Consider the following 57,671-nt stretch of genomic DNA (forward strand, 5'->3'; position numbering starts at 1 on the left):
ACCGAAGTTCGATGAAAAAGAAGCGTTCGACTTGCATGTATTAGGCACGCCGCCAGCGTTCGTCCTGAGCCAGGATCAAACTCTCATTAAAAAAGTTGAAACAATCTTTCGATTGTTAAGCTCAAAAATTTTGCTAGCTTAATTGCTTGCTTGTTGTGTTTGTTTCTATTAATAGAAACATCCTACACTTTGGTTCGTTTGCTTGCTTTGTTCAGTTTTCAAAGGTCTACGTTATTTTGTCGCTTGTTGTTTTAGCAACTCTTATATCATATCAGTGCAACAACTAATTGTCAACACTTTTTTAACTTATTTTATTAAGTTAATTAAATACAAGTTTTTAAATAATGCTATTTATAACTCACAGTAACTTGTATATCATATCAAAGATGATTGTTATTTGTCAATCGTTTTTCAAAATATTTTTCTAAAAACAAAATCAGATAACTTCTCGCTTCAACAGTTAATAATATACCAATTTTCGTTCTTCTCGTCAACCATTTAAACGCCTATATATCAACGTTTTGTTTTAGAACCCTTTCTTTGTTTTTATGTCTTGCTTTTATTCGCGTATACGTGATAAACAAGGATGAAAAAGCAGGATTAAATCAATAATGTTCGTTTTACCTACAAAGCACTTGTTTTTTTAATAACTAATTTCATGATATTCTCTAAAGATTGATAGGTTTTTTATCTATTTTTTTGTTTTTTTGATAAGATAAGGGTAGAAAAAAGATTAGGAGGTAGAAATATGAAAATCTTAGTCGCAGATGATGACAAAGAAATCGTAGAGCTAATTAGTATTTATCTTCATAATGAGGGGTATGAACCGGTCAAAGCTTACGATGGACAAGAGGCTTTGGATAAGGTCCGAGCAACTCCAGATATCGGTCTGCTTATTTTAGATATTATGATGCCTGAACTGGATGGGATGCAAGTGGTCAAAACGCTTCGAAAGGAATCACAAATCCCCATTATCATGTTGACAGCGAAAACGACGGACATGGATAAAATTAAAGGATTGGTTGCAGGAGCCGATGACTACGTAACAAAGCCGTTTAATCCCTTAGAAGTAATGGCCCGGGTGAAATCCTTATTGCGCCGAACAAAAATGTCTTCTGAGAGTGAACAACCGGATGTACTAGAAGTAAGTTCTCTCATTATTAATCGAGATTCTCACGAAGTAAAAACAATTGATGGTGAAGATATTCAATTAACTGCCTTAGAATTTGGAATTTTGTATTTACTTGCCTCCCACCCTAACCGGGTATTTAGTGCAGATGAGATTTTTGAGCGCGTCTGGAAGCAAGAGAGTGTTGTTTCAGCAAAAACCGTCATGGTTCATGTCAGTCATTTACGCGATAAAATCGAGGTAGCCACTGGTGGAGAAAAAGTCATTCAAACCGTTTGGGGAGTTGGATATAAAATCGATGCCAAGTAAACGAATCGAAAAAAAGAAAAGAATCACCTTAACTTCAAAAGAAATCAGTGAACTATTTGCTGAAGGAATCGTTACAATTATTTTGTTACTATTAATTAATGTTTCTATTGTTGTTCTTTTTTCATCACTGATTGATCATTCTCCTTCATTAAATGATGCCATTTTTGAAACAAGAAGTAGTTTTGTGCGAAACTTTAATTCAACAATTTTCTTAAATGGAAAGAATTTGACGATTCCACTTTTTTTGATTATTGATCTTCTTGTTTTGTATTGGCGACTCATTCGCCGTTATCGACAGATGCAACTTCGGCATATCATTTCAGAACTTCATTATATTGCCAGCGGAAATTACGACCATCGCATTCCTTTTGAGTTACGCGGCGATTTAAGTCGAATCGTCACTAGCATTAATGGACTTGTTGATAGTACAGTGGCCGCGATTGAAGAAGAACGTCGAATCGAACAATCAAAAGATGAACTCATTACCAATGTTAGTCATGATATCCGTACACCCTTGACTTCAATTATTGGATACTTAGGATTAATTGAAGATCGACAATATCGTTCTGAGGAAGATTTATTAAAATATACCCATACTGCCTATGTAAAAGCCAAACAAATGACTTCATTAGTTGAAGATCTATTTGAGTATACAAAAGTTCGCCAACCGAGCGTCCCGGTTCACACGATGAATTTTGATATGGTGCAATTACTTGAACAATTAGCGATTGAATTTGAATTAGAAGCAAACCGAAAAGGGATCGAGATTCAAGTAGTGGCGACTGCACCTCAACTTTTAATGGATGGTGATACCGACAAACTGGTTCGCGTTTTTAATAATTTAATCACAAATGCGCTAAAGTATGGGAAAGGTGCGACATTGATTTTAATTGAAATTGAGAAAGTCGGAACAGAAGCCATTATTACTGTAAAAAACAACGGGAAAATGATTCCCAAACATTCTTTAGATTCCTTATTCAATCGTTTCTATCGAGTGGAGGAATCTCGTTCACAAGAAACCGGTGGGACTGGGCTTGGTCTTGCGATTTCTCAGAGCATTATTGCACTGCACGGTGGTTATATTTATGCCAAGTCTAATCCGCAATGGACATCCTTTATTATTCACTTACCTCTAAGTCATAACATCCGTGGAAAAAAAAACAAAGAGTAGTTGACGATTCCGTCCTTTTCCGCTATGCTAAAATTAATTAAATGATCTTCTTGCAGAGAATCTAGTACGTGTTCTTTCTATATAATAGAGAGCTGATGGTTGGTGGAAATCAGTATAGAATCGCATGGAATCCAATTCTTACGTAGCATCTTTTGAAAGAAAGACCTTCCCTTTGGTTACAAGGGATACAAGGGCGGCGATGAGCCGAACTTGGGTGGTACCGCGAATAATCTATTTCGTCCCAAGCATTTAGCGTGGGGTGGAATAGTTTTTTTTTAGACTTATTTTAGGAGGGAATAAAATGTTAGATATAAAAATGATTCGTCAGAATTTCGAACAAGTACAAAAAAAGTTAGTGGCACGTGGTGTCCCAGCAGAAGTTTTAACCCGTTTCTTAGCGCTTGATGAAAAGCGGCGCGAACGACTCGTAGAAACCGAAGAATTGAAAAAATACCGGAATGACGTTTCTGGTGCGATTGCCCAATTGAAACGAGACAAAGTAGATGCAACGGATAAAATCAATGAAATGAAAATGGTCGGTGAGAAAATTAAAACAATCGATCATTCATTACATGAAATTGATGAAGAACTAAAAATGATTGCTACCACTTTACCCAACTTAGCAGATGATAGTGTCCCTGTTGGATCAGACGAGGACGACAACGTAGAAGTACGGCGTTGGGGAACACCACAAACGTTTGATTTTGAAGCGAAGCCTCATTGGGAAGTGGCAGAAAACCTTAATATTCTAGATTTTGAACGTGGAGCAAAGGTTTCTGGAAGTCGTTTTGTCTATTATAAAGGAGCTGGCGCACGACTCGAGCGCGCTCTTTATAACTTTATGCTTGATCAACACATTTATGAACATGGCTATACCGAAATGTTAACGCCCTATATTGTCAATAGCCAGTCAATGTTTGGTACTGGACAATTCCCGAAATTTAAAGAAGATGTCTTCCAATTAGCAGACACGGACCTCACTTTAATTCCAACTGCAGAAGTACCACTAACGAATTATTACAGTCAAGAAATTTTAGAGCAAAAGGATTTGCCCATTTCACTGACGGCGCTAAGTCCCGCTTTTCGTTCAGAGGCCGGAAGTGCAGGTCGCGACACTCGCGGACTCATTCGACTCCATCAGTTTAATAAAGTCGAGATGGTTAAGTTTAGCGACAAAGAAAACTCTTATGAAGCCTTGGAAAAAATGACCGCAGATGCGGAAAGTATTTTACAAAAACTTCATCTACCTTATCGTGTCTTAACACTATGTACTGGTGACATGGGATTTTCTGCTGCTAAAACATATGATTTGGAAGTTTGGATCCCTGCACAAGATACTTATCGTGAAATTAGCTCATGCTCCAATTGTGAAGATTTCCAAGCGCGCCGTGCGATGATTCGCTATCGTGATGACAATGGGAAAATTCACTATGCCCATACCTTAAATGGTTCTGGACTTGCTGTCGGTCGTACAGTGGCAGCTGTCTTAGAAAACTATCAAAATGCGGATGGTTCAGTGACCGTTCCCGAAGTATTAGTCCCTTATATGGGCGGACTAACAAAAATTGAGAAGTAAAGCGACAAAGATTGAACAACAAAAAGCTTGATTTTTTCTAAAAATCAAGCTTTTTTTATTGTCTTTATGTTACAATATCGTTACATAAAGATTAAAATTTGAATGAAAAATTGAGGTGTGATTGCGTGAAAAATAAAGAAAGTACGCCTAAGAGAAGCGAACAACGTTTACTGAAAAAGAAAGAGCTATCGAGAAAAATTTACCTTCGCTCTCTCATACTTTTAGGCTGTGCTGGAATATTGATTGGTGTCGGACTAGGAATATTATATACGGTCGAGCAACAGCAATTAAAAGTACAAATTGCAGATGAAACAAGCGATATCCTGAAGCATAGTCAAAAAAAGCAAGAACAAACAGGGGTAGAAACCACAGAAAAAATAGCAGAAACAGACAAAGTGACAAAAGTGACTTATTTACCTACGGAAGCAGAAAACATTCCAATTGATAATTTCGAAAAAGAAGTTGCGCGATTAATGGATGAAGCTACCCAAAAATATGAACCCAACCAACCAACCATCTTAATTGGGCGTTTAGGTTTTGAAAACTATACCGAGCAGCTCACTTCTTATCGTGTCACTGTCGATACTTACCAGTGGACGCCAAAAGAAAACACATTCAAACAATTAAAAACAACTGCCGGCGAACCGACCTATTTGAATCAAAAAACGGGAAAACCGATTACGAGTCAAGACCTAATCTCAGAAGAAGCCAATCTCCTTGGAATCCAACAAGTCATTCAACAACGACTTCTAGACGAGGCGAAAGAACCGAAAAAAATTATTAACGACGTCCTTGACTTCCCGAGAATAAACTGGGAAACAAAAATGACTTATACGCCCGATGCTTTAGAAATTTCACTACCTAAAAATGACTTAGGTGCAACCGATATTCGTTTGCCTTACAAGGATATTCAATCGTTCATTCGAACCGACCTAGTCAATCCTAAATTTTTATCTGATCAAGTTCGAACCTTAGATCCAAACGAAAAATACATTGCCCTAACCTTTGATGATGGTCCGATGGCAAAAACAACGCCTAAAATTTTAGAGATTCTCCAAAAAAAGAAAGTAAGAGCAACTTTTTTTATGCTTGGACAAAATGCCAAGGAGTATCCAGATTTAGTCAAACAAATCCATGAGGACGGACATGAACTGGCGAGTCATTCTTATTCTCACCCACAACTAACGGGGCTTTCTGATAAAGAAATTGAAAATGAAGTAAAAAATACAGATAAAGTTATTTTTGATGCTACGGGGGTCTTACCAAAGACGTTCCGACCGCCCTATGGTGCAGTCAACCCTACAGTTGCTCAAGTCATCGGTAAACCGATTATTCAGTGGAATATCGATTCACTAGATTGGCAATCAAAAAGTAAGAATGCAGTCATTCAAATGATTCAACAAACGTCAAATGCTGGTGGAATCGTCTTAATGCATGATATTCAGCCAGCAACTGCTGATGCACTAGAAACTGTTATTGATCATTTAATTAACGAGGGCTATCAGTTTGCAACGATTGAAGAATTACTTGAATATAATACCCGACCACTCTATCAATATTTTGGTCAAGCCGATCAAAGAAAAATTTAAAAAGGTGTTGTGACATCTGTCACAACACCTTTTTATTTTATCATTGTTTGACTAATTAGCAGAAAACTTGAGCGATTAAAAAAGCTCGTTGTTCGAATCGCCCTCCAGTTTCTCAGAGTAAAACAACTGTTTTCACACTTCCTTGTCTATACTTCTACGACTTCGATTTGCTCTTTTAATTGCTCAAAATTTTCAACAGCAATTTGACCGGTTCTTTTTTCTAGAGCGTTCAGCATCCCTGTCGCCATGCCGGTTTTCAATAATTCATCAACGGCTGCTCCTTGACTCAAAGCTGCTGCAAAACCAGCAATCGTTGCATCACCTGAACCTACTGGATTAACTACTTCGATCGTAGGGATCAATACCCGATAAAAAGTTGATTGGTGTTTAACGAGCGCGCCATCGCCACCTAATGTAATCACTACCCAGTCGACTCCCTCAAATAATGGTTGGTTCAAAGCTTCTTTTAAGGCCTCCAGATTTTCTAAACTTAAAGGTTCGTTAAGTAGACCGGTCAATTCCTCCAAATTTGGTTTAATCAAATCAGGTTTTATGGAAGTTGTTAAACTTTGTCTAAGGCTATCACCAGACGTATCGAGTAAAACAGCAACTCCTCGTTCCTTTGCTAATGCCACCAAGTGACGATAGTAAGTTGTCGGTACACCTTGTGGCACGCTACCAGAAAGTGTGACCACTTGTTTTCCAACAAGATTTTTAAGAAATTTCTGTTCAAAACGGGACAGTTCTTCTTCTGAAATCATTGGACCAGCTTCCAAAATCTCCGTTTGTTGTCCATTATCATGCAAAATGGCAATCGAATTTCGGGTTTCTTCAGCAATTTCAGCGAAGTCGTGTCCAATCCCTTCTTGTTCCAACTGGCTTTCAATGAATGCTCCATGATGGCCGCCCAACAACCCAGTTGCAAGTACTTCTCGTTCGAGTTGATGCAAAACCCTAGTCACATTTAAACCTTTTCCACCTACCGTTTTTTGTGTTTCCATCACTCGATTCACCGTATCCAATTGTAAATGTGCCAAGGGATAGGAAATATCAATCGAAGGATTTAGTGTAACTGTTAAAATCATTGCCCTCTCTCCTCGTTTCTTTTAATTTTCTGGTGTTCGAACGTGCGTGATTCGATAACGGAATTGATCGGCTCGAGCCACACTCAAGGTAAACTCAATAATTTCATTTTCCGTATTATAGGTTGTTCGAATCAATTGTAAAACAGGGGCGCCTTCAGGAATTTGTAATTGCCTTGCATCTTTTGATTTCGCAATTGATGCAAAAAACTCCTCATTCGCAACTCGAATGGTTTGATCGAACTCTTGCGAGAACAGATCATACAAGGGCTTCATTTCTAACAGTTCTATCGACAAAGATAAAAATTTTTTTGCAGGCAAATAAGAACGTTCTAACATCATCGGTTGTCCATCTGCGGAACGTAAGCGCTTTAACTTGATTAGTTTTTCTCCCAATGAAAGGCCTAGCTGTTCTGCCAAATATTTATTGGCCTCAATCGTTTCAAATTCTAAAATTTTTGTTTCTGGTGTCTTACCCAAATGAATCATTTGTTCTGTAAAACTATAGGTACCTGATAAGTTCGTCGCCTGCTTTCGAATATCTGAAACAAACGTGCCTTTGCCATGTTGACGATAAATATAGCCTTGTTTTTCTAGCTCTTGTAGAGCTAAACGGACCGTCGTTCGACTTAACCCATAACGATTGGTCAATTCGCGTTCTGAAGGCAACATATCATTGGCTTCCATTTCCATTTCGATTTTTTCTTTTAATAAATCGACTAATTGATTATATAATGGTTGTTTCACGCCACCTTTTTCCATTTTCTCACCTCATTTTTCCACACTTAAACTGGTTACTACCACAAGATAAGATTACTATGAATCCCTTTTCTTGTCAATCAAATAAAAAGCGAAAGCATGGGATTTTCATGTTTCTTTCCTTTCAAAACAAACAAAATGAGGTTGCTAGAAGAAACGCAACCTCATTGGTTCAGATAATGATGTTCTTCACTATCTGTTAATTAAATTTTTTCAAGTACTTTTTATTTCTACTAAGATTTTACGGAGTAGTTTGGAGCTTCTTTCGTAATTTGAACGTCGTGAGGATGTGATTCTTTCAAACCATTGCCACTCATCTGAACGAATTGAGCTTCTTCACGTAACTGTTCTAAATTGCCAGCACCGACGTAGCCCATACCTGAACGCAGACCACCAATCATTTGGAATAAGATATCTGCTGCGCTACCTTTATAGGCTACACGGCCTTCAATACCTTCTGGGACCATCTTATTGGCTTCATTGACACCACTTTGGAAATAACGATCGCTGGAACCTTTTTCCATTGCCCCCAACGAGCCCATGCCTCGGTATGTTTTAAAACGGCGTCCTTGATAAATTTCAAACTCACCTGGAGACTCATCTGTTCCTGCTAACATGCTACCTAACATGACCGCATGTCCACCTGCAGCTAACGCTTTTACAATATCGCCAGAATATTTAATCCCGCCATCTGCAATAATCGTTTTGTCGTATTTACGTGCGACGGATGCTGCATCATAAATCGCCGTCAATTGCGGAACACCGACACCGGCCACGACACGAGTTGTACAAATTGAGCCCGGTCCAATACCAACTTTTACGACGTCTACACCAGCATCATAAAGTGCTTTGGTACCTGATGCTGTCGCAACATTTCCAGCAATTAAAGTAGCTTCTGGGAATTTTGCACGAATCTCTGAGATTTTACGTAAAACACCCGCACTATGTCCGTGTGCTGTGTCGATAATAATTGCATCGGCACCAGCGTCTAATAACGCTTCTGCTCGTTCAAAAGTATCGCTCGTTACACCAACAGCCGCAGCAACCAATAAGCGTCCATGCTCATCTTTTGCTGCATTAGGAAACTCGATGACTTTTTCAATATCTTTAATGGTAATTAAACCACTCAAACGACCTGCTTCATCGACAATTGGCAATTTTTCAATTTTATGTTTTTGGAGAATTTTTTCGGCATCTTTTAAAGACGTTCCAATCGGCGCCGTCACTAAATTGTCTTTTGTCATGACTTCTGAAATTGGAATGTGATAGTCTGTCACGAAGCGAACATCACGGTTCGTAATGATTCCGACCAACTTACGATCTTCTAAAGTTTCAACGATTGGCACCCCACTAATTCGATATGTCGCCATTAATTTTTCTGCATCTGCTACCAAGTGCTCTGGGGTTAAGAAGAAAGGATCAATAATCACACCGCTTTCCGAACGTTTCACTTTACGGACCTCGCCGGCTTGTTCTTCGATGCTCATATTTTTATGAACGACTCCTAAACCACCTTGACGCGCCATCGCAATCGCCATCTTACTATCTGTTACTGTATCCATACTGGCACTCATAACTGGAATATTTAATTTGATATTTTTTGCTAATTGAATACTCAAATCAACATCATTTGGCAAGACATGACTTTCTGCCGGCACTAATAAGACATCATCAAACGTTAACCCTTTTTTAACGAACTTTGTTTCCCAGTTGGACATTTTCGTAACCACTCCTCATTTTTTGTGTTGCTAATGAAAATAGCAAAAATTCTTCTATAAGTCAACTATCCTAGAAGAAGATTAAAAAATACTCATTAAATTATTCGGAAAAGACGTGAAAAAGAAAAAGGAACGATGATAAAAATCATCGCTCCCTCGTTTGATACGAATATTTTTTGTTAAATAATAGAAAAAGTCTGCTCTTTACCCTTACTTCCGAATAAGGCATGATAAAGACAACTCTTTCACACCTTGTTTTATTTTTTGGTTACTTCACCTTTTGGAAGCGCCAAACTACCAACAATGTTGTACTTTTTCTTCAAGTAGTAGCGAATTCCTAAAGCGGCAGCACCTACAACAACTAAAGCCGTTGGAGTTAATATAAAATTAATTGCTGGCGGAATTAATGCAGAGACGCCAATAATTAAGACCCAAAACAAGAAGGCACCTGCCATAATTAGCACGGTTTTCCAAATTTTTGGCCGTTGTTTTTTATCAGCTCCTGGTCGTTCATATTGATAAACATATTTATACATGAGGTAAAAGACCCAACCACCAAGTGCAGCCATTAAGAGTAGCGTAATAAGGCCGTACACTTGGACGCTATCTTTGAAGAAGAGGCCCATGATACCTAACATTAAACCAAAGACACCTAAGATTAAAAGGGCGTTATCTAGCCACATAAAAACAGGCTTCGTTTCTTTTACTTCTTCTGGTTGGTTTAAAATTTGTTCTGTTCTTTCTGATACCGTCCCAAATAGTTGTCTTGCAGTGCGTCCTGTTTTTTGTTCTTGAACGAGCACTGGTAACATTTCATGTAAAGCAACTGTTTTTTCTTCTTCGGATAAATTCGCTGCTTCTAAGGATTTTTTTAAATCAAAGATGTATTGTTGATTTTTTTTGGTTAATTGCTTTTCTAACTCACGGTTTTTTGCAACGTAACTACGTAATACTTCTGGTTCCATCTTTTGAGTTGCCCCTCTCTTCTTTTTGCCTTATTGCGCAGTGCAACAAGTTGCTTTAAACGTTAAAGCGGAATAACATGACATCGCCATCTTGGACGATATATTCTTTCCCTTCTAAACGTACGCGTCCAACTTCTTTCGCTGCTTGCATCGAACCGTACTCATTTAGGTCTTCAAAAGAAACCGTCTCGGCACGAATGAAGCCTTTTTCAAAGTCTGAATGGATGATCCCTGCCGCTTGAGGTGCTTTAATCCCTTTCGTAAAGGTCCATGCTCGAACTTCTTGCTCACCTGCTGTGAAATAAGTCGCTAAGCCCAGTAAGTCGTAAGCTCCACGAATCAATTGATCCAGGCCTGACTCTTCGATTCCTAGTGCTTCTAAAAACTCCGCTTTATCTTCATCATCTAATTCGGCAATTTCTTCTTCTGCTCGGGCACAAACCACAATCACTTCTGCTTTTTCACTTGCTGCAAAGTCACGAACGAGTTTGACATACTCATTGTCACCTTCTGCTAAATCATCTTCACCGACGTTGGCTACATATAGCACAGGTTTCGTCGTTAGTAAAAATAAGCCCTTGACGATTTTTTCTTCTTCTTCAGTAAATTCGATGGTCCGTGCAGATTGTCCTTCTTCTAGTACTGGTTTAATCTTTTCTAAAACAGCTAGTTCTGCTAAGACTTCTTTATCTTTTGCTTTTGCCATTTTTGCTACTCGTTGGTGACGTTTTGTCACGGAATCCAAGTCTGCTAAAACGAGTTCTAAATTAATAGTGTCAATATCAGCTAGTGGATCCACGCGTCCATCGACGTGGGTGATATTCTCATCATCGAAACAACGGACCACATGACAAATAGCTTCTACTTGGCGAATATGGCTTAAAAATTGATTCCCTAAACCTTCACCCTTACTTGCGCCTTTTACAATCCCAGCAATATCGGTAAACTCAAAAGTCGTTGGTACCGTCTTTTTCGGTTTTACTAGCTCTGTTAAACGTTGTAAACGCCAATCAGGTACTTCCACCATGCCCACATTTGGATCAATCGTTGCAAAGGGGTAATTTGCCGCTTCTACTCCTGCTTTTGTAATTGCATTGAATAAAGTTGATTTCCCAACGTTTGGTAAACCAACAATCCCTGCTGTTAATGCCATATGCTCTTCACTCTTCCTATTCTTTTTCTGCTTTTACTAATACTTTTTTCATTTTCTTTTCAAACTCTCTCCGGGGCATCATCACCATTTGACCGCATTTTTCGCATTTAATCTTGATGTCTGCACCCATTCGAATAATTTCCCAACGATTGGTTTGACAAGCGTGGGGCTTTTTCATTTCTACAATATCGCCAAAATCATACATGCAAAACAACTCCTTTATTTCTATGCTTCATCAAACGAGAGATTCAATAGATCTAAAATTCGGGTCAAATCTCCTTGCGAAAGGTACTCAATTTCGATTTTCCCTTTCCCTTTTTTCTCATGAATTTCAACATTCGTTCCAAATTTATCCATCAGTTTCTCTTCGCTTTCGCGTAAATAATAAGGTTTTTCTTGGATGATACGTGAAACTTTCTTTTTCGTTTTATCCTCATTCATCGCGGCTACTTGCTGCTCTAATTGACGAACTGTAAGATTTTCTTTCACGCAACGATTCGCTAATTTTAACATCTGTTCTTTGTTTTTTAAACCCAGTAGCGTTCTTGCTTGTCCCATTGACAAACGATCATCTTGTAGCATTTCTTTGACCAGTTTTGGCAAAGTCAGTAAACGAAGATAATTGGCTACATAAGGACGACTTTTCCCGAGACGAGTAGCCACTTCTGCCTGGGTTAATTTTAAGTTTGTCATTAACATTTCATAGGCTTCTGCTTCTTCTAGCGCATTTAAATCTTCACGTTGTAAGTTTTCTAAAACAGCGACTTGCATCATCGCTTCTTCATCAAAGTCACGAACAATTGCTGGAATGGTTTCTTTTTTTGCTAATTTTGAAGCTCGAAAACGTCGTTCCCCTGCGATAATTTCATAGCCTTTAACCGCTGACTCGCGGACAATAATCGGTTGAAAGACCCCCGAGTGGGCAATTGAACTTGCGAGTTCCTTCAATGAGTTTTCATCAAAAGTTTTGCGCGGTTGATAGGGATTCGGACGTAACTCATTTAGCGAAATCTCAATTACGGATTCTTTTTTTACATCCACTTCTTCTAAACTCGCCAAATCTTGAAATAAAGCGTCAATCCCTTTACCTAAAATTTTCCCTTTATTATTTTTCACGAGCTAACACTTCCTTTGCTAGTGCTTGATACACTTCCGCTCCTTTTGAACGAATGTCATAGTCAATAATCGACATGCCATGACTTGGCGCTTCGGATAATCGAATATTACGGGGAATGATTGTATCATAAACTTTTTCTTGGAAGTAACGACGCACCTCTTCCACAACTTCTGCGCCTAAATTCGTACGTGCGTCATACATGGTGAGCAGCACGCCCTCGATTTCGAGTTCTGGATTAAAATGCTTTTGGACCAGACGAACGGTATTCAATAACTGACTTAACCCTTCTAAAGCATAATACTCACATTGGACGGGAATCAAGATGGAGTCACTGGCAGTAAACGCATTGATGGTTAAGTGGCCTAATGATGGTGGACAGTCAATCAAAACAAAGTCGTATTGGTCTTTAATTTCATTAATGGCCATTTTTAAGCGTGATTCTCGAGCCATCATTGAGGTTAATTCAATTTCAGCTCCCGCCAATTGTAACGTCGCCGGCACAATATCGAGGTTTTCTCTTGAACTTGAAGTAATCGCCTCTTTGATTGGTATTTCATTGACTAAGACATCATAAATATCATGCGTGACGTCCGGTTTGCGAATTCCCATCCCGCTTGTCGCATTTCCTTGAGCATCGATATCCACTAAAAGAACTTTTTTTCCCGTAAAAGCTAAGCTTGAACCTAAATTTACGGTAGTCGTCGTTTTTCCAACGCCACCTTTTTGATTTGCAACAGAAATAATACGTGCCATGGATACCCCTCCTATTTTAATGGTTGCTTATTTGGTAGTCCTGGTTTTCTTGGATACTTATTTGGTGTTTCTTTTTTCTTCTCAATGACTAAAATATGGCGTTCATCACCAATGAGTGGTAACTCAATTAATTTATCTTCAATAAATTTTCCGCCAAGTAAACGAATGGCTGGTTGCGCCTCTTGTAATTCCTCTTCACTTTTCGCCGCTTTCAATGCATAAAAGAACCCTGATTTTTTCACCAATGGCAAACAAAGCTCTGCTAAGACGTTCAGCCGAGCAACTGCACGAGCGGTCACATAATCGTAACTTTCTCTTTGGTCTTTCAATTTAGCAAATGTTTCTGCTCGATCATGAAACAACGAAACACCTGCTAACTCGAGTGTCTCCACTAAGTGTGTTAAAAAAGTAATTCGCTTATTTAATGAATCAACAATCGTCACTTGAAGGTCAGGGAAAATTATTTTTAAAGGAATACTTGGAAAGCCTGCACCAGACCCCACATCACACAATGCCCCTTTAGGATTAAAATCCACTGCCAGAGCCAATGTAATTGAATCATAAAAATGCTTTAAATAAACTTCCTTTTTTTCCGTAATTGCAGTCAAGTTCATTTTTTCATTCCAACTAACCAGAGTCTCGTAGTAACTTGCGAATTGTTGCATTTGTTTCTCACTTAATTCAATGCCTTGTTCTTGTAGTTTTTGTTTAAATTCTTCAGGTAACATCTCTCTTTCCTTTCTTCTACGTGAAACAGAATAATGTTTCACAGATCCTTTCTTACTTTAACGTAAATTCCTTTATCATGCAAGGAGAAGTCGTGTTTTCCCACTTGTTTTCAAGAGTTTTTTTATGTTTCACGTGAAACATAAAAAAGGAACCGCGACCTAGTCTACGATTCCTTTTTTTTCTTATTCATACAAAGAAGTTTCAACTAAATTATAAATCGGTTTTTCGGTAAAACTTAGGGTTTCTCCGTAAACACCTTCCGTTTCAAAAATAACCACTTCGTTCTCTGCTTGTAAAAAACCTTTTGGTAAATATAGAGACTGCTGTGCCCCTTTATTCCAGAATCGTCCAATATGATGACCATTCACTAAGACAATGCCCTTCCCAAAGTTTTGTAAGTTCACAAAAGTATCTTCGATTTCATCGAGTTTAAATTGATACTGATAAAATGCCGGCTGTCCCTCTTGCCATGCTTTTGAAAAGTCAATCGCTAATTTCGCCTCGTCTTCAAAAGGTAGCGCGTACTGTTCCCAGTCCAAAATAAAGTGTAAATCACCCATCACTCCTTGACGCAAACCTTTACGTTGGGTATCTGCCAATAGTTTATGGCCATAATTCACTCGTCCCATATTCTCCATCAGTACATCGAGTTGATTGGTTTCTTCTTCGAGTTTCACCAAAATATCGTCCCCAATTTGTTCTTGATATTGGGTTGCTTGATGGACCCCATTTAAGAAAACTTGTGCCCGATCTCGTCCATCGATTAAACGATAACGTTCTTCATCCGCATCTTTTTGAACCTCTGTTCGATAGAGCAAATAACCATAACTTTGTCCTAACTTTTCCATGGATTGCGGATATTTTGTCGTTACCTTTTGACTAATGTCATCAACGACTGAAACTAAACTTACCTTGCCGCTCAAAGGAACTTTGTCGAGCTTAAAACTTTTCTTAATCAATGGTTCCATTTGAGGCAAATCAGGCAGTAATTCGTGAACCATTTTTTGGATGGCGTAATATTTTTCTGTTGGATTGCCTTGCTCATCTAATGGTGCCCCATAATCATAAGAAGTAATTTGTGGTAAGTCTCTCGTTCCTCGTGCGGAACAACCATTCATAAAGCCAAAATTCGTACCGCCATGGAACATGTATAGGTTGACACTACCAATTTCTAAAACTTCTTTTAACGCAGCCACGAGCTCATCTGTTTCACGTGTAACAATCGGTTCTGCCCAACGGTTAAACCAACCATCCCAAAATTCCATACACATGAGGGGCCACTTTTTCCCGTGAGCCGCATGAAATTTTTGTAGTTCCGCAAAGTTTTCCTTCCCACGTGAACCAAAATTACCAGTTGGAAGAACCCCTTCTTCAATCATACTCCCTGCACGCAAGGTTGCGAGCCAAGAGCCATCAGAGGTAAAGAATGGTACATCAACCCCACAATCTTCCATGATCGCTTTAATCGCTTTTAAATAGCCTTTATCTTCACTATAAGAGCCATATTCATTTTCAACTTGCATCATTAAGATGGGCCCGCCATGCGTAAACTGCAAAGGCACGACTTGTTCCAATAATACTTGATAATATTTTTTAACAGAATCTAAAAATTTTGGATCACTCGAACGAATATGACAATCCTTTTCTAGTAACCACGCAGGCAGGCCACCAAATTCCCATTCCGCACAAATATACGGTGTCGGCCTTAAAATTACATACAACCCAACTTCCTCTGCTAAACGAATAAAAGCAGCTAAATCTTTGATCCCTTCAAAATCAAAAGTTCCTTCTTTAGGTTCATGAATATTCCAAGGAACGTAGGTTTCGACCGTGTTAAACCCTAATGCTTTTAAATTATAAAGTGAATGGTACCAACCATCAGGATGAACGCGAAAATAATGAATCGCTCCAGATAAAATTTTAAAAGGCTCCCCATTTAATATAAAATCTTCTTGAATCTCAAACGTCGTCATACTATTTTTTCCTCCTCCTCTTAAAAAGGCATGAGCATCTAGTGACACTCATGCCCTTCGCACATTTTTTATTCGCTCACTTGAACCTTTTCATGCCATGAGCTAGCTGTTTCTGCAACCACTTCATTCAAGGATTCAATGTTTTGTTTCCCTTCAGTCTCTAACCACGCGCGAGCAGCAGCTTCGCCCCCTTCGATAAACGGTTGAACACCATTTTTCCATGTTGCACGGCCACATAATACACCATTAAAGGTAGATCCTGCTTCTTTGGCAAAACGTAACGTTTCTTGGAATAGTTGAGCAGAGACACCTGCACTTAAGAAAATAAATGGTAAGTTGGTTGCGTCGCTTTGTTCCTTGAACAAGCGCAAGGCCTCCTCACGTGTATAAACGACTTCCCCTTCAGCAAAACCTTCGACATAGTTCATATTCACAGGTACTTCTACTTTTAATACATCGACTTTATATTGTGGTTTCGAGAATTCTTTCATCATTTCATTCACTTTACGCCCTTTGACACGCGCAAATTCCACCGAGTTATTCTCTGCGTTTGTTGCGTCATATGAAAGAAGTTCTAAATAAAATGGTAGATCTTCTGCCAAACACTCACTACCTAAACGTTCAACAAAAACGTGTTTTTTATGGTTAATTGCAGGATCTTCGTCCACATCGTAATAAAGTAGAAATTTAATACCATCTGCTCCTTGCTCTTTCAAGCGTAACACGGACCAATCTTCTAATAAATCTGGAAAACGGCCTGGAGTCGTTGCATCATAACCCGTTTTTTCATAAGCTAACAAGAGCCCCGCCTCTGCATCACGGACCTTTACTGCTGGTAGCCCATACTCTGGATCTAGTAAAATAGATGAAGAATAAGGCGTTAATTCTTCTGAAACAAGGGATTTAAATGCTTCAATTTCTGCACTTTCTGCTTTGCTACCAAAAGCCGTCATCATTTTTTTCATCGCACCACGCTGATCAATCGCTAAAGCACCAATCAACCCTTCTTTTGTTGACAAACGATCCATTGCTGCTTTTTTTCCTTTAGTTAATTTTAGCATCTTCTTTTCTCCTATCTTTTTCATTCAACCTCTTCGACTAGACAGCTAATTACTGATTATACGAATGGATGGTCACACCTTTTACCACTCGATTTACGGTGCCAGTTGGTGATGGCGTATCCGGTGTATTTCCAACTTTAATGGCAGACAATAAAGAAATCGTTTGTGCAAATAGTACATCCGCTAACACCAAGTACCCATCTGGTAATAGTGCATGACCGGTTTGCAATTCAAAATTTTCTCCTGAAAAACGGGTTTCACCTTTTTGACCAATACCGACTACTGCTGCTGCAATTTGATCACCGTTGACCTCTTCTAAAATATCCAGGTCATATTGACGGGTATAGGGATCATTACTTATAAAATCAAAGAGTAGGGTTTGTTCATTAACAAATGATTTAGGCCCATGACGAAAACCTAATGAGGAATCAAAAACAGTAGTAATTTTTCCTGCAGTCAATTCTAAAACTTTTAACTGTGCTTCGCGAGCCAATCCCGCTAGGCTTCCTGATCCTAAATAAACAATTCGATTAAAGTCGCGATTGACAAAAGCTTGAATTTCAGCTTCTCGTGCCAGAACTTCTTGCCCTAAACTGACAAGATTTTCAACATGCTTCCCTTTTTCCGCTACTGTATACTGATCATCAAAAACACAAAGACCAGTTAACGTCATGCAAGAAAAGCTCCCAGTCATGGCAAAACCTTTATCATTTGAACGATCAGGCATCAAGAGTAATAAGTTGCGCGCATCACCTTCCGCGGCTTTTGCTAATGCCCCTTCTTTGGCACATGTAATCGTTATGTGATAGATATTCTTGATTAACTGATTCGCTAAATCAACTGTCGCTACACTTTCTGGACTGTTTCCACTCCGCGCAAACGAGACCAAGATTGTTGTCTCTTCTGGAAAGAAGTACTGCTCCGGGGCAGCAACAATGTCTGTCGTACCTAAACTTTGGAATAAAAAGCGTTGACTATCACCATTTTGATTTAAGTAAGGAACTAAAGTATCTCCCACATATTGTGAAGTTCCTGCTCCCGTAAAGATGACTCGGATTTTCTCTGTCGTTTCTTGTTTAATTTTTGTTAAAAATGTTTGAACTTTTTGATGATTCTCTTCATAATTTCTAAAGGCTTCACCCCAAAGTTCTGGCTGTTGACTAATTTCCCTAGTCGTAATTTCAGCACCTAGACTTTCAAGTTCTGCTTTCGTTAATTGATACATTGATTCTTCCTCCATCCTTTTTTGAGATTCGACAACCACAACAAACTGGTTACTACCACAATATAAGTCTACTATAGTAAAAAAAGGTTGTCAATCATAAAACCCTTTAAAGACAATGTTTTGATTGCCTCATCCCTTTAAACTGGTCTCAAAAAAACAAACCACCTACCAAGGAAATCGGTTTTCTCGGCAGGTGATTTATTCATTCATTCTTATTCATCTTCATCTTCATCAAGAGTAGCTAAACGATCATTTAGTAAAGAAATCCCTGCTCTTGATTCTTCTACAATTTCCCCTTTTGAGCCGATCATTTCACCATTAATAAAACTAATAACCATTGGCATATTCATTCCTGAATACAACTCAAATGAAGAACCTGTCATTAGCAAACTGATGGCCACATTACATGGCGTCCCTCCAGCCAAGTCACAAAAAATGGTGTATTCATCAAGTCCTTCTAAAGTTGCTTCCAACTTTTTTTGAAACTCTTGCGGTCCTTCTGCCGGCATTAGACAGACAGAATGAATATTACTTTGTGGACCCATAATCATTTCTGTACTTTGTTTCAGGTGTTCACTAAATGTTCCGTGGCTAATTAAAACTAAATGACTCATTTTTTTACGCTCCTAATAAAATTATTTGGAAATCACGCCTAAAGCAGAAAGCGCAACACAAACGATTAAAACAATAAAGATTGCACGTGTAGCATTCATATTCTTTCTACCTAGCAACCAGTACACGCCACCAACGATAATCGCTGGGAAAAGACGTGGTAAAATCATGTCTAGATTGTTTTGAATATCTAAAGTAACATCTCCGAGGCTTGGTGCCCAAGCAACTTTAACATTGATCATTGTTGCGACAAGCGCACCAACCATGAATACCCCCATTAACGTCGCAGCATCCGTTAAAGCCGTTAAACGGTGTTGCATTGTTGTAACTAAGCTTACTCCTTCTTTATAAGCAAACTCTAATTGCTTCCAACGAAAAACCATTACCGCAATTTGAGCAGCGATCCAAATAAAGATACCAACGGGGTTTCCTTGCATCGCCATGTTGGCAGCAAGTGCTCCGAAAATCGTTGGAATTAAAGCACCAAAGATTGAATCTCCAATTGCTGCGAATGGGCCCATTAGACCTGCTTTAATCCCAGAAACAGTATCAATACCATCGATTCCTTCTTTTTCTTCAATTGCCAAGTCAATCCCTGTTACAATCGTATTTAAGAAGTTTGATGTGTTAAAAAACTGTGCGTGTGCTTTCATTGCGCGCTTTAGCTCTTCTGTTCCATCGCCATACATTTTACGCAGTTGCGGTAAAATTGTATATAAATAACCCGATCCTTGCATCCGTTCATAGTTCCAACCTAACTGGAAGGTTACTAAGTTTCGAATGTTAATTTGTTTAAAGTCTTCTTTTGTTAATTTGTAATTAGATTTCGTCATCGTCAATTTCCCCCTCAGCAGATGCTTGTGAAGTTCCTTGTGCTACGTTTGGTACACCTGAATTATTCTTATAACTAATTGCTGCTAATGCAAAGCCGATAATTGCGATACCTAACATTGGTAGAGAGTTGAAAATTCCTGAGAAGTCTTCAACAACGCTCGCTACACCGCCACCTAATGCTTGAATGTTGCCAAAAATAGTCGTTAATAATGCTGTAATGACAAAACCTAAAGCTAAATATGGGAAATGTTTTTTCACTGGTAAATAACGTAATAAAATTGCAAAACCGACTGCTGGTAAGACCGCACCTGCTACTGAAAGTCCGTCTCCCAACCATTTTAAATCACCATTTAAGACTGCTACAACACTCTCGACAAGTTCACCACCGAAAGCTAAAGCTAAGAAAACTGGAATCATCCGTGAAAGAGACCAAGGGAGCGCTCCTGCAATATAATTTCGTTCAATTCCTTTATAGTTAAATGTTTCAATATGTGAATCGATTCGGTGGGCAAAATAAGTATTCGTAAAACGACCTAAAATATCCATTTGAATCATAAGTGCTGCTACTGGTACAGCAATTGTAGCAATCGCTTGCTCTGGTTCCCAACCTAAAGAGATTGAAAAGGCCGTCGCTAATACCGTTCCTGAGTTGGCATCGATTCTTGATGCCCCACCAAAGGTTCCTACTCCAAGGACAGTCAATTGCATCGCTCCACCAATTAAAAGTCCCGTTTTAACATCACCCATTACAAGGCCTGCAAATAATCCTGCAAATACCGGTGCACTCATGGATGAGTAAAATTGTAATTCATCTAAAATTTGATAACCTGCATATAATGATAATAATAAGATCTGCCACCACTGAATTGCCATCTAAGATTCCCTCCTTATTTGTTTAACAAACTCATAAAATCTTCTGCTTTATCATTTGGTACCATTTGTGCTACAAGACGTACTCCTTTCTGATGTAATTGGTTAAAGACTTCGACATCGGCATCAACCACATTGATTGATTTCGTAATCGAACGTGTTTCCGGTGTTTGCGACATGTTTCCTACGTTAATTTCCTCTAAAGGAACGCCATGTTCAATTAATTTTAATAAGCGATCTGGACGGCGAGCAATCACTAGCAAGCGTTGTGAGTCATATTTACCTGCTAGAATATTATTTGCTGCTTTCTCAATCGGCAAAATACTTAACTTAACCCCCGCTGGCGTCGCCAACTTTAAGCCACTTTTTTCAATGGCATTTTGCGAAACTTCATCATCAACCACCATGATTCGAGTGATATTTAACTTGTTCGTCCATAAATTCGCCACTTGACCATGAATTAAACGACCATCAATACGTACACCAATAATTGCCATAATCCTTTTCCTCCTATACCGCTCAACGATTTTAATAAAAATAGTTGGCTATCTTACTTTACGTTTACTTCCAGACAGCGTTTTCATTCTTTTTATAAAAATAACATCTCATTTTTTCTTGTAAAAGAAACAATTGCAAAGGTCAAAAAAAGAAAAGATTGAGATGAAAAAATGAGAAAGAAAAAAATAAAATTCTTTTTATCTGGTAGTAACCACAAACTCAGTATAGAAAATTACTAAAAGTTTGTCAACTACTTTTATTAAAATATTTTTTATACTAAAACGCATACATGATTGGAAAATGAGAAAAAAAGAAAGAAACTCTCCTTTTTTTTGATAAAAATTAGAAGCGTTTCATTTATGTTCATTTTTTTTGATTGTTTTCACTGAAATTGAAATGCACTGGTATCTTTTAAACTTTTCTTTTTAACTTAGAAAAGTTAACCAATTTTGATAAAATAACACAGCGTGCTCACTCCACGTATTTTCTATATCCTCATTCGGATTGTTATTTCGAAAATAATTTTCTGGAATTAAAGGATCCAAGTGTCGTTTTTTGTCTCGTAAATATTCTTTTTTTAATGTGTCCGTATCGTATTCTAGGTGTCCCAAAATATAGACCGCACGTAAATCTTTAGAAGCTAAGATGGTTGGGCCTAGCGCTGAGCTTTGTGCAACGACTTGTAAATCTGTTTGAGCCAGCTGAGATTGGTTAACACCAGTATGCCGCGATTGAGGATAGAAAAAAGACGATGAAAAAGACTCCATTAATGGATGGCCTTCCGTAATTTTCTGAGGAAAAACACCAGAAAGTTTTTCTTTAAATAACACTTTTTCCACACCGAATGCTTGATACAAGCCCGCTTGAGCTCCCCAACAAATGTGAATAGTTGAACGGCAATGTTGTTGGCTCCATCGCAAGATTTCCACAAGTTCTTGCCAATAACTCACCTCTTCGAATGGTATGGTTTCGATTGGAGCACCCGTAATAATTAAGCCATCAAAAAATTGTTCCCGAACTTCAGCCAATGTTTGATAATAAGTTTCCAGGTGTTCTTTATCAGTCGTTGTACTCTGATAGCTTTCCATCTTAATTAGTTGAATTTCCAGGGGCTGCTGGCTTTTTGACAATAGTCGAAAAAACTGCTCTTCCGTGACTTCTTTTTGAGGCATCAAGTTAATCAAGGCGATTTTCAAAGTTTTTTGGAGTGATTCATTTAAGTGATTGAAGCGAATTTTCTTTTGATCATTCTGTGACAAAATGGTTCCTCCTACTCTCTAAAATAGTCATTCTCTTATTTTTCTAATCAATCTATAATAGAATAACTAAATTGTCAAACCATTGGAAAGAAAACTTTTTTTTGCTTTTTTATTGACAAATATTTTTTTTGAGGTAATATTGACTCTACAAATATTAAAACACTATGAGAAAGAAAGTAGAATGATGTGTATTTTTCTAACAGAAAGCTTCGGTAGCTGAGAAGAAGCGAAAAATGAATCGTTTGAAAATGGCTTTTGAGTGGGTGTTTCGAGGGGAATCCTTTAGAAACACACGGAAGTTCCCGTTAAAACAACAACAATATCGCATTTTTTGCCGTATTGAGTGAGGTAAGAGTGAAAACTTTTACGAAATAAGGTGGTACCATGTATTTATACATCCTTAGAAGAGACAGCTGCTGTCTTTTCTAAGGATTTTTTTGCTTTCTTAAGAAAGAAATCTGTCGATTGTTTAGGAAAAAATAATTACAGCTATTTTTAAGAAGGCCTTTCTTTTTATCAATCGTAAAAAAATTAGAGGAGGAATTTTATAATGACCCATCAACAATTCGAAACCATTCAACTACACGGAGGACAAACCGTGGATCAAGAAGTAGGAAGCCGGAGTGTGCCGTTATATCAGACGACATCTTTTGTTTTTGAAGATACCGAACAGGCAGCTAACCGTTTTAATCTCAGTGATGCCGGGAATATTTATACCCGTATCACAAATCCCACGACCGCTGTTCTCGAAGAACGTCTAGCCTTATTAGAAGGTGGGATTGGCGCTGTCGCAACCGCCTCTGGTTCTTCTGCGATTACCTATGCGATTTTAAATCTTGCGACTAGTGGTGACAATATCATTTCTGCTAATTGTATTTACGGTGGTTCTTATAATTTATTTTCCCATACGTTCCCTGACTTTGGTATCACAACCACTTTTGTTGATGCCGATAATCCCGAAAACTTTAAAACAGCAATTAACGAGAAAACAAAGGCGATCTTTCTGGAGTCTCTAGGTAATCCTGATATTACGATTGCTGACTTTGAAGCAATCGCCGCGATTGCTCATGAAGCTGGTATCCCTTTAATTGTCGATAATACATTTGCCACCGCGTATTTATTCCGCCCATTCGAACATGGAGCAGATATTGTCGTCTATTCTACGACAAAGTACATCGGCGGCCATGGTGTTGCAATGGGAGGTGTTGTGATTGATTCTGGGAAATTTAACTGGGACAATGGAAAATTCCCTCGATTAGTTGAACCTGATCCAAGTTACAATGGTATTTCTTGGGTCAAAGATGTCGGGGCAGCAGCTTACATCACTCGCGTTCGGACGATTCTATTACGTGATACTGGCGCTTGTGCTTCCCCGTTTAATTCCTGGTTATTACTCCTAGGCTTAGAAACGCTATCTTTACGTTTAGAACGTCATGTTGAAAATGCACAAAAAATTGCAACGTTTTTAGAAAATCATCCGAAAGTTGCCTGGGTCAATTATCCTGGTCTGAAAAGTAATAAATATTATGACTTAGGGAAAAAGTATTTTCCAAAAGGGACCAGTGCCATCTTTACTTTTGGATTAAAAGATGGTGGCGATGCGAGTAAAGAGCTCATCAATCACATTGATTTATTCTCCTTACTCGCAAACGTGGGAGATGCAAAATCCTTGATTATCCACCCTGCATCTACCACCCACTCACAATTAAGTGAAACAGAACTACTTGCAGCAGGAATTAAACCGGAGACTATTCGTCTGTCGATCGGTTTAGAGCACGTCGATGATTTAATTGCCGATTTAACGCAAGCGTTAGAGAAAGTTTAAATATTAAATGTTTCACGTGAAACAAAATGTTTTACCTGAACATTTGAATGCAATAACCCCCAAGAGTTTGATTTTTTTATCAAACCCTTGGGGGTCGTTTCATAATTAGCGTAGTAGCACTCTTTTCTTTGCAATATTTGATTTAACTACGCCTTTTCCTCTGGTACTTTCGCAATTCTTCCTTGTTCGATGTAGTCAACTTTTCTACTATTAAGGTCTTTCATTGACTGATATAACAACGTTTTAAACGAATTTTATTGAATGCCATGTTCAACAAATTTCACTATATGTTTATCAATGGCATTCAATATAGCATTCAAATTCTTCATATAGCTGGGGGCGTACCACTTACATTTTTTGTAGGTGGTCTTTTTGTTTTATACCTAGCCAAAAACTAACCTCTTTATCTGCTCAAATTTGAGCTAAAGTAACGCCTTAATTTTCATATTCGGATAAATACCCACCTATTATAGTGAACTTTGCCTTAGAATGCTCGTAGAACACACACTTTTGTGTTTACCTTTCTTTAGGGTGCCGATAATGCCACTTTAAGGACCCAAATAATGAAGGGTTGCCCCAATTTTGGCACCCCCTTTTTTAGGACGGTCATAATAGCTATTACTTTGAAAGTTTCAATCGGCGGAAATTTCGGCTCATTATATATTTTAGGACTGAACGAATTGAACGTATTCCTTTTAGGTGTTAGATATGTAAGAAAATAGACACCTCGTAGAACGTGTTACACGCCCTTTAAGGTGTCCGTTTTGTCTGATTATAGTTTTTTCTTGAACTTGTCTAACTCATTAGAAACAGCGTCATAGGGCTTATAGAATAGGAATGCGTAACTCATTCGGTCTTTGGCTTCTTTGCTACAATATTTTGTTAGCTTTTGAATTGAACCGTTTAACTCACTCGATAAACCGTTGCTTGCTTCCTTAGCACTGATTAAAAACGATTCAAACTCAATTATTCTGCGTTCCAATTCCTGAATAACATTCTCGTGATACTTTACCCTTGCTTCATTGCTCATTCTGCTAGCGATGTTAGATAGTCTTTTTTCACTGATTTCTTTCTTTTGGCGTTTTGCTTTAATCTTAGCAAGTTCGCCTTCAATCTCAGCCATTTCTGCTTTTAGTTCGGCAGTTCGTTTCGGCTTCCCCAAAGAAAATTCTTCTTTTTCTAACTGATCTAGTTCTTCTTTCAACGAATCATACAAATTTTCTAGTTCGTCCGCCATCTTATCAAGTTCTTTGAAGTCCTCTTCAAATTCCTTCATCAATTCATCTAATTCTTTGAATTCAATTTTCTTTGTCATTACTCCATACCCCTATCCTTATGCTAATTTTTTCGATGGAAATTCTAAGTTATTCTTCCAATGTTTCAAGTCTGCTGATTCTACTTGCTTAATTCTTAATGCCATGTCGTTCGTTTGCTCTTTTAAGGCGTGTAACCCTGTTGAACGTTCTTCATTGGTTGTCGCAATATAAAGCCCCCTATCCTCATATTTTCCGTTTCTAATCGCAACTATCGGCACCCCCTTCTTAATTAGGCAACGTATCACCTCGAACACGCTACGCTCATCTAAATCAATGAGTTTAGAAATTTCTTTTGTGGTAATTTTTCTAGTTGCTCCTTCTGGTAGTAACTGTATAACCGCCTCTTCTATAATGGTTAGTTCTTTCATTTTGCATTCTCCTTTTACTCAACTTGTCGGTTTTTTCAACTTGTCGGTTAACTTGTCGGTTTCTCAACCCCTTGATACTATCGACTTTTTAATTAAAAAACCGTCAAACCGACAAAAACGGCAAAGTTTTCAATATCCTTATATATTGAAATATATAATTTCTTTTTTATTTATTTCTAAAACTTAAATTAAGTTGTCGGTTTGACGGTTTAAAAGAAAATATACGAATAAAAAACTGATATACCAACATTTCTAAAACCGACAAATTGAAATTAGTTTGTCGGTAAGTTGTCGGTTTCTTTCTATATTTGTCGGTTTATCCTAAATTCTATACACAAGCGATTGTGTTTTCAGTGGTTCAACTTCTTCACCATAACTATATTTATAATTAAGGTTCATCTCTTTCAGTACTTCTATATCTGACTTGTTAAACTTATCAAGTGGTGCTAAGTTTTTACGTTCATAGCTCCATTCCGTGCCTTCCAACACACTTTTAAGCTGTTTTGTAAAGGTGTTTTGTTTAATCTTGGTTGGGTTGTTCTGCACGTCCGAATATGCTTGAAAGGTAGCGAATAAAAACTTAATGGGTAGCCGTTTGCTTGTGAACTGTGGGAATATTTCTTCATAAAATGCTAGAATCGGGTTGTTATCATATTCCAAATCTTTCAAGGCTTCTTGGCTCTCCTTGGTGTTTGCGATAGTATCTATATCCATGTCAATTGCTTTGGCTAAGATAAACTCAAGCAAACGATCATCATAGATGTATTTTTCTTTGATGTCCTTGTTATTTGTTTGTTCTGTGTATGAGGTGTTGAATAATATCACTCGTAGCCGTCTTAATAGTCCGTGTGTGGTATCTTTAAACCTTGGTATACCGTTCATGCTCTGGACTACTAAAGGCGTTAAACGAGTAGCAAAAGGCTTTTCATTCTTAGGGTTCAAAAGAACTAAGTCACCCGTAACAACGCTTTTGAAGTTTTCGCTAGTTGCGTGCCAATCACCGATATGATTATCATCACCTATTACCAACGTTTTCCCATACGCCTGCGCTAACTTAAAATCTTTTTCAAACTCTTTTATTTTTAAACTGGCGGTATTTGTTCGCCCGATTAAGTTTATCAACGTTTGTTGAAAGCTCCCTTTTCCTGACCGCCCTTGTTCACTTACTAAGAAAAAGGCTAGTTCTTTCGGATGGCTACTATTGATAGCTAAAGCGATGACTTGCCACAACATTTTTTCTTTTTCGCTATCGTTTTGAGCGATGTCGTTCTTTAGCCAATCAGAAAACTTCCACCCATCGAAAACGGGTTCTTCTGCGCCTTTTACGTAGCTTGTTGCGACTTTAGAGGTGAATATATAATTATGATTGAATGGTTCTAACTCGTGTGTACGGCGATTATACACGCCATTTTTTACAAGCACCAAGTTCTTATCTGTTGTCCTGCTCTTATCGTCTGTTTCGATTGCTAGGAAGTGCCTAACCGTTGCGCATACCATTTTATTGGCCGTCCTTTCTACTGATAGTGTTAGGCGGTCTATAAATTTTTCACCGTTTTCATACACTCCTGTATCGGGATTGAACACGCTTAGGGCTGAAAGTTCGGGATCATCCTCTGAAATGGAAGCAAACACACAAACTTTTTTCAATATATCCGCTATAGCACGAGCTGAAACAGGCTTCACCTTCTCCTCTCCTGTTTTTTCGTTATAAGTTGCGTGTTCTTTTCGCCATTCATCACCCAATATTTTTAGATTATGCTTCACGTTTTTTAGGCTGGTTGGTTCTAATAAATCAGGTTCTACTTTAGATGGTTGGCTCAATACCGTGAAGGCTGGACTTCTCATGATTTCTTCTGGTAGTTCATTCATTATTCAACCCTCGCTTTCTTGCTTCCATACTTAAAACACTAGAAAATATTTTGTTTAATTCGCCCATCTCAATAGGGTTGGAAATGAAATTCTCATTGATTACTTGTAGCAAAGCATAAGCATTTTCTAATTCTGTGCCATTAGCGACCATTGAGCCACAAATACTTGTTAGCCATGTATTTCTATTTCCATCTTCTGCGCCTTCTGCAATCTGATTCAATAGCGCCCCTATCCGATTGCCTCGCCTCAAGTTCGTTCTAGCACTAGGAATATGCTTGTATTTTGACTTGTGGGGCTTCTTCCACCCTTCACGCTGCTTTATCAGTCGTAGAGCCTTAGAAACGTCTAGCGGCTTCCTATCGTCCTGATAATGCCTTTTAGCCTGTTTATTCTCATTAGTGTTAACAGGTAGCCCCTGACCTTGCGACCATGTTAGATTACTCAAATCTATCTCCTGTATGCCTAAATCGGTTTGGAAGCCCCATACAAGCGCTTTATAGTCTAATTCCTTCACTGGTGTATCTAATTCAACTACAAGCCGATAACGTGGCTTAAATGGCGTGTGTTTCAACGTGGGATATAAGCAATAGTTAACATTCTTGAAGCCATCGCTCACTTTTTTCAAAAACTCTGATTCGTTTTCAATGCTATCAAAGTCCAAAAATAATAAGTTGCGTTCGATAAGGTTCTTATTGCTACGTTTCCCATCTATCAGCTTGCCACTGATTGCAATCAGCATTTCATGAAGCTTTATCCGTTGTTCTTCTTGCTCGTCTTTTGGATAATTAAAGTGTTGTGGCTTGTAATCTCTAAAGAAAAGAAAATCTCTTTCTAATTCAACGCCCTGCATTGAGCGATTCGTTTGTACTGTACTGATATAAATCATAATAATGCGCCCCTTCTCTGTTCACTGTTAAAAAATTATGGTATAATCGAGGCAAAGAAATGGCTAAAAAGCCTTTGCGTTTGCCTTCACTCAGTCCGCCTAAGACTTAACGAGTGAGGCTTTTTCTTTGCCATTTTTCATTCCATAAGCTTCTCTCTTTTTACCTTGAGTTGCTCAAGTTCTTCTTTTAACTCGGACAATCGCTTGACTTCATCACTTCTAAAGAATCTTTTTTCTGAATGAACTTTTTCACTTATTGAAAGCCGTTCTTCAAAAACCTCTATAATACGGTTGTCTACTTCTTTTTTATTCATTGCGATCATTCTCCAATCCCACCAACGCCCCCACGGCATTATTTTATATTTCATGTTTCTTCATAAATTCATCGCATGATTCTCTTCTAATTCTTTCAATTCCATCAACAATGGATATTTTTAAGCCGTTCGGAACATATACGTTCATCAACGTGTTATAACTTACATTCAAATACTCACACGCTTGTTTTTTGTTCATAACTAAAGGTAATTCTTTACGTCTTTGCTCCCTCTCGAAAGCTTCCTTGATTGATTGCCCAATCAATTGAACGATAGGCTGAAATGCCTCTTCTGCAAGGTCTACGCTATCAATTTGTAACTTCGCCATGTTTTTCACCCTTTCAATAAGTCGGTTTGCGTCGGTTGTGATTAAAAAAAATATCTAACACCGTCACTTCACTGTTAAATTTTTTTACTATACTTGTGAATTTTTCTATTTCAGTTTCAGTGAATTCAAAACGCCCTTTCTCTTTTGCGCGGTACTGACTTTCACTAATTCCTAACCTTTTAGCCATTTCAAGTTGACTAAAACCAATCATTTTTCTGTATCCTAAAACTTTATTCATTCTCTCACCCCTCTTCTTGAGTCGGTTTGCGTCTGACTTTTCTTTTAGTATACAAGATTATTTTTAAAAAAACAAGAAGAATTCGTCGGTTTACGTAGATAATTCTCTCTTAATATGAGATAATGCACTTAAATACAAAAATTAAGGAGATTACTTTATGAAAATGAATAAAAAAGGAGTAGCCAAAAGAATTTTAGATATACGCTTAAGTTTAGGTAAAAACACAAGAGAATTCGGGGAATTGTTTGACCCTCCTGCTAGTGACAGCATTGTTTCTAGGTGGGAATCGGGCAAAAGTTTACCTAATGCTAGTAGACTAACTCAATTGGCAGGAATAGCTCATATAACAGTTCCTGAACTACTCTATGGGAGTCTAGAAGAACGTGTTCACAACGCTATCATTGCATACGTCAAAGATAATAAACTAGATGTTCCTAGTGAAATAGAATTAAAGCAAATTAGACGAATTGAAGAAAAAACATTAGATTTCTTCAAACAACGGAAAGATACGATTGAAGATTATGAAATCGACAATACAATTAGTGCTTTCATGACAATGTACACCATGAGTATGGAGATAGAAAACGTTGGGCAACTCGATTTAAGAACTGGTGAGATTCATAGTCAAAAAACTCTAATTCAAAAGGCGATTTCATCTTATCAACAATCAAAAAACGAATACGAAGCACTTAATAGGCATTTTGATAAAAATATATATTCTGAAACCATTCAATCAATCATTGCTATCACTAATGAAGCAATCGCAAAGCTAGAAAAACTTAAAGAACAATAAAATCAACTCCCAAAACCAACGCCCCCACGCTAGGAACTGGGAGGAAAAAAACAATGGCAACATTTAAGCAATATGAAAAGAAAGATGGCTCTAAGGCTTGGCAATTCCAATCTTACTTGGGTATCAATCCCATTACTGGGAAGCCTGTAAAGACAACTAGACGAGGTTTTAAGACAAAAAAAGAAGCCCAACTAGAACTTAATCGTTTACTAGTGGACTTTGAAAATGAAGGTCTAAAAAAACAGAAAGTAATGACCTTTCAAGAACTATATGAATTATGGTTCAAACAGCATAAAAAAGATATAAAACCGACTACTCAACAACGAATTGAAATTCATTTTAAGAATCATATTCTAAAATCATTCGGCAAGCTAAAAATTGATAAGATTACGCCTTTATTTTGCCAAGAACAGTTAAACGATTGGGCTGAATCACTCTCAACTTATCGGCATTTAAGAACTTATGTAAGAATGGTTTTTAATTATGGGATACTAATTGACGTGATTAAAGATAACCCTATGGATCGAACGGTCACACCTAAGAAGAAAAAGAAACCCACCGATGAAGCGGATAGTTATTACACCAAAGACGAATTAAAAGACTTTCTACGGTGCTTATTACAGCTTAAAGACTACCGTTCACACGCTTTCTTTCGTTTGCTGGCTTTTGGTGGCTTGCGTAAAGGTGAGGCGATGGCGCTAGAATGGAAAGATATTGATTTTGAAGAAAACACGATTACGATCGATAAAACCTTAGCGGAACTTAGCAATGGTAAACCATTCATTCAAGATACTAAAACCGATTCATCAAACCGTTGTATCAAGCTGGATAATCAAACAATGGCAATTCTCAAAAAATGGCAAAGCTATATTCGACAAGAAAAATTAAGATTAGGGATTAGGGATAATAATAGCACCGTTGTTTTCTGTAATTCTGTTTTAACCAATGAGAACCCTTATCTTAGTAAAGCCTATCCTAACAATGTCATGAAACGAGTGAAGAAACACTTCCCTGATATGAAAATCATCAAGGTTCACGACTTTAGAAAAACGAATGCCTCACTCTTGTTTGAAAGTGGTGCTAGTATCAAAGACGTATCCCAACGATTGGGGCATAAATCAACTAAGACTACAACGGATATTTATATCAAAGTGACTCAAGAAAAACAAGACAATACAGCAGAACAATTTGCTAAATATATGGCATTTTAGAGCGAATGGCATTCAATATGGCATTCAATCGCTTTTTGTAGACAATCGAGGTACGAAAAAAAGGCTTAGTATCAAGCCTTTTCCTCACTTACCTTGGCAATCTTACCTTGTTCGATGTAGACCATTAAAATACTAATATCAGCAGGATTTACCCCACTAATACGACTCGCTTGGGCAATTGTTTCTGGTTGAATTTTTTGCAATTTTTGACGCGCTTCTGTCGCTAAGCCATTAATCGCTTCGTAATCAATACGTTCTGGAATTCGTTTTGCTTCCATACGTTTCAACTTATCAACTTTTTCCATCGCTTTTTTGATATAACCTTCATACTTAATTTGAATCTCTAGTTGTTCGATTTCTCGATTATCTAAAGGTTCTGTGACAGAAAGAAATGGCAGTAAATCATGATAGTGAATTTCTGGTCGACGTAATAATTCACTTGCTAAAATTCCGTCTTTAAGTGTCGCCGAATGGATTGATTCCAAAAAGGCTTGGACTTCTTTCGTTGGTTTTATGCGAATGCCTTTTAGACGTTGGATTTCATTTTCAACGGTGATTTTCTTCTTTAGATAAGTCGTGTATTGTTCTTCTTTGACAAGACCAATGTCGTAACCTAGTTGTGTGAGTCGTAGATCAGCATTGTCGTGTCGTAAGATCAGTCGATATTCTGCACGTGACGTCAATAAACGATAGGGTTCCATCGTCCCTTTTGTCACGAGGTCATCAATCATCACACCGATGTAACCATCGCTCCGTTTTAACACAAGGGGTTCTTTGCCTTGAATTTTTAAGGCAGCATTAATTCCAGCCATTAATCCCTGACCTGCAGCTTCTTCATAACCACTTGTACCATTGGTTTGACCTGCTGTATATAAGTTTTCAATTACTTTTGTTTCAAGTGTTGGACGCAACTGATGAGGGACAACCACATCATATTCAATTGCATAGCCTGTTCGCATCATCTGGGCATTTTCTAAACCTACAACTGAGTGTAAAACGTCCATTTGAACGTCTTCTGGTAACGAAGAAGAAAGACCTTGAACATAAACTTCTTCTGTTTTTAGTCCCTCAGGCTCTAAGAAAATTTGATGGCGTTCTTTATCTGCAAATCGGACAATCTTATCTTCAATTGATGGACAATAACGCGCACCCACACCTTCAACAATTCCCGTAAACATGGGCGCTCGATGTAAGTTCTCTTGGATAATTTGATGCGTTTTACTATTGGTATATGTCAACCAACATGGGACTTGATCCGTTACATACTCACTGTCTGGCGTACGAAAACTAAAATGATTGGGTTCTTCGTCTCCCGGTTGAATTTCTGTAACCGAATAATCAATCGTACTTGACTTCACGCGTGGAGGCGTCCCTGTTTTAAAACGTTCAATTTCAAGCCCTAACTCTTTTAAATGATCTGCTAAGGCAATTGAAGGCTGAGAATTGTTCGGTCCAGAAGAATATTTCAACTCACCGATAATGATTTCTCCTCTCAAAGCAGTTCCTGCGGTGATAATCACGGCTTTTGCATGATGCATGCTCCCTGTTGACGTGATGATTCCACGACAAATACCTTCCTCAACAATTAAACGTTCGACAATCCCTTGACGCAAGGTCAAGTTTTCTTCTTTTTCAATCGTTGCTTTCATTTCCAATGCATAATCATGTTTATCTGCTTGCGCACGTAGGGCACGTACAGCTGGGCCTTTCCCTGTATTTAGCATCCGCATTTGAATATAGGTTTTATCAATGTTTTTCCCCATCTCACCACCTAAGGCATCAATTTCACGAACAACGACGCCTTTTGCTGGCCCACCGATTGATGGATTACACGGCATAAATGCCACCATTTCTAGATTTAAAGTCATCAGCATCGTTTTTAGCCCCATGCGGCTGGCGGCAAGTGCAGCCTCTGAACCGGCATGTCCTGCTCCTACAACGATTACATCAAATGCTTCTCCTTGGTAATATTCCATTACTTGGTACTTCCTTCCTTATTTCCCTAAACAAAATTGACTAAACAACTGCGTAATTAACTCGTCTTGTACGCTATCTCCGACGACTTCTCCTAAGTAATCCCAACAACGCGTCATATCCATTTGGACTAAATCAACAGGCATCCCCGCTTCAATTCCAAGTAAGACTTCATCCAACGCTTGAACGGCATTTTCTAGTAAGCCGATATGGCGGGTGTTTGAAAGATAAGACGCATCTTTTTCACCCGTTGCCCCACCAAAAAAGAGGGAGGCAATCGCTGCTTCTAATGCATCAAATCCTTCATTTTCTAAAACAGAAATAGCAAAAATCGGTGATTCACCAACTAGTTGTTCGAGCATGGAATGGTCGATTTTAGCTGGTAAATCCGTTTTATTTAATAAAATGATACGTTTACTTGCCTGACTTGCTTCAATAATTTGTAAATCTTCAGCCGTGAGAGCTTCACTTTGATTTAAAACAAGTAAAATGAGATCTGCTTCAATTAATGCTTTGCGACTACGTTCGACACCAATTTGTTCTACCTTGTCTTTGGTCTCACGAATCCCTGCCGTATCAATCAACTTTAAAGGTACCCCTCGAACGTTGACATATTCTTCAATCACATCACGCGTTGTTCCTGCAATATCCGTGACAATGGCCTTTTCTTCTTGTAATAAATGATTCAGCAGACTTGATTTTCCAACGTTCGGTCGACCAATAATAGCCGTACTTAGGCCTTCGCGTAAAATTTTCCCTTGTTGGGCAGTCTGTAATAATGCTTCGATTTGCCCTCGAACTTGAGACGCTTTTTCTACCAGTAACTTCGTAGTCATTTCTTCAACATCATCATACTCTGGATAATCAATGTTTACTTCCACTTGAGCTAGTGTCGCTAAAATTTCTTGTCGCAACGCACGAATAAGACTCGACAAATTCCCATCTAATTGATTCAGTGCGAGATGCATCGCTCGGTCCGTCTTCGCTCGAATTAAATCCATCACTGCTTCTGCTTGAGACAAATCCATACGACCATTTAAAAAAGCTCTTTTGGTAAACTCTCCCGGCTCTGCCAGTCGTGCTCCCTGCCGCAATAAGAGTTGTAAAATTTGATTGACTACAACAATGCCACCATGACAGTTGATTTCAACAATGTCTTCTCGTGTAAAGGTTTTCGGCGCTTGCATAACTGAAACCATCACTTCATCCACGATTTGCTCTGTCGCTGGATCAATGAGATGCCCATAATGAATCGTATGACTTGGAACCTCTTGAAGTCGTTTGGTTCCCTGTCGATACACACGATCAGCAATTTTAAAGGCTTCATCACCACTTAAACGAACAATACTGATTGCTCCTTCACCAGGTGGTGTTGAAATCGCTGCAATGGTATCAAATTCTTGTGTAAACTTTGCCAATGAAATTCCTCCTAATTTTTGACACAAAAAAAGTGCCCACTCCACCCCTTAGTAAATGAAGGGGTAGACGTTGCACTTTGACTGCGAGTCTGATTGAATTCTTGTCATAGATTAGCATATTTTTTTTCGCTTTACAAGTTTCTTGCCATTTTCTTTTTTGCGAAAGTCTTGAAAAAGCAGTACACTAAGAGAGAGAAAACAATGAACAAAAGAAAGAAGGAATCTCTATGACACAACCATCTGCTACTTCAAAAACAAATGCTTTTGATCATATCCTAATCGCAACAGGGAACATTAGCCGTTCTTACTTAGTTCGAGAACTAGCCTTTGCAACCGAAGCACTTACCATCGATTTGTTTGATCAACAAAATGATCCGAATACAATTTTTTTAGGCGTTAGTCAACAATTAAAGAAACAAGCAGCACATTATGGTGCAGATGCAGTCATTAATTGTCATTTTTCATATGAACAAATCAAAGAAAATGGAGCGATTACCTTACAAATTTTTGCTTACGGAACAATTGTCCAGTTTAAACATTCAATGGTTGGTAGTTAAGTCCTAGATCTTTAATGATTCGATTCAATCATTGTTATCACTACTTCTTTTCATAAAAAAACATCTGGTCACAAAGTGCCGAAAATGGCTTTCTTTGATTTGACCAGATGTTTTTTATTTAATAATATTTTTTCGCCGGTTCCACAACTAAGTAACGATAAGGCTCTTCCCCTTCAGAATGGGTTTTGACATAATCTTTCGTACTTAAGGCCGCATGAATTTGTTTACGCTCAAATGCAGGCATCGGTTCTAAGAAGATTGGACGACCCGTACGATCCACTTTTTCTGCTGTTCGTTCAGCCAAACGTTGTAAAACAACTTGCCGTTTTTCGCGGTAATTGCCGACATTTACTACAATCGATAATTTATTTTTGGCAACGCGATGGATAAAGACTTGGGACAAATATTGCAAGGCATTGAGTGTTTTGCCGTGTTTTCCAATCAAAATACCTGGCTTGTCGGTTTCTAACTGAAAGTGAATCAAATGGTTTTCACGGCTTTGTTTGACAGTTGCTGGCGCACCGACTTGTTTCGTAATTTCAGTTAAATACATTCCTAATTGCGTTAACGCTTCTTCATCTTCTAAAGACTCCAAAAGTGGTGTTTTTTGAGTGAAGGGTTCTTCTTTCATCGGGTCTTCGATTGCAATCACTTCTTCAACGACTGCTTCAATTGCTTCTTCGATCTCCTCAGATACTGTCAACTCTAAAGATACGCGAGCGTCTTTTTTCCCAATTCCAAAAAATCCTTTTTTTCCTTCTTCAAGAATTTCAATCGTTACTTGCTCTTTTGTTACACCTAGAATCCTTAATCCTTGATGAATCGCAGCTTCAACTGTTGCTCCTTCATAAATTGGCATCTTTTCTGACTCCCCCTCTACCTAGATAACCTTACTTTCTTCTCTTTTTCTTTGGACTTTGTGCTTTTTGCAAAGCTTTTGCTCGTTCTTTTTCTTTTCTCGCAGCTTCTTCACGCTCATTAATAATTTTAAAAGGATTATTAATCAGCAAGGTCTGCACGACTTGGAAGGCGTTTGATACTACCCAGTATAAAGACAAAGCACTCGGTAAATTAATCGCCATCACTAAAATCATAATCGGCATCACATAATTCATAATTTTCAAGCTCGCATTTGACTCTGCTTGACTCATGCTTGATAAGTATGTACTTGCAAAAGTTAAAATGGCTGCAAGAACAGGTAAAATAAAGTAAGGGTCAGGCTCTCCTAATACTTTTAACCATAAAAAACTACCTTCTCTTAATTCAGGTACCCGAGAGATTGCTTGGTAGATAGCCATTAAAATTGGCATTTGAACTAAGAGCGGCAAACAACCTGCATAAGGATTGACACCATGTTCAGCATACAATTTTTGTTGCGCTTCACGCAATTTTTGTTGGGTTTCTACGTCTTTTGAAGCATATTGTTGTTGCAATTGCTTAATTTTTGGTTGTAATTCTTGTGTCTTACGCATGCTTTTTGTTTGAAAGTGCATGAGTGGTAACAATATGACACGAATGAGAATCGTAAATAAAATAATCCCGATTCCACGACTACCACCAATCGAAAGCCATTTTACTGCTTGAGCAAAAAGGTAAACAATTTTCTCCCAAACTCCGGTACTTGAAGCAGAAATTTCACCTGTGCCACAGGCAGATAAGACAATGACAAAAAACAATAGCGTCATCGTTAATAATAATTGCTTTTTTTTCTTCACATAAACAATTCCTTCCCTAAGCTATTTCATTACTTTGGCAATTTTTAATACATGCCTTAAATTCGAGTAAACTTCTTTAGAAGATAATGTTTGGACAGATGGTCTCGCAATGACAATAAAATCAAGGTCTGGTTGAATTTCTTCCCTTAATTCAAAAATACTCGCTCGAATTTTCCTTTTTACAGCATTCCGTTGCACCGCGTTCCCAACTTTTTTGCCGACAGAAATCCCAATCCGAAAATGCGATTGATCGGTTTTGGGTAAGACATAGACAATAAAATTCCGATTAGCGGATGACTTTCCTCTTGTAAAAACCTTTTGAAATTCTTTTTCTTTCTTTACTCGGTAGGACTTTCTCATGCCTTTTCATCATTTCCTTCTACTTAGATACTCACCCGTTAATCATACCATAATTCATGAAAAGGTAGGGCTTTTTCTTAAAAAAGTGTATAAAAAAAACCACTGATTTGCAGTGGCTTATGCAGAAAGAACCTTTCTGCCTTTACGACGACGGCTAGCGATGACACGACGACCGTTTTTTGTGCTCATACGTTTACGGAAACCGTGAACTCGTGAATGTTTACGTTTGCTTGGTTGATATGTTCTTTTCATAATTTTTCACCTCCAAAAAGGAATTGCTATCGATACTTTTCGACATACCTTGATATTATAACGAATCAAGTCCCTCTTTGTCAATCATAAAATGACTTCTTCTTATCAGAACCTCTCATACCTTTATCCACAAATCTAGGGATAGCTTTAAAAGAGATTGTGAATCAAGCCCATTACTCTGGCAACTTTTCCTTGACTTCAACTTCGATTATCCACATCTTCACAGCATTAAATAAGTTATGCACATCTCCGTTTTTATCTGTTGATAACTTTTTATTATCCTTGATGTACCAATGATTTTACTCCCAAGCTTCTTGTTGATAACTTTTTTTATCTTTTGTTTTCCACAAAAAAGAAGCCATGTGGAAAAAGAGCTCTCCTTGCCTGTGGATTACTTTTTGATTTTGTTCTTCACATTGTGGAAAAAAGAAGTTTTTTCTATTTATTTTCTATTTTCTGTGGAAAACTTTTGCTTTTCATGCTAAATTGGTACTATCTATCTTTATCTATATCGTACAGGAGGATGAAACATGCCATCTCTTGAATCAATCTGGAGAGAATTGCAGGACAGTTATCGTAAAGAGATGAATCCAGTCAGTTATACGACTTGGATTGAATCTGCAAAACCGCTCTCCTTTCAAAACAATGAGCTCGTTATTGAAGTACCAACCATGATTCAAAAGAATTATTGGGAGAAAAATTTAGCTAGTAAAATTTTAGAAACTTTCTATATGATGAGCGGAGAAGAAATTTTACCGATTTTTGTCACCCCTGATGAAGCAGAGAATTTTATGCAGATTCAAAAAGAAGTGCCCTCACCGGAAGTCATTGAGGAATCAAATCATAGTAAAGCACTTCTAAACGACAAATATACATTTGAGACCTTTGTAATTGGTAAAGGAAATCAAATGGCACATGCCGCTGCCTTAGTTGTTGCTGAAGATCCAGGCTCCATTTATAACCCTCTTTTTTTCTATGGTGGTGTTGGACTTGGAAAAACCCATTTAATGCATGCCATCGGTCATCAAATGCTCTTAAAACGACCGCACGCAAAGATCAAATACGTCAGCAGTGAGAATTTTACCAATGATTTTATTACCTCCATTCAAAAAAATCGGATGGAAGAATTTCGTAATGAATATCGAACCGTCGATCTTTTGTTGGTGGATGATATTCAATTTTTAGTGAATAAAGAAGGAACACAAGAAGAATTCTTTAATACATTTGAAGAACTTTATCGTAATAACAAACAAATTGTTTTAACCAGTGATCGTTTGCCAAACGAAATTCCTACCTTGCCGCAAAGATTGGTTTCACGCTTTGCTTGGGGACTTTCTGTCGATATTACGCCACCTGATTTAGAAACACGAACCGCTATTTTAAGAAAAAAAGCAGAAGCAGAAAACCTTGAAATCCCAGATGATACATTAAGTTATATCGCAGGCCAAATTGACTCCAATATCCGAGAACTCGAAGGGGCACTTGTACGCGTTCAAGCTTTTGCTGCCATTCAAAGTGTCGATATTTCAACCAGTTTAGCTGCTGAAGCTCTCAAAGCCTTAAAATCCAGTCAACATTTAAGTCAAGTTTCCATTTTAAAAATTCAAGAAGACGTTGCAAAATACTATCATTTACAAATTAAAGATTTAAAAGGGAAAAAACGGGTGAAAAATATCGTTGTTCCTCGACAAATTGCCATGTACCTGTCTAGAGAATTAACGGATAATTCTTTACCAAAAATCGGAGCCGAATTTGGCGGAAAAGATCATACAACGGTCATTCATGCCCACGAAAAAATTCAAAACTTACTGAAACACGATACGATCATTCAAAATGAGATTGCTGAGATTAAAGAAATCATTTTTAGCTAATGTGAATAAGTCTGCGAATCGAGACAAAGTTTTCCACAACTTATGCACAGGTGGAAAACTTTGTCTCCCTAATCTTTCTTGAGTTTATCCACAAAACTAACAAGCCTACTACTACGACTATTTTTTTATTACTAATAACTATTTAAGAGGAGTAACTATTATGAAACTAACCATTCATCGAGCAACCTTTATTCAAGAATTACAAACAGTCCAAAGAGCAATTGCTGCAAAAACAACGATTAACATCTTAACTGGAGTAAAAATTGATTTAAGACAGGAAGGTTTGACCTTGACTGGAAGCAATGCTGAAATTTCAATTGAGTCTTTTTTAAGTGTTGAAAACGAGCAAGCACAAATGCGTATCGAACGTCCAGGTGCCATTGTTTTGCAAGCGCGCTTCTTTAGTGAAATTATTCGTCGTTTACCTGAAGACGAATTTACTTTAGAAGTACTTGAACAAAATCAAGTCCAAATTACTTCTGGGAAAGCAAATTTTACAGTCAATGGTTTAGATGCTGATAATTATCCACATCTTCCAATTATTGATACTCAAAATCAACTATCTATTCCAGTTCATGTCTTGAACAAATTAATTAGCGAAACGGTTTTTTCTGTGTCACAACATGAAAGCCGTCCGATTTTAACCGGAGTTCATTTCATATTAGAAAACCAAACGCTTTTAGCCGTTGCAACGGATTCTCATCGTTTAAGTCAACGGAAAATTCCTCTAGAAAATACAGAAGATCAATTTGATATTGTCATTCCTGGAAAAAGTTTAACAGAATTGTCTCGTTCCTTAACTGATGAAGAAGAAATCATCACGATTCGTATCATGGATAATCAAGTCTTATTTGAATCAAAAACAATGAAATTTTACTCTCGTTTACTTGAAGGAGCTTATCCTGATACCAATCGTTTAATTCCCACTAGTTTTAATACGACGATTGAATTTGAAGGTAAAGAATTTTTAGCAGCAATTGATCGGGCTTCTTTACTTTCTCATGAAGGGCGTAATAATATTGTTCGTTTACACATTGCTGATGCGGGCGTAATTTTATACGGAAATTCTCCTGAAATTGGAAAAGTAGAAGAAAGCTTAAATTACAATCAAGTTTCGGGTGAACCACTCGATATTTCTTTTAACCCCGATTATATGAAAGCTGCTTTAAGGGCTTTTGGCGACACAACGATTAAAATTCAATTTATCTCCGCCATCCGTCCATTTATTTTAGAGCCTTCAGAAGGACAAGGAGAATTTGTTCAATTGATTACCCCGGTTCGAACCAATTAATTTAAATTTTCATCAATTTTGAAAGTACTGAAACATCAAACTGAAAACGAAAAAACGGCTTAAAATCGATTTTAAGCCGTTTTTTCGTTTTTTAATAAAAATAGCTAAAAAACCTTAACGTTGCTAAAAGGCAGAAATAACAAGCGAAATTTGTTTTATTTCATTTTAAGGAGTATAATATAAACATGTACTCAGGATAGAATTGAGGGATAAAAATGAAAACAAATATCTTTTTAAAAACCGAATATATGACACTTACCCAAATGTTAAAGGAAGCCAATATTATTAGTAGTGGTGGACAAGGAAAATGGTATTTAGCAGAAAATACCGTTTTTGTGGATGGAGAACCTGAAAATCGTCGAGGCCGTAAATTATACGCAGGCATGATGGTTGAGATACCTGGGGAGGGTACCTTTTTCATGAAACAACAAGGACAATCAAATGAAACTGAATGAACTTCACGTAAAACACTTTCGTAATTACGAAGAGGTTCATTTAACTTTCAAAAAGGGATTGGTCATTTTCTTGGGTGAGAATGCACAAGGAAAAACCAATTTACTTGAAAGTATTTTTGTCCTGGCAATGACGCGCAGTCATCGGACTTCCCAAGAACAAGAATTAATCGGATGGCAACAAGCAAGTGCGTATATTAAAGGGACACTTGAAAAAAAACATGCGACTTTGCCTTTAGAAATTTTATTAACAAAAAAAGGTCGCAAAACAAAGATTAATCATATCGAACAAAAAAAACTCAGTAGTTACGTCGGCCAAATGAATGTCATTTTGTTTGCTCCTGAAGATCTGTCGCTTGTGAAAGGGAGTCCACAATTACGACGTCGTTTTTTAGATATGGAAATTGGTCAAATTGACCCCATTTATTTATACGATTTAGTGCAATACCAAAAAGTATTAAAACAACGAAATCATTACTTAAAACAACTTGCTGAAAAAAAACAATCGGATGAGTTGTATTTGGATATCTTAAGCGAACAATTAGTTGAATTTGGGAGCAAAATTTTTTTAGCTAGACAAAATTTCGTCCATCGTCTTGAATACTGGGCCAATCAATTACACGATAAAATTAGCCAGGGGAAAGAACAATTGGCGATTGAATACCTTTCAAGTTTGCCTCTAGAAGAAGAGATGACTTTAGTTGAGATCCAAACGCACTTCAAAGAGCAACTGACAAAAAATCGTGAAAAGGAACGTTTTCGTCAAATGACAACAATTGGTCCTCATCGAGACGATTTGATTTTTTTAATAAATGAGAAAAATGTGCAAACGTTTGGTTCTCAAGGACAACAACGAACGACTGCTCTAAGCGTTCGTCTAGCAGAAATCGATTTAATTTATGAAGAAACTGGCGAATATCCCATTCTTTTACTCGACGATGTGATGAGTGAATTGGACGATGCTCGTCAGCTTCATTTGTTAAAGACCATTGAAGGAAAAGTCCAAACATTTTTAACAACGACCACTTTAGAGCATTTAAAAGACAAAATGATTGTTGAACCTGAGATTTATCATGTTCATCAAGGTTTAATTAAAGGAGAGAACGCTGAATGACGGAAGAAGAAAAATTAGCAGCACTTGCGAAAGAATACGATGCTAGTCAGATTCAAGTCTTGGAAGGCCTAGAAGCCGTTCGAAAACGTCCAGGAATGTATATTGGAACGACAAGTTCAGAAGGTTTGCATCACTTGGTTTGGGAAATTGTCGACAATGGCATCGATGAAGTTTTGGCTGGTTTTGCGACGAAAATAGAGTTAATCATTGAAAAAGACAATAGCATTACTGTCATCGATGATGGGCGTGGAATTCCTGTAGGTATTCAAGAAAAAACAGGTCGTCCGGCGGTAGAAACCGTCTTTACAGTCTTGCACGCAGGTGGAAAATTTGGCGGCGGCGGCTATAAAGTTTCTGGTGGCCTGCATGGTGTTGGTGCTTCAGTCGTAAACGCTTTGTCTGAAATGTTGGAAGTCAAAGTGCATAAAGATGGCAAAATACATTATCAGAAATTTGAACGTGGCGTTGTAATTTCTGACTTAGAGGTCATTGGTGAAACAGATCGTCATGGGACAGAAGTTCATTTCTTACCTGATGCAGAAATATTTATGGAAACCACAGAGTTTAATTTTGAAAAATTAGCGACTCGTGTTCGTGAATTAGCCTTTTTAAACCGCGGTCTGCATATTTCCATTACAGATCGTCGTCCAGAAGAACCTCTTGTGAAAGAATTTTATTTTGAAGGCGGCATTAAGAGTTATGTCGAGCATTTGAATGCCAACAAAACGGTCTTATTTCCAGAACCAGTTTATGTTGAAGGAGAGCAGCAAGGAATCATGGTGGAAGTGGCCTTGCAATATACAGATGGTTACCACACCAATTTATTAAGTTTTGCAAATAACATTCACACGTATGAAGGTGGGACGCATGAGTTTGGTTTTCGAACGGCTTTAACGCGGGTCATCAATGACTATGCACGTAAGCAAAAATTAGTGAAAGAAAATGATGAAAACTTAACTGGAGATGACGTCCGTGAAGGGCTAACGGTTGTGGTATCGATTAAACATCCAGACCCACAATTTGAAGGACAAACCAAAACGAAATTAGGAAATTCCGAAGCAAGAACGGTGACCGATCGCCTTTTTTCGGAACATTTTTCTAAGTTTTTAATGGAGAACCCAACTGTTGGGAAGCAAATTGTTGAAAAAGGGATTTTGGCCTCGAAGGCGCGCCTAGCAGCCAAAAGAGCTCGTGAAGTAACCCGTCGAAAAGGTGCGTTGGAGATTAGTAACTTACCTGGTAAATTGGCGGATTGCTCGAGTAAAGATCCTGAAAAAAGTGAACTATTTATCGTTGAGGGGGATTCAGCTGGTGGTTCAGCAAAACAAGGACGTAGCCGTGAATTCCAAGCGATTTTACCCATTCGAGGAAAAATTTTAAATGTTGAAAAAGCATCGATGGATAAAATTTTAGCCAACGAAGAAATTCGAGCTTTGTTTACAGCGATGGGGACTGGTTTTGGTTCAGATTTTGATGTTTCAAAAGCACGTTACCATAAATTAGTCATCATGACGGATGCGGACGTTGATGGTGCACATATCCGGACCTTGTTGTTAACTCTTTTTTATCGTTACATGCGTCCAGTGGTTGAAGCTGGGTATGTCTATATTGCCCAACCGCCATTATATGGTGTGAAACAAGGAAAGAAAATCACTTATGTGCAGCCCGGTAAAGACGCAGAAGAACGTTTACAAGCAGTCATTGATTCTCTACCCTTGACTCCAAAGCCGTCTGTTCAACGTTATAAAGGTCTGGGAGAGATGGACGACCATCAACTATGGGAAACGACGATGGACCCAGAAAATCGTCTCATGCTTCAAGTAACCGTCGATGACGCGATTGAAGCCGATCAAGTTTTTGAAATGTTAATGGGAGACAAGGTAGAGCCTCGTCGCGCCTTTATTGAAGAAAATGCCCATTATGTGAAGAACTTAGATATCTAAGGAATCGAGGAGGAAAGAATTTTGGAAGATCAACGAAAGAATATTCAGGAAATCAATCTGACAAGTGAAATGAAAGAATCCTTCATCGATTATGCGATGAGCGTGATTGTTTCTCGTGCATTGCCGGATGTCAGAGATGGTCTGAAACCTGTCCATCGTCGGATTTTATATGGGATGCATGAACTGGGTGTGACCCCAGATAAAGCACATAAAAAGTCCGCTCGTATTGTTGGAGATGTTATGGGGAAATATCACCCCCATGGGGATAGTGCGATTTATGAATCAATGGTTCGAATGGCCCAACCGTTTAGTTATCGCTACATGCTTGTGGATGGTCACGGGAACTTTGGATCTGTCGACGGTGACGGAGCAGCAGCCATGCGTTATACCGAAGCTCGAATGAGTCGTTTAGCATTAGAGATGTTACGTGATATTAATAAAAAGACGGTTGATTTCAAGAGTAACTATGATGACTCTGAACGTGAACCAGAAGTATTACCTGCAAGATTTCCGAATCTACTAGTCAATGGAACGACAGGGATTGCGGTTGGAATGGCGACGAATATTCCGCCACATAACTTAAATGAAGTGATTGCTGCCATTGATGTCTTAATGGAAAATCCGGATGCGACCACAGCAGATATCATGGAAGTGTTACCGGGTCCTGATTTTCCAACTGCAGGACTGGTGATGGGGAAATCAGGAATCCGTCGTGCCTATGAGACGGGTCGTGGTTCAATTATTATTCGTGCCAAAGTTGACATTGTAGAAAAATCCAATGGTCGTGAACGCATTTTAGTGACTGAATTGCCTTACATGGTCAATAAAGCGAAATTAATTGAACGCATTTCGGAGTTGCACCGGGATAAGCGAATTGAAGGAATTACGGACTTACGTGACGAATCTTCTCGTGAAGGGATGCGAATTGTCATTGATGTCCGTCGCGATGTGAGTGCTTCAGTGATTTTAAACAACTTATATAAAATGACTCCTTTACAAACGTCTTTTGGCTTCAATATGCTAGCAATTGAAAATGGTGTGCCAAAAATTTTAGGTGTAAAACGTATCTTAGAAAACTATATTGAACATCAAATTGAAGTCGTGACTCGTCGAACACAATTTGACAAACAGCGAGCAGAAGATAAGGCGCATATCCTAGAAGCCTTACGGGTGGCACTCGATCATATTGATGAAATCATTGCCATTATTCGGGGTTCAAAAACAGATGCGGTGGCAAAAGAAACATTAATTGAACGGTTTAAATTTTCTGATCGTCAAGCACAAGCCATTTTAGACATGCGTTTACGTCGTCTAACAGGTTTAGAGCGCGATAAGATTGAAAATGAATACCAAGAACTACTTGTCTTGATCGCTGATTTAGCTGATATTTTAGCAAAACCTGCGCGTGTTTTGGAAATTATTCAAACAGAACTACACGAGGTTGGTGAACGCTTTGGTGATGCCCGTCGGACGGAACTCTTGGTGGGAGAAGTCTTAAGTTTAGAAGATGAAGATCTTATTGAGGAAGAAGAAATTGTCATTACTTTAACCGATCATGGTTACATTAAACGAGTCGCAAATACAGAGTTTCGAGCGCAACGTCGTGGTGGACGAGGTGTTCAAGGGATGGGTGTTCATGAGGAAGACTATGTCCAAAACTTAATTTCGTGCTCTACGCATGATACGCTTTTATTCTTTACAAATACAGGAAAAGTTTATCGAGCGAAAGGTTATGAAATTCCAGAATACGGTCGGACTGCGAAAGGGATTCCAGTAATCAATCTACTTGGCATTGATTCAAACGAAAGTATTCAAACCGTCGTACCGATTACGAAAGAAGAACAAGCAGGTGCAGGATTCTTATTCTTTACCACACGTTTAGGTGTGGTGAAACGGACGTCTGTCGAAGCTTTTGCCAATATTCGAAGTAACGGTTTGATTGCAATTGGCTTGAAAGAAGGCGATGAACTCGTCAATGTCTTGAAAACAACGGGTGAAGATGTCATGATTATTGGCACGCATACAGGCTACTCCGTTACCTTCTTGGAAGAAGCCGTCCGAGACATGGGTCGAACAGCTGCGGGTGTTCGAGGGGTTCGTCTCAGAGAAGATGATTATGTCATCGGTGCAGCAATCATCCATGAAAATGATGAAGTCCTTGTGATTACGGAGAATGGTTATGGGAAACGTACAGCAGGCTCCGCGTATCCGATTAAGGGTCGGGGAGGTAAAGGGATTAAAACGGCAAATATTACAGAGAAAAATGGTCCCTTAGCAGGTTTAACCACTGTTTCAGGCGATGAGGACATCTTATTGATTACAGATAAGGGGGTCATGATTCGCTTCCACGCGGCTTCGGTTTCTCAAACAGGTCGTGCAACCTTAGGTGTTCGCTTGATGAAAATGGAAGATGATTCAAAAGTGGTGACAATGACCACCGTTGAAGCCGAACCTGAAGATGAAGCAGAAACGAAGACAGATGTTGTTGACACAGAGGAAATAACGGAATAAAGGTAAGAGGACCGGTGGCTTTTGTCACCGGTCCTCTTTTGGATATGAAATTCTTTTCAGGCTTTTGCGAATAAAATTCGTTCGATCGTTGCATGTTTTTATCGTTCGTCTTGCTTCTCTTGCTTTATTTAGTGGCTTTTTTATGAACTGGAGGAATCGAAAAATTAAGTTTTTTTTCTTTTTTTTGAAGGAATAAGAGTAAGAGTACAAAAATGATAATTAGCAGTGTTTTGACGAAAAACATCATGACGAGTACTTCTTTGTCTTGAATTTTAAAGGCGTAATCGTTCATAATCCGACTCACAGTGATGCCTTCAAAATTTCTAGCCAAGAGGGCAAGTGTGGCCATCATCAACAATTGATGTAAAATATTCCCAATGTTTCCTAAACGATATTTTGCGACGAGACGTAAATCTTGAGGCAGGGGTTGGTAATGATAAACGGCACGATTTATTTTTTGGTTGTAAATGGCCGTACAAAGACTAAGGGAAAACACACCTAAGTAAAACAGTCGATTGGTGAGTAGCAGGGCAAAACTCACTAGAAATCCGTAAAAAAGCCGATATCTTTTTCCGTGTACGGACGGTATTCGACCTAAAACCAAAGGCGCAAGAATGACTGCCGTTAAGTAGAGTGAGTAGACAAGATAGAGTGCCAAGGATCCATGGCGCAACAATTGATACAAGGTGCAAAAAACAAAAATAAAATTTGTCAACATTCCTTTATAAATCATCAATAAAGTGGCAATGGGGTTAAATTGACGTTTTAAATGCGTGTTTTTTAAATAAAAAAGAAAAAGTAGCATAAAAAGACAAAGTAAAACGAAAAAAAGAGGTAAAAATGTCGCCATGCCAATCTTCTTCTCACTTTTAAAAATGAAAATAGTGAAAAAACCGACGATAAATAAAAAGAAAGTTTCAATGTTTGAATACGTCGGTGGTGCTTCTTCATAGTTGAGTTGATAGGCAGGGTAAGCCCAAATAATGAAATAGAGTAACAATAAATGCAGACCTAGAAAAAGAAATGTTGCTGTCATTGAATACGCAACAAGTTTGAATAAAATCAAAGAAAAAAGAATTGCAAAAGTAAAGGAGAGGACCTGTTCTTTTAGTGTGGTCCCAAAATGATTTCGATCGCGCTCATGATATTGAATGGTCATATAACTCGGTAACAAGGTTCCCGAACAACCTCCCCGAACAACCTCCTAAAAAGGCACCAGCGAGCCAACCAAAAAGTAGGTGATAGGAGGTTAGCATCCCCAAAAAACAACCAATTACGCCAAGACGAATCGAAAGTGTCAGCAAGCGATTCATTTGAACAGGCTTTAAACGAGTGAGGAATAAGCTGTTGGTCTTAAAACAATAGTAAAGAATCAAGGGCATTAAATAGCGGACATTGCGACTATGGGATAAAAAAAGTTGACTAAAAATAAACATTGGAAATAAATTCATCCCATTTACCAAAACAAAGGGCGTAAAATTAAGCATCAATAAGTGTTTTTTTAACGTGGTCATATTAAGACACCTTCCTTCATATGTTTAATTGCAAATATTCTTTATTTGATAGACTAACAGAAAAAAAACAAGAGAAATCGCGAAAAATGGACGAAAAAGCGTCAAGTTTTGTATGATTTCCCAATCTTTTAAGAAGAAAATGCGTAAGTAGGAGTGATGACAATTAAATTTGAAGGATAATCGTCGAAATACTTGCACATTGAAAAAGAAGCGTGTATAATTATTTTCCGTGAGTAGTCATTTATGGCCACTTTCTCTGCTCTTTCTAATTGAAGGGGCCAAAGTCCATAGGGAGGTGAAAATCAATGGAAAATGCGAAGTATGAGATTTTATATATCATTCGACCAAACATTGATGAAGAAGCAAAAACTGTATTAATCGACCGTTTCAATTCAATCTTGACAGATAACGGAGCTGAAGTTATCGAATCAAAAGATTGGGAAAAACGCCGTCTAGCGTATGAAATTAACGGTTTCCGTGAAGGAATCTATCACATCGTTAAAGTTTCTGCTCCATCAAGCGCAAACGCAATCAATGAATTTGATCGTCTTGCGAAAATCAACGACGATATCGTTCGTCACATGATTGTCAGAGAAGAAGCATAAAATTGTTTCACGTGAAACAAAACGATGAGAGGATGATCAGTTTTGATTAACAATGTTGTATTAGTAGGTAGATTAACAAAAGACCCTGATTTACGTTATACATCAAGTGGTACAGCAGTGGCAACTTTTACTCTGGCAGTTAATCGTAATTTTGCAAGCCAAAGTGGTGAGCGAGAAGCAGATTTCATTAACTGTGTAATCTGGCGAAAATCGGCAGAGACTTTAGCAAATTATGCTAAAAAAGGAACATTGCTAGGCGTAACTGGACGTATTCAAACAAGAAATTATGAAAACCAACAAGGGCAGCGAGTTTATGTTACGGAAATCGTAGCAGAAAACTTCCAATTGTTAGAATCTCGTGCAGTGAATGAACAACGTCGTTCAGCACCGGGCGGAGATTTTGGTCAAAATCAACCGAGCTTTGGAAACACTAGCAATCAAAACCAATCGACTTCAACAACAAGCGGAATGCCTAATTTTGATCGAGATACATCGGATCCATTCGGTGGCTCATCAATTGACATTTCAGACGATGATTTACCATTCTAAGAATTTGATAGGAGGGAAACAAGGATGGCACAACAAAGAAGAGGCGGGCGCAAACGTCGTAAAGTAGACTATCTTGCAGCAAACCACATCGAACACGTTGACTATAAAGACGTTGAATTATTAAAAAGATTTATTTCTGAACGTGGAAAAATTTTGCCACGTCGTGTAACTGGTACAGGAGCGAAAAACCAACGCAAATTAACTGTAGCAATTAAACGTGCGCGTATTATGGGATTACTTCCATTTGTAGGCGAAGAAAATTAATCGATAAGATCTCACAACTGTGAGGTCTTTTTTGTTTCACGTGAAACAAAAGAGTCTGCCCCGAATGTTTGAAAATGTGCTAAAATAGAAGGAGCACCGAAAGAACAAGCGATTGTTCTTGATTGGTGAGTGAGTATTTTTAGACAATGTCATCACCAAAAAAGGAAAATGATAGAAGAGGAGCGATCATATGCGAGTGATTTTTTTAGAAGATGTAAAAGGCAAAGGGAAAAAAGGCGAAGTGAAAGAAGTTCCAACCGGTTATGCCCAAAACTATCTCATTAAGAATAAATTAGCGGTTGAAGCCAATAAAGAAAATATGGCAGAAGTAGCAGGGAAAAAGAAAGCCCAAGCGAAACAAGATGCAGAAGTTTTAAAAGAAGCGCAAGCGTTGAAAGAAATGATTGAACAAGAAACAACTATCGTAGAAATTCAAGCAAAAGCGGGAGAAGATGGGCGGTTATTTGGTTCGATTCCATCCAAACAAATTACAGATGCTTTAGCAAAACAATACAAAATCAAAGTTGATAAGCGTAAACTGGATTTGAAACAACCAATCCGTGGGTTAGGAACAACGCAAGTACCAGCTAAGTTACATCATGAAGTAACAGCTGTGATTAAAGTAAAAGTAACTCAAGGTTAAATGAAAAAAAGGAATAAAAAGACTTGATTTTTTCAAAAATCAGCGTTACCATAAAAGAGTAGCTATGGGTTGTTAGCTCAGTTGGTAGAGTAGGTGACTCTTAATCATCGGGTCGTGGGTTCGATCCCCTCACAACCCATTAGGTAACGAATGAAAGAGATAGTTGGATGCTGGTGGCAAACCATCGTAGGCATTCAACTATCTCTTTTAGTGTATTTTTTTACTGGATAGCTTTAAGTAATTCTTATAAGACTGTCAATTGTGATTCCATTGAAATTTTAGTAGAATAAGAAGGAATGAATGGATGAGGAGAAAAAAGCATGAATGAAGTTTGGCAAGACCGAATACCACCACAAGATATAGAAGCAGAACAAGCGGTTTTAGGCGCGATTTTTCTTGATAGCGAAACCTTAATTGATGCGATGGAAATTGTCACCCCTCGTTCTTTTTATCGTCGTAGCCATCAAATTATTTTCCAAAGTATGATTCAGTTAAATGATCGCAGTGAGGCAATTGACTTAATCACCTTAAAGGCTGAGATTGAAAAAAGCAATGCTTTAGAAGATGTTGGTGGTATTAGTTATTTAACGGAACTAAGCCAGTCGACCCCTTCTTCCGCAAGTGTTTCTTACTATGCGAAGATTGTAGACGATAAGGCCCTCTTAAGACAGTTGATTCAAACAGCCAATCAAATCGTTGTTAAAAGTTTTGAACAAGGCGAAGAGGTTCAAACCATCGTTGATGAGGCTGAACGGAGTATTCTGGAAGTTTCGGAAAGAAGGAATAGTACCGGTTTTCAATCGATTGCGGATGTCTTAAATCGTTCGATTGAAACGATTGATCAGTTGGCTCAAAATGATGAAGAAATTACGGGATTACCCACTGGTTATCAAGCATTAGATAAGATGACGGCTGGGCTACAAAAAGAAGAGTTAATTATTTTAGCTGCTCGACCCGCTGTCGGGAAAACGGCTTTTGCTTTGAATATTGCTCAAAACGTAGGTACCAAGACGGATCAGGCAGTTGCAATTTTTAGTTTAGAGATGGGGGCGGAATCACTCGTCAACCGGATGCTTTGTGCCGAAGGTTCGATTGAAGCAAGCCACCTAAGAACCGGGCAACTAAGTGAAGAAGAATGGCGCAATTTGATTGTCGCAATGGGGAGTCTTTCGCGGGCGAGTATCTTTATTGACGATACCCCGGGAATTAAGATTTCTGAAATTCGTGCTCGTTGCCGAAAACTTGCACAAGAGACCGGTAATCTAGGGCTGATTTTAATTGACTACTTGCAGCTAATTGAAGGAACCGGCCGAGAGAACCGGCAACAAGAAGTCTCAGAAATCTCGCGTCAATTAAAAACATTGGCAAAAGAGTTGAAAGTTCCTGTAATTGCTTTGTCTCAGCTTTCTCGTGGGGTGGAGCAGCGTCAGGATAAACGTCCGGTGCTGAGTGATATCCGTGAGTCGGGTTCGATTGAACAAGATGCTGATATCGTTGCTTTCTTGTATCGTGATGATTACTACGAACGTGAGAGTGATGAAGATGCCGAAGAACATAGCAATGATAATGTAATTGAAGTAATTATTGAAAAAAACCGAAGTGGCGCAAGGGGCACGGTTGAATTGTTATTTATTAAAGAATACAATAAGTTTTCCTCCCTTTCTCCAAGGGAAGAGTTTCATTAAACATTCGATACTTGTAGCTAATCAATCCGTCCGACTTTTCCAGGTGATTGCAAAGAGAGCGGTTTTATGAAAAAAAACCAAACGAAGCTCTGACAACTGTCAGAGTCCCGTTTGGTTTTTGTTTTTTAGTCGTATAAAGCAGCAACACGTGCTTGCACGTCTTTGTTTTCTAAAAACTCATCGTAAGTCGTATCGGCACGATCAACGACCCCATTTGCTGAAACCGTAATAATGCGATTGGCAATGGTTTCGATAAATTGGTGGTCATGAGAGGCAAATAAGATTGATCCCTTGAAAGCAATTAAGCCATCGTTTAAGGCAGTAATTGATTCTAAATCCAAGTGATTCGTCGGGTCATCTAAGACTAATACGTTCGCTTTTGAAAGCATATTTTTCGATAGCATACAGCGAACTTTTTCTCCTCCTGACAACACATTGACTTTCTTTAATACTTCATCTCCAGAAAAGAGCATGCGGCCTAGGAAACTACGTAAGAAGGTATTATCGTCTTCTTCTTTATTGGCATACTGGCGCAACCAGTCGACGATGGTTAAGTCGTTATCAAATTCTGCGCTTGGGTCTTTTGGCAAGTACGTTTGACTTGTCGTCACACCCCAACGAATAGAACCTGAATCAGGTGTAATTTCACCCATTAAGACTTTAAATAAAGTCGTTGTTGCAATATCATCTTTCGCTAAGAATGCGACTTTATCGTCTTTGTTTAAGGTAAAGCTAATTTTATCTAAGATTCGTTTCCCATCAATAGTGACACTCACGTTATCGACTTGGAGTAGATCATTACCAATTTCACGTTCAGGTTTGAACCCAACGAATGGATACCGACGAGAAGACGGTTTGATGTCATCGAGTGTAATTTTATCTAACATCTTTTTACGTGACGTTGCTTGTTTAGATTTTGAAGCGTTGGCACTAAAACGAGCGATAAATTCTTGGAGTTCTTTGATTTGATCTTCTTTTTTTGCATTTTGTTGGGCTTGTAATTTTTGGGCTAATTGGCTAGATTCTAACCAAAAATCATAGTTCCCAACGAATAATTGAATTTTACCAAAGTCTAAGTCAGCCATATGCGTACAAACTTTATTCAAGAAGTAACGGTCATGTGAAACAACAATAACGGTATTTTCAAAATTGATTAAAAATTCTTCTAGCCAAGCAATCGATTGAATGTCTAATCCGTTTGTCGGCTCATCTAGTAAGAGCACATCAGGTTTCCCAAAGAGTGCTTGGGCAAGTAAAACTTTTACTTTTTCTCCGGCACTTAACTCACTCATTTGTAAATGGTGAACTTCCTCCGGTAAATTTAAGCCTTGAAGTAAAACAGCTGCTTCTGGTTCTGCTTCCCAACCATCTAATTCAGCAAATTCGCCTTCTAGTTCAGCAGCACGGATACCATCTTCATCACTAAAATCTTCTTTCATGTAGATGGCGTCTTTTTCTTTCATGACGGCATAAAGACGTTCATGTCCCATAATGACTGTTTCTAGGACGCTGTATTCATCGTAGTCAAAGTGGTTTTGTTTTAAAACAGCTAAACGCTCGTCTGGTCCCAAAGTAACATTTCCAGTTGAAGGTTGAATATCACCAGCTAAAATCTTTAGGAAAGTTGATTTACCAGCACCATTCGCACCAATCAAACCATAACAATTTCCGGGGGTAAACTTAATATTTACATCATCAAAGAGTTTGCGATCTGAAAAATGCAAACTAACATCACTTACTGTAATCAATTCTTTTCCTCGCTTTAATTTTATTGACATTTTGTTGATAAAGGTCTCTTTGCATTATAGTAGTAATAATAGAAACTTTCAAGTAAATGCAAGAAAGAGCCTCGGATTTCCTCTAGGATTTGGTTAATCAAAAAAATCAGGTGGCGGACTAAAATTATGATATGATAAAGAAAAAGAATTGAAGGTTGAAAAGGAGTCTAGAAAAATGATTGATTGGTTAGTGGCATTACAACCTTGGCAACAAGCTTTGGTTGGAACGGGGTTTACCTATTTCATGACGGCACTTGGCGCCGCCTTAGTTTTTTTATTTAAAACAATTAATCGCAATGTGTTAAGTACGATGTTAGGATTTGCCTCTGGGGTGATGATTGCTGCAAGTTTTTGGTCTTTGCTAGATCCAGCGATTGCGCAAGCTGCTGAAAATGGGGATATTCCTTGGCTAGTGGTTGGTTTTGGCTTTGGTTTAGGGGGCCTCTTTTTATACGCAGCGGATAAGATTTTACCACACATACATTTTGGGTCCAATCAAGAAGAAGAAGGGATTCCTAGTCATTTTAAACGGACTATCTTGCTAGTCTTTTCGATTACTTTGCATAATATACCTGAAGGATTAGCGGTGGGTGTCGCTTTTGGTGCAGCAGCTAGCGCCGATGACCCAAAAGTCGCTGCTTTAGGAGCGCTTGCTTTGGCCATTGGTGTCGGCATCCAGAACTTTCCTGAAGGTGCGGCGGTTTCGATTCCTCTGCAGCAAGAAGGTCTGAGTCGCGGAAAAGCTTTTTTTCATGGACAAGCTTCCGGTTTAGTTGAACCGATTGCAGGGGTGATCGGCGCAGTTTTGGTGAGTCAGATGACCTCGGTCTTACCTTATGCGCTAGCTTTTGCTGCGGGTGCGATGATTTATGTCGTGGTGGAGGAGTTGATTCCTGAAGCGCGAATTTCAACGGAAGGGCACCGTCATTTTGGTGTCTTTGGAACGATGCTTGGTTTTATTGTCATGATGGTTTTAGATGTTGCCTTAGGATAAAAAAGCTTGTGCTCGCATCCATGTTGATGCGGGCACAAGCTTTTCTTATTTTCTTGTTTGGCCGTTGCCATAGACAATATATTTCGTTGAAGTCAGTTCGTTGAGTCCCATTGGTCCACGAGCATGTAGTTTTTGAGTAGAGATGCCAATTTCGGCTCCAAACCCAAAGACAAAACCATCTGTAAAACGAGTTGAGGCATTGACATAGACGACAGCCGAATCGACCTCGTTTAAAAAACGTTGCGTCGCAAAGTAATTGTTTGAAACAATTGCATCGGAATGTTTGGTTCCATACTGATTGATATGCGTGAGTGCTTCATCAAGAGAATCCACGATTTTAATGGCTAGTATCAAGTCGAGGTATTCGGTTTCCCAATCTTCCGTGGTTGCAAGGCTCGCATTTTTCAGGAATTTTAAGGCTTTTTCATCACCACGTAAGCGCACTTTTTCTAGTAATAGGCGTGGTTCAAGTGCGGATAAGAAAGATTCGGCGATGGCTTCATGAACTAAGATTGTTTCCACTGCATTACAAACGGAAGGGCGTTGAACTTTTGCATTGACCACAATTTCAAGCGCCATCTCCTGATCGATTGTTTCATCAATATAAATGTGGTTATTGCCGGTTCCTGTTTCGATGACTGGTACGGTTGCACTTTCTTTGACGCGACGAATGAGTCCAGCACCACCACGAGGAATTAAGACATCGAGGTAGTCATTTAAACGCATAAAGGCATTAGCAATTTCATAAGATGAATCGGTAATAAGTTGAATGGCATATGGTGAAAAATCGTTTTCGATCAATGTTTTTTGTAAAATCGTAACGAGTATTTGATTGGAATGACGTGCTTCTTTTCCACCACGTAAGATGACGGCGTTGCCTGTTTTAAAACACAAACTTGCTGCATCAGTGGTCACGTTGGGACGAGATTCATAGATAATTCCAATGACGCCTAAGGGAACCCGTTGTTGCCCAATCATGAGGCCATCTGTATTTTTCCACATTTTTTCGACCTCACCAACAGGGTCGGGTAAGGCTGCGACTTGGCGTATTCCGTCTGCCATGTCAAGAATCCGATTTCTCGTGAGCTGTAAGCGATCTTGCATCGTTTCACTTAGACCATCCTTGATGGCTTGAGTGACGTCTTGTTCATTGGCAGCCAGAATTTCAGGAATATGGTTTTCAATGGCTGTTGCCATTTTTTCAAGTAATTGATTTTTTACTTGGGTATCGAGTAAAGCGAGTTGGTGACTCGCTGTTTTTGCTTGTTGACCAAATTGAATTAAATCCGTCATTTAAATTTCCCCCTTCATAAAAAGTGTGCCAATCGTGTCTCCTTTTAAAATATCAAAAATGATCTTTGGTTCTTTTCCATTCGCAAGGACCATGGCACCGTCGGACTCAAAGATCCGTTGAGCGGCTTTGAGTTTACTATTCATGCCACCCGTACCAAAAATACTACCAGAGCCGCCAGCTTTTTCCATGATTTCTGGTGTAATAGCTGGGACGTGTGAATAAAGTGTTGCTGCGGGGTTTGTCGTTGGATTATCAGAGTAAAACCCATCGATATCAGAAAGCATGATTAATAATTCGGCGTTTGCTAATTGGGCGACAATCGCTGATAATTGATCGTTATCGCCAAACTTCGTCAAGTGATCCAATTCATCAATCGCAACGGTATCATTTTCATTAATAATCGGGATAATTCCCATTTGTAACAGTTGTTCGATGGTATTGATGACATTTTGGCGACTTTCAGGAAAGTCAGTGACGTCACGCGTCAATAAAATTTGTCCTGTTTGTTGGCTATAACTACTGAAGCGATGATTATAGATATTCATTAATGCTGCTTGGCCAACAGCTGCAACGGCTTGTTGCTCAGGAATGGAAGCAGGGCGTTTTGTTAAATTCAGTTGGTGCATTCCGACTCCAATCGCACCTGATGAAACAAGGATCAATTCTTTTCCTTTGTTTTTTAAATCGGTTAAGACAAAAGCAAGTTCATCAATAGCGGCTAAATTAATTCTTCCATTCGGATGAATCAAAGAACTTGTACCAACCTTAATGACGATTCGTTGAACATTTTGTAACGATTGACGCATTTCTTCACCTCATACTGTAAAAATGATTAAAGACTTTTTCCTATTGTACTAGGAAAAAGCTTTTTCGTCATGTTTTATTCGTTGTTGGGTTGAAAATAGTTAAAATTAAGGAAAAAGCATGACAATTTTTGTTCCTTATCTAATTTTTAACGAACTTATGGTAAAATGGCAGTAGTATTTTAATGGAGGAAAGACATGAAAAAACGTGGATTTGAAGTGATTAGTACCTATCAAGGAAAGGGGCTTGAAGTGCCGCAACGAGCGACACATCAAGCAGCAGGTTATGATTTTGCTGCCGCAGAAGACCGAGTGATTCCGAGTATTTGGAAGCAATGGTTTAGTAGAAGAATTGGTGGCGATGCGGCGGTTGAGAAAAATTTAAAGCCCGTCTTAGTACCGACTGGCATTAAGGCGTACATGGGAGAAGAAGAATTTTTACAATTAGCAAACCGTTCGAGTAATCCACTCAAACGCTTTTTAGTTTTAACAAATGGCGTAGGTGTGATTGACAGTGATTATTATGATAACCCGGCAAACGAAGGGCATATTAT

56 protein-coding genes, 1 tRNA gene, 1 rRNA gene and 2 other annotated features (1 of these 60 running past the window's edge) are annotated in these 57,671 nt (G+C 38.4%); of the genes, 22 read left to right on the top strand and 36 right to left on the bottom strand.

Translation table 11 applies throughout. The features are described 5' to 3' along the window. Positions 1–91, bottom strand: a 16S ribosomal RNA gene (locus tag ACYSNO_RS08770); the annotation flags it as partial. A 657-nt stretch (positions 92–748) separates the two neighbouring features. On the opposite strand from ACYSNO_RS08770, the gene croR reads away from it, so the two are divergent. The 4 genes from croR (at position 749) to ACYSNO_RS08790 (ending at position 5,774) form a co-directional block, all read left to right on the top strand. Beyond that, positions 749–1,438: a response regulator transcription factor CroR gene (gene croR, locus ACYSNO_RS08775; protein ID WP_461730702.1), complete on the top strand. Its 690-nt coding sequence runs from the start codon at positions 749–751 to the stop codon at positions 1,436–1,438. Next, positions 1,428–2,609, top strand: a complete 1,182-nt coding sequence (locus tag ACYSNO_RS08780; RefSeq protein WP_461730703.1) for a sensor histidine kinase — start codon at positions 1,428–1,430, stop codon at positions 2,607–2,609. Before croR ends, ACYSNO_RS08780 begins: the two co-directional genes overlap by 11 nt. A gap of 42 nt (positions 2,610–2,651) precedes the next feature. Beyond that, positions 2,652–2,856 (top strand) — a binding site (T-box leader). A 54-nt stretch (positions 2,857–2,910) separates the two neighbouring features. Continuing rightward, complete coding sequence (serS, locus tag ACYSNO_RS08785) at positions 2,911–4,185, top strand: serine--tRNA ligase (protein WP_461730704.1); 1,275 nt, start codon at positions 2,911–2,913, stop codon at positions 4,183–4,185. A 125-nt stretch (positions 4,186–4,310) separates the two neighbouring features. Then, positions 4,311–5,774: a polysaccharide deacetylase family protein gene (locus tag ACYSNO_RS08790; protein WP_461730705.1), complete on the top strand. Its 1,464-nt coding sequence runs from the start codon at positions 4,311–4,313 to the stop codon at positions 5,772–5,774. A gap of 146 nt (positions 5,775–5,920) precedes the next feature. On the opposite strand, the gene ACYSNO_RS08795 is transcribed toward ACYSNO_RS08790, so the two are convergent. The 17 genes from ACYSNO_RS08795 to ACYSNO_RS08875 form a co-directional block, all read right to left on the bottom strand. Further along, positions 5,921–6,859, bottom strand: a complete 939-nt coding sequence (locus ACYSNO_RS08795) for a hexose kinase (protein WP_461730706.1) — start codon at positions 6,857–6,859, stop codon at positions 5,921–5,923. A gap of 21 nt (positions 6,860–6,880) precedes the next feature. Further along, entirely contained in the window at positions 6,881–7,618 is a 738-nt protein-coding gene (locus ACYSNO_RS08800; RefSeq protein WP_461730707.1) for a GntR family transcriptional regulator, read from the bottom strand. A gap of 230 nt (positions 7,619–7,848) precedes the next feature. Further along, positions 7,849–9,333 carry an IMP dehydrogenase gene (guaB, locus tag ACYSNO_RS08805; RefSeq protein WP_461730708.1) on the bottom strand — a complete coding sequence of 495 codons (1,485 nt, stop codon included), beginning with the start codon at positions 9,331–9,333 and terminating at the stop codon, positions 7,849–7,851. Between the two features lie 257 nt (positions 9,334–9,590). Continuing rightward, the gene (locus tag ACYSNO_RS08810; RefSeq protein WP_461730709.1) at positions 9,591–10,298 is read right to left on the bottom strand and encodes a DUF1129 domain-containing protein; all 708 of its coding nucleotides are present in this window, start codon (positions 10,296–10,298) and stop codon (positions 9,591–9,593) included. A 55-nt stretch (positions 10,299–10,353) separates the two neighbouring features. Beyond that, a complete protein-coding gene (gene ychF, locus ACYSNO_RS08815; RefSeq protein ID WP_461730710.1) occupies positions 10,354–11,451 on the bottom strand; it encodes a redox-regulated ATPase YchF in 1,098 nt (365 codons plus the stop codon). Positions 11,452–11,467: 16 nt separating this feature from the next. After that, on the bottom strand, positions 11,468–11,656 hold the full coding sequence (locus ACYSNO_RS08820) for a DUF951 domain-containing protein (RefSeq protein WP_461730711.1): 189 nt from the start codon (positions 11,654–11,656) through the stop codon (positions 11,468–11,470). Between the two features lie 20 nt (positions 11,657–11,676). After that, positions 11,677–12,567, bottom strand: a complete 891-nt coding sequence (locus ACYSNO_RS08825) for a ParB/RepB/Spo0J family partition protein (protein WP_461730712.1) — start codon at positions 12,565–12,567, stop codon at positions 11,677–11,679. Beyond that, positions 12,557–13,321: a ParA family protein gene (locus tag ACYSNO_RS08830; RefSeq protein ID WP_461730713.1), complete on the bottom strand. Its 765-nt coding sequence runs from the start codon at positions 13,319–13,321 to the stop codon at positions 12,557–12,559. Before ACYSNO_RS08830 ends, ACYSNO_RS08825 begins: the two co-directional genes overlap by 11 nt. Before the next feature lie 11 nt (positions 13,322–13,332). Further along, on the bottom strand, positions 13,333–14,049 hold the full coding sequence (gene rsmG / locus ACYSNO_RS08835; protein WP_461730714.1) for a 16S rRNA (guanine(527)-N(7))-methyltransferase RsmG: 717 nt from the start codon (positions 14,047–14,049) through the stop codon (positions 13,333–13,335). Positions 14,050–14,232: 183 nt separating this feature from the next. Next, entirely contained in the window at positions 14,233–16,023 is a 1,791-nt protein-coding gene (locus ACYSNO_RS08840; RefSeq protein ID WP_461730715.1) for a glycoside hydrolase family 35 protein, read from the bottom strand. A gap of 68 nt (positions 16,024–16,091) precedes the next feature. Further along, entirely contained in the window at positions 16,092–17,084 is a 993-nt protein-coding gene (gene lacD / locus ACYSNO_RS08845; RefSeq protein ID WP_461730716.1) for a tagatose-bisphosphate aldolase, read from the bottom strand. A 49-nt stretch (positions 17,085–17,133) separates the two neighbouring features. Continuing rightward, positions 17,134–18,309 carry an SIS domain-containing protein gene (gene agaS, locus ACYSNO_RS08850; RefSeq protein WP_461730717.1) on the bottom strand — a complete coding sequence of 392 codons (1,176 nt, stop codon included), beginning with the start codon at positions 18,307–18,309 and terminating at the stop codon, positions 17,134–17,136. Between the two features lie 212 nt (positions 18,310–18,521). Next, on the bottom strand, positions 18,522–18,923 hold the full coding sequence (locus ACYSNO_RS08855) for a PTS sugar transporter subunit IIA (RefSeq protein WP_461730718.1): 402 nt from the start codon (positions 18,921–18,923) through the stop codon (positions 18,522–18,524). Positions 18,924–18,944: 21 nt separating this feature from the next. Continuing rightward, positions 18,945–19,754 carry a PTS system mannose/fructose/sorbose family transporter subunit IID gene (locus ACYSNO_RS08860; protein ID WP_461730719.1) on the bottom strand — a complete coding sequence of 270 codons (810 nt, stop codon included), beginning with the start codon at positions 19,752–19,754 and terminating at the stop codon, positions 18,945–18,947. After that, positions 19,741–20,628: a PTS mannose/fructose/sorbose/N-acetylgalactosamine transporter subunit IIC gene (locus ACYSNO_RS08865; RefSeq protein WP_461730720.1), complete on the bottom strand. Its 888-nt coding sequence runs from the start codon at positions 20,626–20,628 to the stop codon at positions 19,741–19,743. Before ACYSNO_RS08865 ends, ACYSNO_RS08860 begins: the two co-directional genes overlap by 14 nt. 14 nt (positions 20,629–20,642) lie before the next feature. Then, complete coding sequence (locus ACYSNO_RS08870; protein ID WP_461730721.1) at positions 20,643–21,122, bottom strand: PTS system mannose/fructose/N-acetylgalactosamine-transporter subunit IIB; 480 nt, start codon at positions 21,120–21,122, stop codon at positions 20,643–20,645. A gap of 426 nt (positions 21,123–21,548) precedes the next feature. After that, complete coding sequence (locus ACYSNO_RS08875) at positions 21,549–22,382, bottom strand: homoserine O-acetyltransferase/O-succinyltransferase family protein (RefSeq protein ID WP_461730722.1); 834 nt, start codon at positions 22,380–22,382, stop codon at positions 21,549–21,551. 155 nt (positions 22,383–22,537) lie between these two features. Then, positions 22,538–22,787, top strand: a binding site (T-box leader). 145 nt (positions 22,788–22,932) lie between these two features. On the opposite strand from ACYSNO_RS08875, the gene ACYSNO_RS08880 reads away from it, so the two are divergent. Beyond that, a complete protein-coding gene (locus ACYSNO_RS08880) occupies positions 22,933–24,207 on the top strand; it encodes an O-acetylhomoserine aminocarboxypropyltransferase/cysteine synthase family protein (RefSeq protein ID WP_461730723.1) in 1,275 nt (424 codons plus the stop codon). 772 nt (positions 24,208–24,979) lie between these two features. On the opposite strand, the gene ACYSNO_RS08885 is transcribed toward ACYSNO_RS08880, so the two are convergent. The 7 genes from ACYSNO_RS08885 to ACYSNO_RS08915 all read right to left on the bottom strand — a co-directional run bounded on the left by ACYSNO_RS08885 (position 24,980) and on the right by ACYSNO_RS08915 (position 29,526). Then, on the bottom strand, positions 24,980–25,522 hold the full coding sequence (locus tag ACYSNO_RS08885; RefSeq protein WP_461730724.1) for a hypothetical protein: 543 nt from the start codon (positions 25,520–25,522) through the stop codon (positions 24,980–24,982). A gap of 18 nt (positions 25,523–25,540) precedes the next feature. Beyond that, complete coding sequence (locus ACYSNO_RS08890; RefSeq protein ID WP_461730725.1) at positions 25,541–25,891, bottom strand: hypothetical protein; 351 nt, start codon at positions 25,889–25,891, stop codon at positions 25,541–25,543. 321 nt (positions 25,892–26,212) lie between these two features. After that, on the bottom strand, positions 26,213–27,760 hold the full coding sequence (locus tag ACYSNO_RS08895) for a DNA primase family protein (RefSeq protein ID WP_461730726.1): 1,548 nt from the start codon (positions 27,758–27,760) through the stop codon (positions 26,213–26,215). Further along, positions 27,753–28,646: a primase alpha helix C-terminal domain-containing protein gene (locus ACYSNO_RS08900; RefSeq protein ID WP_461730727.1), complete on the bottom strand. Its 894-nt coding sequence runs from the start codon at positions 28,644–28,646 to the stop codon at positions 27,753–27,755. Before ACYSNO_RS08900 ends, ACYSNO_RS08895 begins: the two co-directional genes overlap by 8 nt. 137 nt (positions 28,647–28,783) lie before the next feature. Continuing rightward, a complete protein-coding gene (locus tag ACYSNO_RS08905) occupies positions 28,784–28,960 on the bottom strand; it encodes a hypothetical protein (protein ID WP_461730728.1) in 177 nt (58 codons plus the stop codon). A 43-nt stretch (positions 28,961–29,003) separates the two neighbouring features. Further along, on the bottom strand, positions 29,004–29,288 hold the full coding sequence (locus ACYSNO_RS08910; protein WP_461730729.1) for a helix-turn-helix domain-containing protein: 285 nt from the start codon (positions 29,286–29,288) through the stop codon (positions 29,004–29,006). A 13-nt stretch (positions 29,289–29,301) separates the two neighbouring features. Continuing rightward, on the bottom strand, positions 29,302–29,526 hold the full coding sequence (locus ACYSNO_RS08915) for a helix-turn-helix transcriptional regulator (protein ID WP_461730730.1): 225 nt from the start codon (positions 29,524–29,526) through the stop codon (positions 29,302–29,304). 157 nt (positions 29,527–29,683) lie between these two features. On the opposite strand from ACYSNO_RS08915, the gene ACYSNO_RS08920 reads away from it, so the two are divergent. Continuing rightward, the gene (locus ACYSNO_RS08920; RefSeq protein WP_461730731.1) at positions 29,684–30,319 is read left to right on the top strand and encodes a helix-turn-helix domain-containing protein; all 636 of its coding nucleotides are present in this window, start codon (positions 29,684–29,686) and stop codon (positions 30,317–30,319) included. A gap of 53 nt (positions 30,320–30,372) precedes the next feature. Continuing rightward, entirely contained in the window at positions 30,373–31,530 is a 1,158-nt protein-coding gene (locus ACYSNO_RS08925; RefSeq protein WP_461730732.1) for a tyrosine-type recombinase/integrase, read from the top strand. Between the two features lie 71 nt (positions 31,531–31,601). Here ACYSNO_RS08925 and mnmG read toward each other — a convergent pair whose 3' ends face one another. Together mnmG and mnmE are read right to left on the bottom strand one after the other, a co-directional pair. Then, entirely contained in the window at positions 31,602–33,506 is a 1,905-nt protein-coding gene (gene mnmG, locus ACYSNO_RS08930; RefSeq protein WP_461730733.1) for a tRNA uridine-5-carboxymethylaminomethyl(34) synthesis enzyme MnmG, read from the bottom strand. An 18-nt stretch (positions 33,507–33,524) separates the two neighbouring features. Beyond that, a complete protein-coding gene (gene mnmE, locus ACYSNO_RS08935; protein ID WP_461730734.1) occupies positions 33,525–34,922 on the bottom strand; it encodes a tRNA uridine-5-carboxymethylaminomethyl(34) synthesis GTPase MnmE in 1,398 nt (465 codons plus the stop codon). Positions 34,923–35,149: 227 nt separating this feature from the next. On the opposite strand from mnmE, the gene ACYSNO_RS08940 reads away from it, so the two are divergent. Next, the gene (locus ACYSNO_RS08940) at positions 35,150–35,479 is read left to right on the top strand and encodes a heavy metal-binding domain-containing protein (protein WP_461730735.1); all 330 of its coding nucleotides are present in this window, start codon (positions 35,150–35,152) and stop codon (positions 35,477–35,479) included. A gap of 118 nt (positions 35,480–35,597) precedes the next feature. On the opposite strand, the gene jag is transcribed toward ACYSNO_RS08940, so the two are convergent. The 4 genes from jag to rpmH form a co-directional block, all read right to left on the bottom strand. Continuing rightward, positions 35,598–36,338 carry an RNA-binding cell elongation regulator Jag/EloR gene (jag, locus tag ACYSNO_RS08945; RefSeq protein WP_461730736.1) on the bottom strand — a complete coding sequence of 247 codons (741 nt, stop codon included), beginning with the start codon at positions 36,336–36,338 and terminating at the stop codon, positions 35,598–35,600. 31 nt (positions 36,339–36,369) lie between these two features. After that, on the bottom strand, positions 36,370–37,194 hold the full coding sequence (locus ACYSNO_RS08950) for a YidC/Oxa1 family membrane protein insertase (RefSeq protein ID WP_461730737.1): 825 nt from the start codon (positions 37,192–37,194) through the stop codon (positions 36,370–36,372). Between the two features lie 21 nt (positions 37,195–37,215). Continuing rightward, positions 37,216–37,554 (bottom strand): ribonuclease P protein component, encoded by a 339-nt coding sequence (gene rnpA / locus ACYSNO_RS08955; protein WP_461730738.1) that lies wholly within the window; start codon positions 37,552–37,554, stop codon positions 37,216–37,218. A gap of 117 nt (positions 37,555–37,671) precedes the next feature. Beyond that, a complete protein-coding gene (rpmH, locus tag ACYSNO_RS08960) occupies positions 37,672–37,806 on the bottom strand; it encodes a 50S ribosomal protein L34 (protein ID WP_461730739.1) in 135 nt (44 codons plus the stop codon). A 530-nt stretch (positions 37,807–38,336) separates the two neighbouring features. On the opposite strand from rpmH, the gene dnaA reads away from it, so the two are divergent. The 6 genes from dnaA to gyrA all read left to right on the top strand — a co-directional run bounded on the left by dnaA (position 38,337) and on the right by gyrA (position 46,988). Further along, the gene (gene dnaA, locus ACYSNO_RS08965; protein ID WP_461730740.1) at positions 38,337–39,677 is read left to right on the top strand and encodes a chromosomal replication initiator protein DnaA; all 1,341 of its coding nucleotides are present in this window, start codon (positions 38,337–38,339) and stop codon (positions 39,675–39,677) included. 160 nt (positions 39,678–39,837) lie between these two features. Continuing rightward, entirely contained in the window at positions 39,838–40,968 is a 1,131-nt protein-coding gene (dnaN, locus tag ACYSNO_RS08970) for a DNA polymerase III subunit beta (protein WP_461730741.1), read from the top strand. A 215-nt stretch (positions 40,969–41,183) separates the two neighbouring features. After that, positions 41,184–41,423, top strand: coding sequence for a S4 domain-containing protein YaaA (gene yaaA, locus ACYSNO_RS08975; protein WP_461730742.1), 240 nt, complete (start codon positions 41,184–41,186; stop codon positions 41,421–41,423). Then, positions 41,410–42,534: a DNA replication/repair protein RecF gene (gene recF, locus ACYSNO_RS08980; RefSeq protein WP_461730743.1), complete on the top strand. Its 1,125-nt coding sequence runs from the start codon at positions 41,410–41,412 to the stop codon at positions 42,532–42,534. Before yaaA ends, recF begins: the two co-directional genes overlap by 14 nt. Further along, a complete protein-coding gene (gyrB, locus tag ACYSNO_RS08985) occupies positions 42,531–44,477 on the top strand; it encodes a DNA topoisomerase (ATP-hydrolyzing) subunit B (protein ID WP_461730744.1) in 1,947 nt (648 codons plus the stop codon). The genes recF and gyrB overlap by 4 nt, the downstream gene beginning before the upstream one ends. 21 nt (positions 44,478–44,498) lie before the next feature. Next, positions 44,499–46,988, top strand: coding sequence for a DNA gyrase subunit A (gene gyrA / locus ACYSNO_RS08990; protein ID WP_461730745.1), 2,490 nt, complete (start codon positions 44,499–44,501; stop codon positions 46,986–46,988). Between the two features lie 124 nt (positions 46,989–47,112). On the opposite strand, the gene ACYSNO_RS08995 is transcribed toward gyrA, so the two are convergent. Together ACYSNO_RS08995 and ACYSNO_RS09000 are read right to left on the bottom strand one after the other, a co-directional pair. Then, positions 47,113–48,162, bottom strand: a complete 1,050-nt coding sequence (locus tag ACYSNO_RS08995) for a hypothetical protein (protein ID WP_461730746.1) — start codon at positions 48,160–48,162, stop codon at positions 47,113–47,115. Beyond that, entirely contained in the window at positions 48,128–48,502 is a 375-nt protein-coding gene (locus tag ACYSNO_RS09000; protein ID WP_461730747.1) for a hypothetical protein, read from the bottom strand. Before ACYSNO_RS09000 ends, ACYSNO_RS08995 begins: the two co-directional genes overlap by 35 nt. 305 nt (positions 48,503–48,807) lie before the next feature. Here ACYSNO_RS09000 and rpsF point away from each other — a divergent pair, with 305 nt between their 5' ends. The 6 genes from rpsF (at position 48,808) to dnaB (ending at position 52,248) form a co-directional block, all read left to right on the top strand. After that, entirely contained in the window at positions 48,808–49,107 is a 300-nt protein-coding gene (gene rpsF / locus ACYSNO_RS09005; RefSeq protein ID WP_461730748.1) for a 30S ribosomal protein S6, read from the top strand. Between the two features lie 42 nt (positions 49,108–49,149). Next, positions 49,150–49,656 (top strand): single-stranded DNA-binding protein, encoded by a 507-nt coding sequence (gene ssb / locus ACYSNO_RS09010; protein ID WP_461730749.1) that lies wholly within the window; start codon positions 49,150–49,152, stop codon positions 49,654–49,656. Between the two features lie 24 nt (positions 49,657–49,680). Beyond that, the gene (rpsR, locus tag ACYSNO_RS09015; protein WP_016176044.1) at positions 49,681–49,920 is read left to right on the top strand and encodes a 30S ribosomal protein S18; all 240 of its coding nucleotides are present in this window, start codon (positions 49,681–49,683) and stop codon (positions 49,918–49,920) included. Between the two features lie 190 nt (positions 49,921–50,110). Beyond that, complete coding sequence (gene rplI / locus ACYSNO_RS09020) at positions 50,111–50,563, top strand: 50S ribosomal protein L9 (protein WP_461730750.1); 453 nt, start codon at positions 50,111–50,113, stop codon at positions 50,561–50,563. Between the two features lie 66 nt (positions 50,564–50,629). Then, positions 50,630–50,702: transfer RNA gene (locus tag ACYSNO_RS09025), tRNA-Lys, on the top strand. 181 nt (positions 50,703–50,883) lie between these two features. Then, on the top strand, positions 50,884–52,248 hold the full coding sequence (gene dnaB / locus ACYSNO_RS09030) for a replicative DNA helicase (RefSeq protein ID WP_461730751.1): 1,365 nt from the start codon (positions 50,884–50,886) through the stop codon (positions 52,246–52,248). Between the two features lie 125 nt (positions 52,249–52,373). Here dnaB and ACYSNO_RS09035 read toward each other — a convergent pair whose 3' ends face one another. Further along, the gene (locus ACYSNO_RS09035; RefSeq protein WP_461730752.1) at positions 52,374–53,996 is read right to left on the bottom strand and encodes an ABC-F family ATP-binding cassette domain-containing protein; all 1,623 of its coding nucleotides are present in this window, start codon (positions 53,994–53,996) and stop codon (positions 52,374–52,376) included. Between the two features lie 205 nt (positions 53,997–54,201). Here ACYSNO_RS09035 and ACYSNO_RS09040 point away from each other — a divergent pair, with 205 nt between their 5' ends. Next, the gene (locus ACYSNO_RS09040) at positions 54,202–55,020 is read left to right on the top strand and encodes a ZIP family metal transporter (RefSeq protein WP_461730753.1); all 819 of its coding nucleotides are present in this window, start codon (positions 54,202–54,204) and stop codon (positions 55,018–55,020) included. A gap of 45 nt (positions 55,021–55,065) precedes the next feature. Here the strand turns inward: ACYSNO_RS09040 and ACYSNO_RS09045 are convergent, their stop codons facing one another. Further along, a complete protein-coding gene (locus tag ACYSNO_RS09045; RefSeq protein ID WP_461730754.1) occupies positions 55,066–56,313 on the bottom strand; it encodes a glutamate-5-semialdehyde dehydrogenase in 1,248 nt (415 codons plus the stop codon). Beyond that, positions 56,314–57,120 carry a glutamate 5-kinase gene (gene proB / locus ACYSNO_RS09050; RefSeq protein ID WP_461730755.1) on the bottom strand — a complete coding sequence of 269 codons (807 nt, stop codon included), beginning with the start codon at positions 57,118–57,120 and terminating at the stop codon, positions 56,314–56,316. Positions 57,121–57,315: 195 nt separating this feature from the next. Here proB and ACYSNO_RS09055 point away from each other — a divergent pair, with 195 nt between their 5' ends. Further along, positions 57,316–57,671, top strand: the 5' portion of a protein-coding gene (locus tag ACYSNO_RS09055; RefSeq protein ID WP_461730756.1) for a dCTP deaminase/dUTPase family protein. It continues 151 nt past the right edge of the window; the window shows 356 of its 507 coding nt (coding positions 1–356); its start codon is at positions 57,316–57,318; its stop codon lies beyond the right edge, outside the window.

This window comes from Enterococcus sp. LJL98, from assembly GCF_054871745.1.

Coding starts and splice junctions, on each gene's coding strand:
- guaB (WP_461730708.1), bottom strand. CDS start 9,333: ATGTCCAACTGGGAAACAAAGTTCGTTAAAAAAGGGTTAACGTTTGAT.
- gyrB (WP_461730744.1), top strand. CDS start 42,531: ATGACGGAAGAAGAAAAATTAGCAGCACTTGCGAAAGAATACGATGCT.
- ACYSNO_RS08915 (WP_461730730.1), bottom strand. CDS start 29,526: ATGAATAAAGTTTTAGGATACAGAAAAATGATTGGTTTTAGTCAACTT.
- ychF (WP_461730710.1), bottom strand. CDS start 11,451: ATGGCATTAACAGCAGGGATTGTTGGTTTACCAAACGTTGGGAAATCA.
- dnaB (WP_461730751.1), top strand. CDS start 50,884: ATGAATGAAGTTTGGCAAGACCGAATACCACCACAAGATATAGAAGCA.
- agaS (WP_461730717.1), bottom strand. CDS start 18,309: ATGTATCAATTAACGAAAGCAGAACTTGAAAGTCTAGGTGCTGAAATT.
- serS (WP_461730704.1), top strand. CDS start 2,911: ATGTTAGATATAAAAATGATTCGTCAGAATTTCGAACAAGTACAAAAA.
- ACYSNO_RS08780 (WP_461730703.1), top strand. CDS start 1,428: ATGCCAAGTAAACGAATCGAAAAAAAGAAAAGAATCACCTTAACTTCA.
- proB (WP_461730755.1), bottom strand. CDS start 57,120: ATGCGTCAATCGTTACAAAATGTTCAACGAATCGTCATTAAGGTTGGT.
- ACYSNO_RS08880 (WP_461730723.1), top strand. CDS start 22,933: ATGACCCATCAACAATTCGAAACCATTCAACTACACGGAGGACAAACC.
- dnaA (WP_461730740.1), top strand. CDS start 38,337: ATGCCATCTCTTGAATCAATCTGGAGAGAATTGCAGGACAGTTATCGT.
- rnpA (WP_461730738.1), bottom strand. CDS start 37,554: ATGAGAAAGTCCTACCGAGTAAAGAAAGAAAAAGAATTTCAAAAGGTT.
- rsmG (WP_461730714.1), bottom strand. CDS start 14,049: ATGTTACCTGAAGAATTTAAACAAAAACTACAAGAACAAGGCATTGAA.
- ACYSNO_RS08820 (WP_461730711.1), bottom strand. CDS start 11,656: ATGTATGATTTTGGCGATATTGTAGAAATGAAAAAGCCCCACGCTTGT.
- rpsR (WP_016176044.1), top strand. CDS start 49,681: ATGGCACAACAAAGAAGAGGCGGGCGCAAACGTCGTAAAGTAGACTAT.
- ACYSNO_RS08840 (WP_461730715.1), bottom strand. CDS start 16,023: ATGACGACGTTTGAGATTCAAGAAGATTTTATATTAAATGGGGAGCCT.
- ACYSNO_RS09040 (WP_461730753.1), top strand. CDS start 54,202: ATGATTGATTGGTTAGTGGCATTACAACCTTGGCAACAAGCTTTGGTT.
- ACYSNO_RS09000 (WP_461730747.1), bottom strand. CDS start 48,502: ATGACCACGTTAAAAAAACACTTATTGATGCTTAATTTTACGCCCTTT.
- ACYSNO_RS08870 (WP_461730721.1), bottom strand. CDS start 21,122: ATGGCAATTATTGGTGTACGTATTGATGGTCGTTTAATTCATGGTCAA.
- recF (WP_461730743.1), top strand. CDS start 41,410: ATGAAACTGAATGAACTTCACGTAAAACACTTTCGTAATTACGAAGAG.
- ACYSNO_RS08925 (WP_461730732.1), top strand. CDS start 30,373: ATGGCAACATTTAAGCAATATGAAAAGAAAGATGGCTCTAAGGCTTGG.
- rplI (WP_461730750.1), top strand. CDS start 50,111: ATGCGAGTGATTTTTTTAGAAGATGTAAAAGGCAAAGGGAAAAAAGGC.
- jag (WP_461730736.1), bottom strand. CDS start 36,338: ATGCCAATTTATGAAGGAGCAACAGTTGAAGCTGCGATTCATCAAGGA.
- ACYSNO_RS08885 (WP_461730724.1), bottom strand. CDS start 25,522: ATGACAAAGAAAATTGAATTCAAAGAATTAGATGAATTGATGAAGGAA.
- yaaA (WP_461730742.1), top strand. CDS start 41,184: ATGAAAACAAATATCTTTTTAAAAACCGAATATATGACACTTACCCAA.
- rpsF (WP_461730748.1), top strand. CDS start 48,808: ATGGAAAATGCGAAGTATGAGATTTTATATATCATTCGACCAAACATT.
- ACYSNO_RS08920 (WP_461730731.1), top strand. CDS start 29,684: ATGAAAATGAATAAAAAAGGAGTAGCCAAAAGAATTTTAGATATACGC.
- ACYSNO_RS08855 (WP_461730718.1), bottom strand. CDS start 18,923: ATGAGTCATTTAGTTTTAATTAGCCACGGAACATTTAGTGAACACCTG.
- ACYSNO_RS08905 (WP_461730728.1), bottom strand. CDS start 28,960: ATGAATAAAAAAGAAGTAGACAACCGTATTATAGAGGTTTTTGAAGAA.
- ACYSNO_RS08940 (WP_461730735.1), top strand. CDS start 35,150: ATGACACAACCATCTGCTACTTCAAAAACAAATGCTTTTGATCATATC.
- lacD (WP_461730716.1), bottom strand. CDS start 17,084: ATGCTAAAATTAACTAAAGGAAAAAAAGCAGCAATGGATCGTTTGTCA.
- ACYSNO_RS08830 (WP_461730713.1), bottom strand. CDS start 13,321: ATGGCACGTATTATTTCTGTTGCAAATCAAAAAGGTGGCGTTGGAAAA.
- ACYSNO_RS08865 (WP_461730720.1), bottom strand. CDS start 20,628: ATGGCAATTCAGTGGTGGCAGATCTTATTATTATCATTATATGCAGGT.
- ACYSNO_RS08860 (WP_461730719.1), bottom strand. CDS start 19,754: ATGACGAAATCTAATTACAAATTAACAAAAGAAGACTTTAAACAAATT.
- ACYSNO_RS08800 (WP_461730707.1), bottom strand. CDS start 7,618: ATGGAAAAAGGTGGCGTGAAACAACCATTATATAATCAATTAGTCGAT.
- dnaN (WP_461730741.1), top strand. CDS start 39,838: ATGAAACTAACCATTCATCGAGCAACCTTTATTCAAGAATTACAAACA.
- ACYSNO_RS08890 (WP_461730725.1), bottom strand. CDS start 25,891: ATGAAAGAACTAACCATTATAGAAGAGGCGGTTATACAGTTACTACCA.
- ACYSNO_RS08810 (WP_461730709.1), bottom strand. CDS start 10,298: ATGGAACCAGAAGTATTACGTAGTTACGTTGCAAAAAACCGTGAGTTA.
- ACYSNO_RS09045 (WP_461730754.1), bottom strand. CDS start 56,313: ATGACGGATTTAATTCAATTTGGTCAACAAGCAAAAACAGCGAGTCAC.
- ACYSNO_RS08795 (WP_461730706.1), bottom strand. CDS start 6,859: ATGATTTTAACAGTTACACTAAATCCTTCGATTGATATTTCCTATCCC.
- ACYSNO_RS08910 (WP_461730729.1), bottom strand. CDS start 29,288: ATGGCGAAGTTACAAATTGATAGCGTAGACCTTGCAGAAGAGGCATTT.
- rpmH (WP_461730739.1), bottom strand. CDS start 37,806: ATGAAAAGAACATATCAACCAAGCAAACGTAAACATTCACGAGTTCAC.
- ACYSNO_RS08900 (WP_461730727.1), bottom strand. CDS start 28,646: ATGATTTATATCAGTACAGTACAAACGAATCGCTCAATGCAGGGCGTT.
- ACYSNO_RS08895 (WP_461730726.1), bottom strand. CDS start 27,760: ATGAATGAACTACCAGAAGAAATCATGAGAAGTCCAGCCTTCACGGTA.
- mnmG (WP_461730733.1), bottom strand. CDS start 33,506: ATGGAATATTACCAAGGAGAAGCATTTGATGTAATCGTTGTAGGAGCA.
- croR (WP_461730702.1), top strand. CDS start 749: ATGAAAATCTTAGTCGCAGATGATGACAAAGAAATCGTAGAGCTAATT.